Genomic DNA, 55,674 nt, shown 5'->3' with positions numbered 1-55,674 from the left:
TGGCGGGGCTGCAGGCGCAGGTCGAAGCTTGGGCACAGGCGGCCAAGGTGGGGCAGGCGGCGGGTTCGGACGGTGCCGTCACCCTGCCCGCTGAAAAGATCATCAAGCTGCGCAACGCCACCCGCCGCACCTCGCAGCTGGCCAACCAGCTGCTGGCGCTGTCGCGCGCCGACGCGTCGGCCGCCGCCGCCCAGCCCATGCAGCGGGTGGATTTGAAGGACCTGTGCGAATCCATCCTGCCGCTGCACCTGGACGCCGCCACCCGCAAAGGCATAGACCTGGGGCTGGACGCCCAGCCGGCGCAGGCCAGCGGCTATGAATGGCTGTTGCGCGAGCTGCTGGGCAACCTGGTGGACAACGCCGTCAAATACACGCCGGCCGGCGGCACGGTCACCATCCGCTGCGGGCCCAGCGCGGGCCCGCCAGCCGGCGCGGATTCGCAGCCGGACCCGGACCATCCGCGCCGGGGCGTGTTTCTGGAGGTCGAAGACGACGGCCCCGGCATCGCCCCTGAAGAGCGCGGCAAGGCCCTGGAACGCTTCTACCGGGTTCTGGGCACGGTGGGGGAGGGCAACGGCCTGGGCCTGGCCATTGCCAATGAAATCGCCCGGGTTCACCGCTCCCAGCTGGAGCTGGATGACGCCACCGCGGACGCCTCAGGCCCGCGCGGACTGCGGGTGCGGCTGAGTTTGTAGTTAGCTCGCCACAGTGAGCGCTTGCTGTTACGAAACAGAACATTGTGTCTCCGTCTCATGGACGAAAACCCGGACACTTCAAGCCCCTGAACTGTCACTTGCCTGTGCGAGAATCAATTGCAACGATTCCCGGTTTTTTGAAACATTCTTCATTTCCTCCCATCGCCTATGTCCGACTTAGCGTCTGAATCCGAAGTGAACCCGCAGGCCACGCCAGCTTCTGCCGAGCCTGCGGCGCGCAAGCGCCCCAAGCCGGGCGAGCGCCGGGTCCAGATCCTCCAGGCGTTGGCGACCATGCTGGAGCAGCCGGGCGCCGAGCGCATCACCACCTCGGCCCTGGCGGCCAAGCTGGACGTCAGCGAAGCGGCCCTGTACCGCCATTTCGCCAGCAAGGCGCAGATGTTTGAAGGCCTGATCGAATTCATCGAGCAAAGCGTCTTCACCCTGATCAATCAGATCGGCGAACGCGAACCCGACCATTCAGCCCGCACCCGCAAGCTGGTCATCATGATCCTGCAGTTCGCCGAAAAGAACCCCGGCATGACCCGTGTGATGGTGGGCGATGCCCTGGTCTTTGAAAACGACCGCCTGCAAGAGCGCATGAACCAGTTCTTCGACAAACTGGAATCCAGCCTCAAGCAAAGCCTGCGCGACGCAGCCGCCGCCAGCGGCGCGGCGACACCCACGGTAGACGCCCAGGTGCGCGCCTCCGTCATCGTCGCTTTCATGGTGGGGCGCCTGCAGCGCTTTGCCCGCTCAGGCTTCAAACGCCTGCCGTCGGAGCACCTCGAAGCCAGCCTGGCCACGATCCTGGCCTAAGACAAGGGCGGGCTCCTATCTAGTGGGGGCCGCGGAACTGGCTTTGCCAGGCCGCAGGCGCCCGTCCCCTGCAAGGGGAAAAGGCGCGACACGAAGTGCGCGACCGATAGGGGTGAGCTAGTTCACCAATTCCATAAAGTACCGTCGTGCTGCAACCGGTTCACCGGCAGATAGGCACGCTGGTAAGGGTATTTGGCCGCCAGCTTTTCATCTATCTCCACGCCGTGGCCCGGTGTTTCGCCGCAGTGCATAAAGCCTTTCTCAAAGCGGTAGTTGTGCGGGAAGACCTCGTCGGTCTGCTCGGTATGGCGCATGTACTCCTGCACGCCGAAATTGGGCACCCAGGTGTCAAAGTGCAGCGCCGCACCCATGCACACCGGTGACAGATCCGTCGCGCCGTGGCAGCCGGTGCGCACCTGGTACATCGAGGCGAAGTCGGCAATCCGCCGCAGGTGGGTGATGCCGCCGGCATGCACCACCGTCGCACGTATGTAGTCGATCAGCTGGTTCTGGATCAAGTCCTTGCAGTCCCAGATGGTGTTGAAAATCTCGCCCACCGCCAGCGGCGTGGTGGTGTGCTGGCGGATCAGGCGGAAAGCTTCCTGGTTTTCGGCCGGCGTGGCGTCTTCCAGCCAGAACAGGTGAAACGGCTCCAGCGACTTGCCCAGGCGGCCCGCCTCAATGGGCGTGAGGCGGTGGTGTGCGTCGTGCAGCAAATGGATGTCCGGCCCCACGGCCTGGCGCACCGCGTCAAACAGTTTGGGCGTGTGCAGCAGGTATTTTTCGCTGCTCCAGTCGTGCTCGCTGGGCAGGTTGCCGTCCGCCGGCTCGTAAAACATGCTGCCCTTGCCCACGCCGTAGACCTTCTCCAGGCCCGGCACGCCGCTTTGCGCGCGAATGGCCTGGTAGCCCATTTCCTTGTAGCGCAACACCTCGTCCACTGTGTGGGCGATGTCGCTGCCGTTGGCGTGGCCGTACACCATCACGCCGTTGCGGCTGCGCCCGCCCAGCAGCTGGTACAGCGGCAGGCCGGCCGCCTTGGCCTTGATGTCCCAGAGGGCGGTGTCCACCGCGGCAATCGCGCTCATGGTCACCGGGCCGCGCCGCCAGTAGGCGCCCTTGTAAAGGTATTGCCAGATGTCCTCAATCTGGTGCGGGTCGCGGCCGATCAGGCAAGGGATGACGTGCTCGGTCAGGTAGCTCACGACGGCCAGTTCGCGGCCGTTGAGCGTGGCGTCGCCGATGCCGGTCAGGCCTTCGTCGGTTTCAATCTTGAGGGTGACGAAGTTGCGGCCGGGGCTACAGACAATGACGCGGGCGTTGGTGATTTTCATGAAAAGTCAGTGGGGTAATAAAAGAAAAATAAGCAGGGGCTGGCAAGTGGGGTCAGCCGTTCCATCCCAGGTGGCCGAGGAAGTCGCGCGTGCGGGCCACCGTCGGGTTCTCGAAGATCTGCGCAGGCGGGCCTTCTTCCAGGATGGCGCCGTTCTCAAACACCACCACCCAGTTCGCCACACGCTGCGCAAAACTCATTTCGTGCGTGACGACGATCATGGTCATGCCTTCCTGGGCCAGCTTCTTCATCACGTTGAGCACCTCGCCCACGGTTTCCGGGTCCAGCGCCGAGGTGGGTTCGTCGAACAGCATCACCTCCGGCTCCATCGCCAGCGCGCGGGCAATCGCCACGCGTTGCTGCTGGCCGCCCGAGAGGTTGGCCGGAAAGTTGCCGGCCTTGGACTCGAGCCCGACTTTCTCCAGCAGCACCATGGCGCGTTTGCGCGCGTCGGCCTCACTCATGCCCAGCACGGTGATAGGGCCCATGGCCACGTTGTCCAGCGCCGTCTTGTGCGGAAACAGCTCAAAGCTCTGGAACACCATGCCCATGCGCTGGCGCACCTTGCGCACCTCGGTTTCACGCGTCGGCAGGGGGATGCCGTCCAGCAGCACGCGCCCGCCGTTGAGGGTTTCGAGCGCGTTGGTGCAACGCAGCAGCGTCGACTTGCCCGAGCCGGACGGCCCGATCAGGCACATCACCTCGCCCTTGTTGACCTGCAGCGAGACGCCGTTGAGCGCCACAAAATCGCCGTACATCTTGCGCACGTTTTCGTAAACCAGCACGGGCGGCTGGTCGGCCCCCTTGCGCGGGGCGGCAGCAGTGCCGGTGTTATGTTGGGTAGCTGATGTCATTCCTTGACTCCGTATTTTTTGTGGATCCAGTCCACGAGTTTTGCCTGGGGGTAGCCCATCAGCCAGTAAATCGCGGCCATGGCGGTCAGCATTTCCAGCACCCGGAAGGTCTGGGCGCGTATCTGCATCGAGGTATAGGCCAGCTCGCTGACGGCAATCACCGACACCAGCGAGGTGTCCTTGAACAGCGAAATCCAGGTGCTGGCCAGCACCGGCAGGATGCGCCGCGCCGCCTGTGGGATCACCACCTTGAACATGGCCTGGCGGCGTGACATGCCCATTGCGAGAGCTGCCTCCATCTGCCCCTTGCGGATGGAGTTGATGCCGGCGCGGAAGGTCTCGGCGTTGTAGGCCGAGATGTTGAGCACCAGCGCTACCAAGGCCGTCGTGAGCGCCGAGAACTGTACGTCAAACGCGATGGGCATCACGTAGAAGGCCCAGTAGATCACCAGGATCAGCGGCAGGTTGCGGAAAAACTCCACAAAGGCCAGCGAGACCGAACTCAGCAGCTTGTTGGATGACAGGCGCATCAGCGCCAGCAGGATGCCGCCGGGCACAGCCAGCAGCATGGTCAGCACCGTCAGGCCCACGGTCATGAGCGCGCCGTCCCACAGCGCGCCGCGATGCGTCCAGATGACGTTCCAGTCGAAATTCATGAGCGCCCCAGGTGTGCGAGTTTTTGGTACATGCGGTCGACGAGGCGGGTGACCGGGAACAGCACCAGGAAATACAGCACCATGACGGCCGTGAACACCTCCACCGGCCGGTAGCTCTGGCCGGCCACGGTTTCGGCGCGGTGCATCAGTTCGGGCACGGCAATCACGGTGGCGATGGCCGTGTCCTTGATCGCCATGGTCAGCACCGAGCCGAAGGCCGGCAGCATGCGGATGGTGGCTTGCGGCAGGATGATCTTGCGCAGGATTTGCGCACGCGACATGCCCAGCGCCAGCCCGGCGCGTGTTTGCCCGGGCCGTATCGATTCAATGCCGGCGCGGATGATCTCGGAGGCATAGGCCGCGATGTGCAGCGTCAGCCCCACCAGCGCGGCCCAGAAAGGCGGAAAGGTCACGCCCGCCAGCAGCGGGAAGGCAAAGTAAATCCACACCAGCACCACCAGGATGGGGATGGCGCGCATGGTGTCGACGTAAAAAATCAGCACGCGGCTGAGCCAGCGCGGGCCGTACAGGCGCAGCAATGCGATCACCAGCCCCGACAGGATGCTGGTCACCGCGCTGATCACGCTGAGCAGGACGGTGATGCCGAGCCCGCCGGCGAAGAAACGCCAGTTCTCGATGATCGGTGAGAAATCCACGTCCATGGGGTTCGTCCGGGGTTGAGGGAAAGGAAGAAAGGAGAAGAGGAGAGAAGGAGAAAGAAGAGAAGAAGGCGGCCCGCCGGCCAATGCAGCGGGCCGTGTGCCTGAGTTACTTCAGGTTCTGCGTCATGCGCACTTCTTCGGCCTGCAGTTGCGGCTCCATGCGTTTTTCGACTTCACGCAGCCAGTCCAGGTAAACCTGCTCGTTCTTGTTCACACCCATGCCGGTCTTGATCTCGAAGATCTTGCTGTCCTGGCAGTTGTTTTCTTTCGGGAAAACGGCGAGGCCCTTGACCTTTTTGTTGATGTTGGGCCAGAGCATGCGGTTCAGCGGCGCAACGTCGGAGCGGCCGGCCAGCACCTCTTCAATCGGCGCCACAGAACCGGAATTGGCCACGCCGCGCAGCTTGGCCTTGGAGAACTGCTCGCGCACCAGGGGTTCTTCGCCGGCGCCCGAGAAGTAAGCCATGGTGATCTCGGGCTTGTTGAAGTCTTCCAGCGTTTTGGCGTTGGTGAACTTAGGGTTGTCGGCACGGCCGAACATGCACACGCCGGTGCTGGAGAAGGTCACAAAGTCGATGATCTTGGCGCGCTCGGCATTCTGGTTCAGCGGGCCGATCATGATGTCCATCTGGTTGGCGATCAGCGCCGGCACCTTGGTTTCATGGCTGACGGGAACCGGGGCTATCTTCACGCCCAGCAGCTTGGCGAACTCTTTTCCCAGCAGCCAGGACGGGCCGGACCAGGGCTCGCCCTCGCCGGTGGTGTTTTGCGCCAGCCAGGGCGGGTTGTTGACCACACCCACGCGCAGCACGCCGGCCTTGCGGATGGCGTCGATGCGCGGGCTGGCGCCGGGTGCTGGCGGTGTCTGGGCCAAAGCGGCGGCCGATATGCCGGCGGCGACAGCGGCCAGCGCGAGGTGCCGGCAAATGCGAAGGGAGGAGCTGAAGCGGTTCATGGTGTTGTCTCTTTTCTCTGGGGGGAATAAGGAAGGGGCGCCGGTCGCGGCGCCTTCAGCGATTCGGTGGTCTCTTGCAGCGCTTATTTGAGGTTCTCGATCACGCGCTTTTCTTCGGCGGCGAGTTTGGGTTCCAGCGTTTTTTCCACTGCGCGCAGCCAGTCGAGGTAGACCTGCTGGTTTTTGTCGACGGCCAGGCCCACGGGCGAGGCTTTTTCCTTGCTGCCCTGGCAGTTGTTCTCTTGCGGGAACACCGTCAGGCCCTTGACCTTCTGGTTCAGGCCGACCCAGGGCACACGGTTGATGGGCGCGGCGTCGGCACGCTTGGCCATGATTTCTTCCACGGGTGCGGTGGCGCCCGAGCTGGCAACGGCTCGGAACTTGGCTTTGGGAAAGCGCTCCTTGACCCAGTTCTCTTCGGCGCCGCCGGTGAAGTAGGCGATGGTGATGTCGGGGCTGTTGAGGTCGTCCACCGATTTCACCTTGGCCAGCTTGTCATTGCCCGCGCGGCCGAACATGCAGACGCTGGTGGTTGAATAGATCACGAAGTCCACCACCTTGAGCCGCTCCGGCGTTTCACCCAGCGGGCTGATCGTCATGTCGACCTGGTTGGCGGCGAGCACCGGCACCTTGGTCTCATGCGATACCGCCACCGGCACCAGCTTCACATTCAAGAGGCGCGCATATTCGTTCGCCAGCGTCCACGCCGGGCCGCTCCAGGCCTGGCCGCTGCCGGTGGTGTTCTCCAGCAGCCATGGCGAGTTTTGCAAAACAGCCACGCGCAGTTCGCCGGATTTTTTGATCGCGTCGATGCGGGGGCTCGCGCCGGGCGCCGGTGGTGCCTGTGCGAACAGCGCGGCGCTGGCCAGGCCCATCGCCAGGCCGGCCAGGGTGGATTTGAGTGTCAGTTTGGGCATGTTCATCTTGTCTCTCTTTCTCTGTTGTTAGGGGAAGAACTGTCGGGGCTTAAAGGCGGTGGAGCGGCGTCATCTCCAGGCCTGTGCGAACTCGCTGATCACGCGTTCGAGATGGGCGCGCATCGCGGCCCGCGCGGCGATCGGGTCGCGCGCCAGCAAGGCCTTGAAGATGCGCTGGTGGTCGGCGTGCGAGGCCAGGCGCAACTCCGGCGTGTGAAAGTGATGCTCGATCTTGGTCCAGACCGGGCCTTTGGCCTGGGCCCACATGGCGCTCACCATTTGCAACAACACGCTGTTGCCGGTGGATTCGGCGATGCGCAGATGGAACAGCTGGTCGGCCGCTTCGTTCTCTTCCTTGTTGTCGATGTGCTCGCGCATGTCGCTAAGGGCCGTGAAGATGCGGTCCAGGTCACCGTCCTTGCGGGTTTCTGCCGCCACCGAGGCGATTTCCGACTCGATCAGGCAGCGCGCGCGCAGCAATTCAAAAGGGCCAGGCCCGGTTTCGGAAATGAAGGGCGAGGTGGTTGAGTTGCCGCGCACCTGCGTGACGTAAATGCCCGAGCCGCCGCGCACTTCCACCACGCCCTGCAGTTCCAGCGCAATCATGGCTTCGCGCACCGAGGTGCGGCTCACGTCAAAGCGCTCGGCCAGCGCGCGCTCCGACGGAAGCCGCTCGCCCAGCTTGAATTCACCCTGGGCAATCAGCGCCAGCAGCTGGGTGGCCAGGCGCTGGTAAGACCGGTCGGACAGGGCCCGGGGCGCGGCCGCCGTGTCGTCGGGGGAGTTGGGCTGAATGAGCTGAAGTGCCATGGTTGAATCCAAAGTGGTTGGACCAATTATCGGTTTTAAGCCAAAAAAAGGCCAATAGTGGTTTACCACTATGGATAAGTGGTCAGTCCAATCGTCCAATAAAGTCCTTTCATTGGCAGACTCCACGCATGCGCGCACTCTCTCAAACCGTTCTTGATGAAAGGACGGCTCCGCCCTCACTGCATCTACCTGACTACCCGAGAACCTCCCCGCCCGGCGTGTTGCACCTGGGCCTGGGCGCGTTTCACCGGGCCCACCAGGCCGTGGTGTTTGACGGCCTGCTGACGTCCGGCGACACGCGCTGGGGCGTGCTGGGTGTGGCCATGCGCAGCACGGAGCTGGCCGACACGCTGGCCCGCCAGGACGGGCTCTATACCTTGCAGATCGCCAGTGCCGAAGGGCGGCGCTGGCAACTGGTCGGCTCGGTGCTGGACACCTGCGTCGCGGCGCGCGAGCCGGAGCGTGTGACCGCCGCCATCGCCGCGCCCGCCACCCGCTGGATCACGCTCACGGTCACCGAAAAAGCCTACGGCCCCGCGCTTGCGGCGCAACTGGTGGCGGGCCTGGCCGCGCGCCATGCGGCCGGCCTGGGTGGCCTGACCATTGCCTCTTGCGACAACCTGAGCGGCAATGGAAGTAAATTGCGGCAGCTGTGCGTGGACGCCGCCGCTGCGCAGAGCACCGTACTCGCGCAGTGGATAGAAGGCAGCTGCGCCTTTCCCGACAGCATGGTGGACCGCATCGTGCCCGCGGCCACCGCCCAGCACCGCGCCGACGCCGCCCGCGAGACCGGCCTGGACGATGCCTGCGCCTTGGGCACCGAAGCCTTCTGGGAATGGGTGATAGAGCGCCACTTCGTGGACCCCGCCGACGGCGCCGCGCTGGCGGCCATGGGTGTGCAGGTGGTTGAAGACGTCAAGCCGTTTGAAGAAGCCAAGCTGCGCATGCTCAATGGCAGCCACACCGCCATCGCCCTGATGGGCGCTGTCATGGGCCTGCCCACGGTGGCTGATTGCGTGGCTAACGCAGACATCCGCTGGTTTGTGAAACACCTGATGACCGACATCGTGATGCCGCAGTTGCAGCGCCCGGGCCTGCCGGCCTACCGCGATGCCTTGCTTGCACGTTTCGCCAACCCGGACTTGCACCACAAGGTGCACCAGATCGCCTCAGACAGCTCGCTCAAGATTCCCCTGCGCTGGCTGCCCACGCTGCAGACGCGGCTGGCCGCCGGCGCCGACGTGGAGCCGCTGGCATTTGCCGCCGCCGTCTGGATGCGCTACCTGCTGGCCGAGGACGATCAGGGCCGGCCTTATGCGATTTCAGACCCTGCCGGCGAGCGCCTGCAGGCGATTGCGCGGCAGCATCGCGGCGATGCGCCCGGTACGGTGGCGGCTCTTCTGCAGCAACCGACCATTTGGGGTGAGGCGCTGGCAGCCGACCCGCGCTGGACTTCACGCGTGGGTTTCTGGCTGGAACGCGTCCAGGCCCTGGGCGTTGGCGCGGCGCTGGCGCAATTCAAGGCCGGGCACGCTTCGCAGGCGTGACCACGGCAAGCTGTAACTCAACACGGAAATATCACAACCATGATCCCTTCTTATCCCCCCATTCAGGACCAGGTCGCCCTGGTCACCGGCGCCAATGCCGGCATGGGCCTGGCCACCGCGCGCGCCTTGCTGGACGCGGGTTACCGCGTCGCGGCAACCGATTTGCGCACGGAAGCCGTGGCTGCCGAGCTGGCGCACCACGGTGACCGGCTGGCCTGCTTTGTCATGGACGTGAGCGACTACGCCCAGGTGCAGTCGGCCTGCGATGCTATCGAAAAGCACTTCGGCCGTATCGATGTCTGCGTCAACAACGCGGGCTTTTTGCAATACGCCAACTGCGAGCAGACCACGCCCGAGCTGTGGCACAAGACTCTGAGGATCAACCTGGACGGTGTGTTCTATGTGAGCCAGCGCGTGGCGCCGGGCATGAAGGCGCGCGGCTTTGGCCGCATCGTCAACATGTCGTCCTACGGCGCAAAAACCGGCGGCCTGTCGCCGCTGCCCGCCTATGCGGCCAGCAAGGGCGCGGTGATTTCACTGACCTTCAGCTTCGCCCGTGAATACGCGCCCTTCGGCGTGACCTGCAATGCGCTGGCACCCACCTTTGTCAAAACCCAGATGCTGACCGAGCAGGTCAGCGCCGAGCGGCAGGCCGAACTGCGGCAGAAGATTCCGGTGGGGCGGTTTTGTGAGCTTGAGGAGCTGGCGCACAGCGTGCTGTTTCTGGCGCACCCCATGAGCGGCTTTATCACCGGCGAGGTACTGGATTTGAACGGCGGCCTGCAGTTCGACTGAAGTCCTAATTGGGCAGGGTGAGCCCCACCTTGCCGGCAGCACCCACGATCTCTCCCCAGGTGCTGGCGTCAATCTCTATGCCGTCGCGTTCGCGTTGCAGCCGCGCGCGGCGCTCAGGTTCGCCGGCAATCTGCACGCCGTGCTCGCCATCGGCCGGTGGGCTTTTTCGCAGCCAGTCGACAAAGGCCAGGGCCTCGCTTTCCATCGCAGACTGCGTACCCAGTTTGCCCGGGTCGATGAGGATGGTCAGCATGCTGTTGTAGACGGCGCGCACGCCCACCGTCGGGTGGTGCCAGGTGCCGCCGCCGGTCAGCGCGCCGCCCAGCAGCTCGCAGGCCACGGCCAGGCCGTAGCCCTTGTGTTCGCCAAAGGGCATCAGCGCGCCGAAAAAACCGTTGGCTTGCGGCACCACCACAACGCCCGGGTCCGTCGTCGGCTGGCCCTGCTCGTCGATCAGCAGGCCGGGCTGCACTGACTTGCCCTGGTTGTATGCCACGCGCATCTTGCCCTGGGCCACGCGGCTGGTGGCGAAGTCCAGCACAAAGGGCGGCTGGCCCTTTAGCGGTATGCCAATGCAACAGGGGTTGGTGCCGTAGCGGCCGTCGGCGCCGCCCCATGGCGCCACGGCCGGCCGCGTCTTGACATTGACGAAGTGCAGCGACACCAGGCCCTGCGCCACCGCCATTTCGGCAAAGTGGCCGATGCGCCCCAGGTGGTGCGAGTCGGCCAGCGCCATGATGCAGCTGCCTTGCGCTTTGGCTCTGGCCATGCCCAGTTGCATGGCCTGCTCGCCGATCACCTGGCCGTAGCCGTGCTGGCCGTCCAGCGACAGCAGCGCGCCGGCATCCAGCACCGTCTTGACCTGGGCATTCGGCGTCAAGCCGCCTTCGAGTACTGCTTCAACATAGCGCGGCAGCATGCCGATGCCATGGGAGTCGTGGCCGCTCAGGTTGGCCATGACGAGGTTGGAGGCGACCTTCTCCGCTTCGGCAGGCGCGCTGCCGGCTGCTACAAAAATAGCAGCACCTTGCGTACGTAGATACTGGGCTTGAAGCACTTTTTGCATGTGAAAGCCCTTACATCACCGCGCCGACTTGCCAGGGCACAAATTCGTTTTGCCCGTAGCCGTGTTTTTCGCTTTTGCTGGGCTCGCCGGAGGCGGTGGCCAGCACCATCTCAAAAATGCGCTGCCCCATCTCCTGCACCGACACGCCGCCGTCGATGATCTCACCGCAATTGATGTCCATGTCTTCTTCCTGCCGCTGCCACAGCGCCGAGTTGGTGGCCAGCTTGAGCGAAGGCGAGGGCGCGCAGCCGTAGGCCGAGCCCCGGCCGGTGGTAAAGCAGATGATGTTGGCGCCGCCGGCCACCTGGCCCGTGGCGCTCACCGGGTCGTAGCCCGGCGTGTCCATATAAACAAAGCCGTGCGCGCCCACAGGTTCGGCGTATTCATACACCGCCTCGAGGTTGGACGTGCCGCCTTTGGCCACTGCGCCCAGTGATTTTTCAAGGATGGTGGTAAGGCCGCCGGCCTTGTTGCCTGGTGAGGGGTTGTTGTTCATCTCGCCCTCGTTGATCTCGGTGTAGTGCTCCCACCACTTGATGCGCGAGATCAGTTTTTCGGCGATGTCGGGCCGCACGGCGCGCCGCGTCAGCAAATGCTCGGCGCCGTAGATCTCCGGCGTTTCGCTAAGGATGGCGGTGCCGCCATGGGCCACCAGCAAATCCACCGCGGCGCCCAGCGCCGGGTTGGCGCTAATGCCCGAGTAACCATCGGAGCCGCCGCACTGCAGTCCTATGGTGATGTGCGCGGCGCTGCAGGGCTCGCGCTTGACCTTGTTGGCCTCGGGCAGCATCTCCTTGATCATTGCGATGCCTTTAGCCACAGTTTTGGCGGTGCCGCCCGTGTCCTGGATGCTGAAGACGCGCAGGGTTTCACCCTCGCGCAGGCTGCCATGGGCCAGCCAGGCATTGATCTGGTTGGACTCGCAGCCCAGGCCCACCACCAGCACGCCGGCAAAGTTGGGGTGCGTGGCATAACCCGTCAGCGTGCGCTGCAAGATCTGCAGGCCCAGGCCCTCGCTGTCCATGCCGCAGCCCGTGCCGTGCGTCAGCGCCACCACGCCGTCGACGTTGGGAAAGTCCTTGAGCGCTGACGGATTGTTCTGCCTGGAGAAATGATCCGAAATGGCACGCGCGGCCGTGGCCGAGCAATTCACGCTGGAGAGAATGCCGATGTAGTTGCGCGTGGCCACCCGGCCGTCGGGCCGCTTGATACCCATAAATGTCGCCTCGCGTTTGGCCGGCGCCGGCTTCACGTCGGCGCCAAAGGCGTAGTCGCGCGCAAAGTCGCCCTTGTCCGGGCCCATGTCGAGGTTGTGCGTGTGCACATGCTCACCGGGTGCAATCGCTTTGCTCGCAAACCCAATGATCTGGTTGTAGCGCCGCACCGGCTCGCCCGCGGCCAGTGCGCGCGTGGCGATCTTGTGGCCGGCGGGGATGAGGCCGCGCACGGTGATGTTTTCAACCTGGGTGCCGCCTACCAGTTGGGCGCGGGCAATCAGGACGTCATCGGCGGGGTGGAGGCGAATAAAGGGCGTGGTGGGGGGTGTCGTAGAGGTCGTCATGGCGTGGGCTCGTAGTTTTGTGCAGCTTATGACATTCGTTTACTGCATCAGGCGGGGCAGCCACAAGACCGTGGCCGGCCAGTAGGTAATGATGACCAGGCTCAGCAGCAGCGGCACCAGCCAGGGCAGGATGGCCATGGTGGTGCGCTCGATGCTCAGGCCCGATATTCGCGCCAGTACAAAGAGCACCATGCCCATGGGCGGGTGCAGCAGGCCAATCATCAGGTTGAGCACCATCACCACGCCGAAATGCACCGGGTCTATGCCCAGCTGGTTGGAAATCGGCAGCAAGATGGGCACGAGGATGGTGATGGCGGCAGTCGTTTCGAGGAAGCAGCCGACAAACAGCATCAGCAGATTGGCCAGCAGCAGGAAGACCCAAGGCTCCTTGGTGAAGTTGAGCACCCAGGCGGCAATGTCGGCCGTCACGCCGGTGGCAGTCAGCATCCAGCCGAAGATGGACGCGGCGGCCACGATAAACAGCACGGTCGAGGTCGACTCAACCGTGTCGATGCAGACCTTGACGAACATCTTCCAGCGCAAGGTGCGGTACCAGAAGAAACCCAGCACCATGGCCCAGACGCAGGCTGCGATGGCACCCTCGGTGGCGGTGAAGAGACCTGTCGCCATGCCGCCTATCAGCAGCACCGGCGTCATGATGGGCAGCACCGCCTCGAACTTGAAGAGCTTGTCGGCGACGAACAGCACGACCAGGCCACCTATCACCGTGGCCTGCGCAGGCGCGCCCAGCTTGTCAACGGCGATCCACAGCGCAGTCGGCCAGATGCAGACCACCAGCAGTTCGGTGAGGGCCTTCATGAGGCGCGGCCAGTCGAACTTGACGTCGGCGCCCCAGCCGTTCTTGTAGGCATAGTAGGCAACAGTCACCATCATCAGCAGCGTCATGATGACGCCCGGCATGATCCCGGCAATGAAAAGCGCACCCACCGACACATTGGCCATCATGGCGTAGATCACGAAGGGCAGGCTGGGCGGAATGATGGGGCCCAGCGTAGCCGAGGCGGCCGTCACGCCGACGGCGAATTCCGTGGAGTAGCCGTGCTCTTTCATCGCCTTGATTTCAATCGTGCCCAGGCCCGCGGCATCGGCAATCGCTGTGCCGCTCATACCCGAGAAGATCACCGAGCCGAGGATGTTGACGTGGCCAAGGCCGCCCTTGAGCCAGCCCACCAGCGCCAGCGCGAAGTTGTAGATGCGGTTGGTGATGCCGGCGTTGTTCATCAGGTTGCCGGCCAGGATAAAGAAGGGCACGGCCAGCAGCGGGAAGCTGTCGATGCCGCTGACCATGCGGTGGATGACCACAAAAGGCGGCAGATTGCCGGACCAGAGGATGTAGACCAGCGATGCGCCGGCCATGGCCACAGCCACGGGAATGCCGGCGCTCATAAAGATCAGGAAAACAATTTTGAGCATGGGAAAGACTGGTTTTTCTGGAAGGGAAGGTCGTCAGGGGGCGCCGGGGACTTAGCGGTCTTCCATGACGGAGGCGGGGCGCTCCAGCACACAGTAGCCGCGCCGCCAGTGAACAATGCTCACCTGGATGGAACGCACCAGCATGGCGGCAAAGCCCAGCAGGCAAACGCCGTAGACGATATTCATCGGCAGGTCGACGACGGTCATGTTGGCGTTGTTGCCGATCTTGATCATCATCTGCACCGTCATCACCACGGCCGCCACAAAAAACAGGGAGCGAACGGCATCCACCGTAATACCCAAGACCCGGCACAGCGCCGGCGGCATGTGCCGGTAGAAAAAGTCCACCTGGATGTGGTTGTTTTTCGTCACGCCAATCGCTGCGCCTATGAACACCACACCGATCAACAAATAGCGCGCGATCTCCTCCGTCCAGGCCGCCGAGTCGTTGAGCACATAGCGCGTCACGAACTGGTAAAGCACCGTCAGGCCCAGAAGCCAGAAGATGCCCAGAGCCACCCAGGCCTCCACCGTGGTTCCGGACAAATCCACCGCTTCATCCACGGCATGGAATTCACCGTCGTCGCCCAGTAGTTTTTCAGTCATCGTGTTTCCTTGTCTTCTCCGCCGCTGCTAGTTGCCCAAGCGGGCAACTCAGCAGGCTTACACGCGGCCTTATTTAATTGCGATGATCTTGTCGTAATCTTGTTGACGGTAGCCGTGGTCTGTTGGCTTGGTGTTTTTAAGCACCGCTTCACGGAAGGCGTTCTTGTCCACGACGATGACGTTGTTGCCCTTTTTCTTGAACTCGTCCACCAGGCGGGCTTCGGACGCGATGATTTCGCGGCCGGTTTTCTCGGCGGCTTCCTGCATAACGTCACTGAAGATCTTTTTCTCGTCGGCGCTGAGCTTGCCCCACAGCTGGCCCGAAACGACCGTCAGCAGCGAGTCGACGATATGGCCGGTCAGCGAAATGTTTTTCTGCACTTCATAAAACTTCTTGGCTTCGATGGTTGGCAGCGGGTTTTCCTGCGCGTCCACAGTGCCGCTTTGCAGCGCGAGATAGACCTCGGCGAAAGCGATAGGCGTGGCGTTTGCGCCCAGTGATTTTGGAAAAGCCAGGTAAGCCGGTGCATCAGGCACGCGGATCTTCAGGCCCTTCATGTCCTCGGGCTTGGAGACGGGTTTGGCCGCGCTTGACGTGACGTGGCGCGCGCCGTAGTAATTGAGCGCGGTGATGTGGTTGCCGGTCTTGTCGTCATAGCCCTTGGCCAGCTCGCGGAAGACATCGCTCTTCGCATACTTGAGCTGGTGCTCCGCGTCGCGGAAGATGAAGGGGAAGTAAGTAATGGCCAGCGGCTTGTAGCTATTGCCCGCAAAGCTCGCGCCGGTCAGCACGATGTCCACCGTGCCCAGGGTCAGGCCCTGGTTGATGTCGGCTTCTTTACCCAGGCTGGACGCCGGGAACACCTGGATGTCGTACTTGCCGTTGGTGCGCTTTTTGATTTCGTCGGCAGCCCAGACCGAGTATTTGTGGAAGGGCTCCGACGTCTCGTAGACGTGGGCCCACTTCAGCTTGGTCTGCGCCGATGCAATGCCGGAAATACCCAGGGCGCCCGTCATCAGCACGCAGGCGGCAATGGTTTTCAGGGCGGTTCGTTTTTTATTGTGAAATGTGTTCATGTTGTCTCCTCGGAAGGTGGTTGCTGGCATGAAAATAAAAAAAACGGCGCGCGCACCAGCACGCACGCCGTGAAGCCTGCTGCCTCAGTTCTTCAGGTTGAGTTTGTTGACGAGTTGTTTGAAGTTGTCGTTGTCGCGCACCATCTGCGCCTTGAAGGCGGGGCCGTCGGCGTAGGCGTAACCCAGGTTCAGCTTGTCCATCACTTCGCGCATGATGGGTTCCTCAGCCGCCTTCTTGCTGAAGGCGCGGATGGTTTCCACGACTTCAGGCGGCGTGCCCTTGGCCACGCCCAGGCCGCGCCAGGTGCCGATGGACAGGTCGATGTTGCGTTCCTTGAGGGTCGGCACGCTCTCAAAGCCCTTGACGCGCTGGTCGGCCATCACGCCCAGGATCTTCAGCTTGCCGGCCGCCACATGCACGGCCACTTCGGCCGGGCTCACGCCCACGGCGTCCACATGGCCGCCCAACAGCGCCAGCACGGCGGGGTTTGCGCCCTGGAAGGGAATGTGGTTGAACTTGGCGCCGGTTTTTTCTTCCAGCGAGGCGGCGGCCAGGTGCCAGATCGAGCCGTTGCCGGCGTTGCCGACTTTCACGTCGCTGCCGGTCTTTTTGGCGGCGGCCAGGAACTCTTCAATCGTGTTGTAGGGTGAGTCCGCCCTCACGGTGATGGCGGCGGGGTCGGCGTTCAGGCGGGCGATGGGGATGAAGTCGTCCTGCGTGATCTTGGTGATGCCCATGTGCGGGAGGATGGTCACTTCCACAAACAGCATGGCGATCTTGTAGCCATCGGGTTTGGAGTTCACCACGTCTTGCAGGCCGATGGCGCCGCTGGCGCCGGGCTTGTTGTAGACCACCAGCGACTGCGTGGTGTATTTTTTGGCGGCTTCGGCATAGGCGCGCGCCAGCGAGTCGGTGCCGCCGCCGGGCTGGAAGGCCACCATGACTTCGATTGGCTTGTTGGGATAGGCCTGTGACCAGGCGTTGCCGCTCAATCCCGTGAGGCCGGCAAGCGCCATGAGGGATGTCGCCAGCAGTTTGCGTTTTGTCAGGAACTTCATGTTTTGTCTCGCTTTCGTTATTTTTCAGAGTTGAGGGTTGAGGGAAATCGTGAAAGGCGGGCAGGCTGTCATTTCTTGAGCGCCTCCTGTTTTTTGGTCCGGCCCCAGCTCACGCTGAAGCGCTTGTGCGATTGGTCCATGTGCGCATGCATGGCCGCGCGCGCGGCGTCGGGGTCGCGGTTGCGCACGGCGTCAAAAATCGCCTGGTGTTCGGTGATCGCCGAGCGCCAGGAGGCTACGGTCTCGAAGTGGCCGCCCAGGCGTTCAAACAGCGGGCCGCGCCGCGAATCCCAAAAGCGCTGGATGGTTTCAATCAGCACCACATTGCCGCAGGACTCGACGATGGCGGTGTGAAAAGCGCGGTCGCCTTCCAGCGGCAGCACGCCGCGGTCGGCATCGGCCTTCATGCTGGCCAGGGCTTTGCCCATGGCGTCAATATGTTTGCGTTTGGCCTGGGTGGCGGCCATGGCGGCGACTTCGCCTTCGACCACGCGGCGCGCGCGTATCAGCTCCAGCGGGCCCCATTCATCGGGTGATATCTCGGCGGCGCGGCCACTTCCATTGCCGTCGGCACTGGGCGCCTTGCTGCGGTCCAGCACATACACGCCCGAACCGGTGCGCACCTCGACCCAGCCTTCGACTTCCATCGCGATCAATGCCTCGCGCACCGAAGGCCGGCTCACGCCCAGTTGCCGCGCCAGGTCGCGCTCGGCCGGCAGGCGCGCGCCCACGGCCCATTCGCCGGCGGAGATCAGCGAGCGCAGCTGCTCGGCGATCTGGCGGTAAAGGCGTTGCGGTTCGACGGTTTGCAGGGGCATGGGCGGCAGAGGGCGGGAAATACGGGGTTTAAGGGTTAGCCAGAATTGGACAAGTGGTCAGACCAATTAATAATCCCATGAAAGCCCGGCACCAACATCCGGCAAAACCCTGTAGGAGCACTGATGAGACTTGAAGGAAAGAAGGCGCTGGTCACTGCGGCCGGCCAAGGCATAGGGCATGCCACCGCATTGGCGCTGGCGGCCGAGGGCGCGCAGGTCTGGGCGACCGACCTGAACCCGGCCCTGCTCGAAAGCTATAAAGGCGTGGCCAATATCACCGCGCTGCCGCTGGACGTGCTGGACAAAGCCGCCATCCAGAAGCTGGTGGGCAGCCTGCCGCCCTTGGACATCCTCTTTAACTGCGCCGGCTTTGTGCACGGTGGCACGGCACTGCAAGCCACTGATGACGAACTCGAGTTCGCCTTTCACCTCAATGTGCGTGCGCAGTTCTGGATGATCCAGTCGGTGCTGCCGGGCATGCAGGCCAAAAAGGGCGGCATCATCATCAACATGGCCAGCGTGTGCAGCAGCATCAAGGGCCTGCCCAACCGTTTCGTTTACGGCACCACCAAGGCCGCCGTGATCGGCCTCACCAAAAGCGTCGCAGCCGACTTTGTGGCCGACGGCGTGCGCTGCAATGCGATTTGCCCCGGCACGGTGGACACGCCCTCGCTGCAAGACCGTATCAATGCCAATGACGACCCGGTGGCCGCGCGCAAGGCCTTTATCGCGCGCCAGCCGCTGGGCCGGCTCGCGCAGGCGCATGAGATCGCGCCGCTGGTGGTGTTTCTGGCGAGCGACGAAGCCGCATTTGTCACCGGCCAGGCCTACAACGTCGACGGCGGCATCACCATATGAACCAGCTTGACCTCAAAGGGCGCCACGCCGTCATCACCGGCGGCGCGGTCGGCCTGGGGTTTGCGATTGCGCAGCGCATGCTGGCCTCGGGCGGCACCGTCACCTTGTGGGACATCAACCCCGAGGCGCTCGCCAAAGCCAAAACGGCGCTGGGCGCCGGCGTGCACACCGTGGCCGTGGATGTGGCCAGCCATGCGAGCGTGGTCGAGGCGGTCAAACAAACCGTAGCCCACAACCCGGCCATCGATGCGCTCGTCAACTCGGCCGGCATCACCGGCCCGAATGTGAAGCTGTGGGACTACCCGCCCGAGCAATGGATGCAGGTGCAGCAGGTCAACCTCAATGGCCTTTTCTTTTGCTGCCGCGAAGTGGTGCCGCACATGCGCGCGCGCAATTACGGGCGCATCGTCAACATCGCCTCGGTGGCCGGCAAAGACGGCAACCCCAACGCCAGCGCCTACAGCGCCAGCAAGGCCGCGGTGATGGCCCTCACCAAATCGCTGGGCAAGGAGCTTGCTGATACCGGAGTGCGCGTCAACTGCGTCACGCCGGCCGCGGTGAAGACGCCCATCTTTGACCAGATGACACCGGAGCATATTCAGTTCATGCTCTCGAAAATCCCCATGGGCCGCTTCGGCACGCCCGATGAGGTGGCCGCCCTGGTAGGCTGGCTGTGTACCGAAGACTGTTCTTTCTCGACCGGCGCCGTGTTTGACCTCTCCGGCGGTCGCTCTACTTACTGATTCACACCCTTCACTCATCAAAGGAAAACCATGAAACTCGTTCGTTATGGCAACCCCGGCAAGGAAAAACCCGGCCTCATCGATGCCAACGGCAAGCTGCGCGACCTGAGCGCCGTCATCAAGGACATCGGCCCCGACCAGCTCGGCGATGCCGCGATTGCCAAGCTGCGCAAGCTCAAGGCCGACAAGCTGCCGCTGGTCAAGGGCTCGCCGCGTTACGGCAGCCCCGTCAAGGGCGTGCCCAAGTTCATCGCCATCGGCCTGAACTACGCCGACCACGCCGCTGAATCCGGCTTGCCGATTCCAGCCGAGCCGGTTGTGTTCATGAAAGCCACCAGCTGCATCCAGGGCCCGAACGACCCCATCATGCTGCCCAAGGGCTCGGTCAAGACCGACTGGGAAGTTGAACTGGGCGTGATCATCGGCAAGACCGCGCGCTACGTCTCGCAAAAAGAAGCGCTGGACTACGTGGCCGGCTACTGCACGATTAACGACGTGAGCGAGCGCGAGTTCCAGATCGAGCGCGGCGGCACCTGGGACAAGGGCAAAGGTTGCGACACCTTCGGCCCGCTGGGCCCCTGGCTGGTCACGCGCGACGAAGTGCCCAACCCGCAAAAGCTCGGCCTGTGGTTGGAAGTGAACGGCAAGCGTGTGCAAAACGGCAACACCAAGACCATGATCTTCAGCGTCGCGAAGATCGTCAGTTATGTGAGCCAGTTCATGACGCTGGAGCCCGGTGACGTCATCACCACCGGCACCCCGCCCGGTGTAGGCCTGGGCATGAAGCCGCCTGTGTATCTGAAGAAGGGCGACAAGGTGTCCTTGGGCATCGAAGGCCTGGGCGAGCAGCACCAGCTCGTAGTACCTTATAAAAAGTAGTCGTGGAACGGGCTCCTGCTGACAGGCGGGAGCCTTCTTCAGGAGCTTGCCCTCTCCTGGGGTGAGCTTGAGGGTTTACCCGCGCCGGGGTTAGAACAGGTTCCCTATAAGCGGGGCTCAAACACCCCCTGCTTGCTGATGGTTATCAAAGTGTTGCAAAATAGAACGACCGTTCGTTTTATTTTGTAGCAACTCATGGCCATCACAGAACTTCCCGCTAAAGCCTCCCGCGCCCCGGCTGCGGGCAGCGCCGTAGCCAAAAGCCAGCAAAAAGGCCAGCAGACCAAGGCCGCCATTGTGGATGCCGCCTTGGGCCTGGCGACGCAGATCGGGCTGGAAGGCCTGAGCATAGGCGCGCTGGCCGAGGTCATGCGCATGAGCAAGTCGGGCGTGTTTGCCCACTTCGGCTCGCGCGAAGAGCTGCAAATCTCCGTCATCCGTGAATACCACGTGCGCTTTGAAGAAGAAGTCTTTTTCCCGGCGCTGCAGCAGCCGCGCGGCCTGCCGCGCCTGGCGGCGCTGTTCCACAACTGGATGAAGCGCACCTCGCTCGAAATCGATTCGGGCTGCCTCTACATCAGCGGTGCGGTCGAGTTTGACGACAGGCCTGGCCCGGTGCGCGATGCATTGGCGGGCTCGGTGCGCACCTGGCTGGCCGCCATGTACCGCGCCGTGGTGCAGGCCAAAGAGGCCGGCCACCTGCATCCCGACGCCGACGAACACCAGATGGCCTTTGAAATCCATGGCCTGATCCTGGCGCTGCATTACGAAGCCCGCTTCCTCAAGACGCCGGGCTCCATGGACCGCGCCCACACGGGCTTTGCCAACATCCTGGCGCGTTACGGCAGCGATGCCGCCGCGCCTTCCTCCATTTCCGCTGCGCCGAAGAAATCTTCCGGCAAAGCCTCCCCTTCCAAACCGGTTTAACGCTAAAGGACCTACCCACCATGCCACAGTACAGCCCACCCCTGCGCGACATGCAATTCGTCATGCACGAAGTGCTCAAGGTCACCGATGAATTCAAGGCCATCCCCAAGCATGCGGACGTCGATGTCGAAACCATCAACGCCGTGCTCGAAGAGGCCGGCAAGTTCGCCGCCGAAGTGACTTTCCCGCTGAACATCAGCGGCGACGAAGAGGGCTGCAAGCTCGACAAGACCACGCACGAAGTCACGCCGCCCAAGGGTTTCAAGGAAGCCTATGCGCAATACGTCGAAGGCGGCTGGGCCGCGCTCAGTTGCGACCCCGAGTACGGCGGCCAGGGCCTGCCCTTTGTGCTGAACCAGTGCCTCTACGAAATGCTCAACTCGGCCAACCAGGCCTGGACCATGTACCCCGGCCTGTCGCACGGCGCGTATGAAGCCCTGCATGCCCATGGCACGGACGAGCAGAAAAAACTCTACCTGCCCAAGTTGACCAGCGGTGAATGGACCGGCACCATGTGCCTGACCGAGCCGCATTGCGGCACCGACCTGGGCCTCTTGCGCACCAAGGCCGAGCCACAACCCGACGGCACCTACCGCCTGACCGGCAACAAGATCTTCATCAGCGCCGGTGAACACGACATGGCCGCCAACATCGTGCACCTGGTGCTGGCCCGCCTGCCCGATGCGCCTCAGGGCAGCAAAGGCATCAGCCTCTTCGCCGTGCCCAAGTTCAACATCGGCAAAGATGGCGCCCTTGGTTCGCGCAACGGCATCTACTGCGGCGGCCTGGAGCACAAGATGGGCATCCACGGCAACGCCACCGCGCAGATGGTGCTGGAAGACGCCGTCGGCACCATGGTGGGCGCGCCCAACAAGGGCCTGGCCGCGATGTTCGTCATGATGAATGCCGCCCGCCTGGGCGTGGGCAACCAGTCGCTGGGCCTGACCGAAGTGGCTTACCAGAACGCGCTGGCCTACGCCAAAGACCGCATCCAGATGCGTTCGCTCTCCGGCGTCAAGGCTAAAGACAAACCGGCCGACCCCATCATCGTGCACCCCGACGTGCGCAAGATGCTGCTGACGGCCAAGGCCTATGCCGAAGGCGGCCGGGCGCTGGCTATCTACTGCACGCTGCTGCTCGACAAGGAGTTGCACCACCCCGACGAAAAAGTGCGCAAGGACTCCGGCGAAATCGTCGCCCTGCTCACGCCTATCGTCAAAGCCTTCCTGACCGACAACGGCCACATCTCCACCAATGCCTGCATGCAGGTCTTCGGCGGCCACGGCTTCATCAAGGAATGGGGCATGGAACAGTTTGTGCGCGACAACCGTATCAACATGATTTACGAAGGCACCAACACCATCCAGTCGCTGGACTTGCTGGGCCGCAAGGTCCTGGGCAACAACGGCGCCACGCTGAAGAAGTTCGGCAAGGTGATCGGTGCGCTCATCGCCGAAGAAGGCGTCAACGAGAAGATGGCCGAGTTCATCAACCCGCTGGCTTACCTGGCTGACCAGATGACCAAGTTCACCACCGAGCTGGGCTTCAAGGGCTTCCAGAATCCCGACGAAGTGGGTGCTGCCGCCGTGGACTACCTGCGTGTGGCCGGCCACCTGGTGTTCGGTTACTTCTGGGCCCTGATGGCGCAAACCGCGCTGCGCGAAATTGCCGCCGGCAACACCGACAAGTTTTATGTGGCCAAGCTGCAGACCGCACGCTTCTACTTCGCCAAGCTCTTCCCCGAAACCGCGACGCTGATGCGCACCGCCCGCGCCGGCAGCAAGTCGCTGATGGAAACCGACGAAGCACTGGCCTGATCATTCTGAACAAACAGCAGGGAGACACCATGAAAAGAAAATTGCTGATGATCGTTCTGGGCCTGATGGCCATTCCGGCGCTGGCCCAGAACACGCCTGTGGGTTTGTGGCGCGGTTTCGACGAAAAAACCGGCGAGCCCAAATTCGACGTCCGCATCGCGGAAGCCGGTGGCGTGCTCAACGGCAAGGTCGAAAAGCGCCTGACCCCAGGCGTCAAGCCTGACGAGGTTTGCACCGAATGCCCCGACGACCGCAAAGACAAGCCCCGGCTGGGCCTCGAAATCATTCGCGGCGCCAAGAAGTCACCCGACGGCGACGTCTGGGAAGGCGGCAAGATCCTCGACCCGGACAACGGCAAAAGCTACTCCCTCAAGATGACCCCGATTGAAGGCGGCAAGAAGATGGAAGTCCGCGGCTCCATCGGACCCTTCGGTCGCACCCAGACCTGGGTACGCCAGCAGTAAACGCAGCGAATCTCCACCCATCCAGATTCAGAGAAAGAAATCCATGTCACGATTCCAAGTCAAGAAAGTCGCCGTCCTCGGCGCAGGCGTTATGGGCGCGCAGATTGCCGCCCACCTGGTCAACGTCAAGGTGCCGGTGATCCTGTTTGATCTGCCTGCCAAGGAAGGTCCGAAGAACGGCATTGTTATCAAGGCGGTCGAAGGCCTCAAGAAGCTCAAACCGGCACCGCTGGGCGTGCCTGAAGACGCAGCGCTGATCCAGCAGGCCAACTACGAAGAGAACATGGAGCTGCTCAAGGAATGCGACCTCATCATCGAGGCGATTGCCGAGCGCATGGACTGGAAGACCGACCTGTATCACAAGATCGCGCCCTTCATCGCCGATGGCGCCATCGTCGCCAGCAACACCTCGGGCCTGTCCATCACCAAGCTCAGCGAGGCGCTGCCTGAATCCATCAAGCCGCGCTTTTGCGGCATCCACTTCTTCAACCCGCCGCGTTACATGACACTGGTCGAGTTGATCAACACACCGACCACCGAACCCAAGGTGCTGGACGACCTGGAAGCCTTTGTCACCAGCGCGCTGGGCAAGGGCGTGATCCGCGCCCACGACACACCCAACTTCATCGCCAACCGCGTGGGCATCGCCAGCATGCTGGCCACCATCAAGGAGGCCGACACCTTCAAGCTCACGTACGACGTGGTCGATGACCTGACCGGCAAGAAGCTGGGCCGCGCGAGCTCGGGCACCTTCCGCACCGCCGACGTGGTGGGCCTGGACACCATGGCCCACGTCATCAAGACGCTGCAGGACAACCTCGGCCCCGGCAAGGTAGAAGACCCGTTCTCCGACGTCTACGGCACGCCGCCCGTGCTGGCCAAGCTGCTTGAATCCAAAAGCCTGGGCCAGAAGACCGGCGCCGGCTTCTACAAAAAACAGGGCCGCGACATCCTGCGCCTGGACCCCGAGAGCATGGAATACGTGCCCGCCGGCGCCAAGGCCAATGAAGTCGTCGGCCGCATGCTGAAAAAGCCCGCGGGCGAGCGCCTCAAGCTCTTGCGCGAAGCCGAGGGCGCCGAAGCGCGCTTCCTCTGGGCCATCCTGCGCGACCAGTTCCACTACGCCGCCGTGCACCTGGAAAGCATTGCTGAAACCGCACGCGACATCGACTTCGCCATGCGCTGGGGTTTCGGCTCCAAGCAGGGCCCGTTCGAGCTGTGGCAGCAAGCCGGCTGGAAGCAGGTCGCCACCTGGATCCAGGAAGATATCGACGCCGGCAAGGCGCTGTCCAAAGCGCCGCTGCCTGCGTGGGTGTTCAAAGGCCCGGTGGCCGATGCCGGTGGCGTGCACACGGCGGAAGGCTCGTGGAGCCCTTCAGCCAAAAAATTCATCCCGCGCCGCAAGCTGCCGGTCTATGAGCGTCAGTTCTTCCCCGAAGACGTGCTCGGCGCCAAGGCGCCCGCCTTCGAGACCGCAGGCACCACGCTGCATGAAGACGACGCGATCCGCCTCTGGACGCTGGACGGCGCGAACGCCGACGTGCTGATCGCCAGCATCAAGACCAAGATGCACGCCATCAGCCCCGACGTGGCCGAAGGTTTGGCAATGGGTGTTGACCTGGCCGAGAAAAGCTACAAGGGCATGGTCATCTGGTCCAACGATGAGATGTTCTCGGCCGGCGCCGACCTGCAAGCCATGTTGCCCGCCTTCATGATGGGCGGCGCCAAGGCGATTGAAGGGGCAGAGGCTGAACTGCAAAACGTGATGCTCAAGCTGCGTTACGCGGCCGTGCCCGTGGTGTCGGCGATTCGCGGCATTGCCCTGGGCGGCGGCTGTGAAATGGCGGTGTACTCGGCCAAGCGCGTTGCAGCAATGGAAAGCTACATCGGCCTGGTCGAAGTCGGCGTGGGCCTGGTGCCCGGCGCCGGCGGCCTGACCTACATCGCACGCCGCGCAGCGGAAAACGCGGGTACCTCGACCAACAAGGACATGCTGCCCTTCCTGACCGAAGGTTTTACCGCCGCCGCGATGGCCAAGGTCGGCACCAGCGCGATTGAAAGCCGCAAGATCGGCTATCTACTCGACAGCGATGTGATCGTGCCGAACAAGGACGAGCTGCTCTTCGTCGCGCTGAATGAAGCCCGCGCGCTGTTCAACTCCGGCTACCGCGCGCCTCACAAGCGCCAGTTCCCGGTGGTGGGCCGCAGTGGCCTGGCCACCATCAAGGGCCAACTGGTCAATATGCGCGACGGCGGCTTTATCAGCGCGCACGACTTCCACATTGCCAGCCTGATCGCGAATGTGGTTTGCGGCGGTGATGTCGATGCCGGCACGCTGGTGACTGAAGAGTATTTGATGACGCTGGAGCGCAAGGCCTTCTGCTCGCTGCTCGAACACCCCAAGACGCAAGAGCGGATCATGGGAATGATGAGCACCGGCAAACCCGTTCGTAACTGATGACCGGCCAAACCGTCATGAGCGACCACAAGCCCAACCGCCTGGAACGCCAGCTCGCCCAGCTGAAGGACGTGCCCGCGTTCGCGCGGCCGTGGTTTCGCAGTGTGGTGCTGCGCCGCGCCGTGCCCTTTACCGGCACGGCCAAGCTCGACTTTCTGCAGATGACACCCGCAATGGTGGAAATCGGCGTGAAGAACGAAAAGCGTGTGCAAAACCACATTGGCGGCGTGCACGCCTCGGCGATGAACCTGCTGGCGGAAACCGCCACCGGCATGGTGGTCGGCATGAACGTGCGCGACGACTGCATCCCGCTGGCCAAGGAACTCAAGATGGCGTTCAAAAAGCGCGCCACAGGCGCCCTGCGCGCCGTGGCCACGCTGAGCGACGAGCAACGCGCCGCCATGCAGGCCAGCGACAAGGGTGAAGTCAATGTGCCGGTCATCGTGACCGATGAAGCCGGCGTCAACCCGGTCGAATGCGAATTTGTCTGGGCCTGGATTCCCTCCGGCCCACGGAAAAGTTAACTGAGAAATTGAAGGAAACCATCATGGCCAAACAAGTCCAGGAAGCCTACATCGTCGCCGCCACGCGCACACCCATCGGGCGCTCCGCCCGCGGCTATTTCCGCAACATGCGGCCCGACGACCTGCTGGTCAAGGCGCTGCAGGCGGCGCTGGCGCAAGTGCCATCGCTTGACCCAAAGGCGATTGAAGACATCATCTGCGGTTGCGCTATTCCCGAAGGCCCGCAAGGCCTGAACGTGGCGCGCATTGGCGCGGTGCTGGCGGGTCTGCCCACCAGCGTTGGCGGCATCACCGTCAACCGCTTTTGCGCGTCCGGCCTCTCGGCCATCCAGATGGCGGCTGACCGCATCCGCGTGGGCGAAGCCGACGTGATGATCGCCGCCGGCACCGAGAGCATGAGCATGGTGCCCATGTCGGGCAACTCGCCTTCGCTGTCACCCAATATGTTCATGAACGACGAGAACGTCGGCATCGCTTACGGCATGGGTCTGACGGCCGAGAAGGTGGCGCAGCAGTGGAAGGTTTCGCGCGAAGCGCAAGACCAGTTCGCACTCGAGTCCCACCTCAAGGCCATCAAAGCCCAGCAAGCCGGCGAATTCAGCATGGAAATCACGCCGGTTGAAGTGACCGACCGCAGCGCCAACCTGGAAACCGGTGAAGTCATCGCCAAGACGCGCACCGTGAGCCTGGACGAAGGCCCACGCCCCGACACCTCGCTCGAAGGCCTGGCCAAACTCAAGACGGTGTTTGCCGCGCGCGGCTCGGTCACCGCCGGCAACAGCTCGCAGACCTCCGACGGCGCAGGCGCGCTGGTGCTAGCCAGCGAAAAGGCCGTCAAGGACTTCGGCCTCAAGCCGCTGGCCCGCTTTGTGAGCTACGCCGCCAAGGGCGTGCCGCCTGAAATCATGGGCATTGGCCCTATCGAAGCCATTCCTGCCGCCTTGCGCTACGCCGGCCTCAAGCAGGACGACATGGACTGGATCGAGTTGAACGAGGCGTTTGCCGCGCAGTCGCTGGCTGTCATCAACACGCTCAAGCTCGATGCCTCCAAGGTCAACCGCATGGGCGGCGCCATTGCGCTGGGCCACCCGCTGGGCGCGACCGGTGCCATCCGCGCCGCGACCGTGATCCATGCATTGCACCGCCACCAGCTGAAGTACGGCATGGTGACCATGTGCGTGGGGATGGGGCAAGGCGCTGCCGGAATTTTTGAGCGCGTGTAGGGCTACTCGCTAAGCCTTTGAGGCCGTCGTAGGTGAGGCCGTGAGATTTGAGTCAGTGAAGACAGTGACACCTGATCAACCAGTGGAGGCAGTTATGCAGATCCAGACTCTGGCAACCGGCACCGCGCAACTCTCGCTGCGGGTCTACGACGCCACCCAGTCCGCGCACACCAGTGTGGTGATTGGCGGCGCGATGGGTGTGCGGCAGCACTACTACGCACCCTTTGCCGAATGGCTGTCGAGCCAGGGCTTTCGCGTCACCACTTTTGACTACCGTGGTTCGGGCGACTCGTTGCCCGCCACGGCCAACGGCAGCCTGCGCGGCTTCAAGGCCGACCTGCTGGACTGGGCCAGCGACTACGAAGCCGTGGTCGATGCCGCCAAGGCCGCCTTGCCGGATGCGCCGCTATACCTGTTGGGCCACAGCCTGGGCGCACAGCTGCCGGGCTTCCTGAAGAACCAGGGCAAGATCGACGGCCTGGTCAGCATTGCCGCCGGCAGCGGCTACTGGCGCGACAACGCGCCGCAACTGCGGCGCATGATTTTGTATTTCTGGTACGTGCTGGTGCCGCTGGCCACGCGGCTCTTTGGCTACTTTCCGGGGCGCACCTTGCGCAAGGTCGGCGACCTGCCGGCCGGCGTCATGCTGCAGTGGCGCAAGTGGTGCCTGAACCCGCAGTACAGCGTGGGCGCCGAAGGCGAGAGCGCGCGCCTGAGCTACGGGCAAGTCAGCTTCCCGGTTACGGCCCTGTCGATCACCGACGACGAGCTCATGACCTGGCGCGGCACGCAAAACCTGATCAACCTCTATGCCAACGCACCGCGCACCTTTGAGCGCATCGCGCCGGCCGACCTCAAGGTCAGGCGCATCGGGCATTTCGGTTTCTTCCGCGAGCAGTTCAACAGCACCTTGTGGCCGCGCGCGCAGCAGATCATCGAAGGGATGACGGGTGTCGCCAAGAGGGCGGCATAAAGCGCAAAGCGTCCGCATACTGCAGGCATGACGACATCAGCACATCCCCTTGACCAGGCGCTGCGGCTCGAAGCTGCAGACAACAACAGCCCCGGCACCTGGCAGGGCCACACCCATCCTGATTACTGGAACATGGTGGGCCCTTTTGGCGGTACCACCGCTGCCACGGCCCTGCGCGCCATCCTCCTGCACCCGGCCTTGCTGGGCGAGCCGGTAGCACTCACCGTGAACTACGCTGCGGCCGTGGCCGAGGGTGCGTTCACTGTCACCGCCAAACCGGTGCGCACCAACCGCTCGACCCAGCATTGGGCAGTGGAGCTGTCGCAGGCCGATGCGTCCAGCGGCGCCCTGGAGGTTGTGATGACGGCCACGGCCGTCACGGCTGCGCGCCGCGAGACCTGGAGCCAGAACGACACCCCCATGCCGGCATCCGATTTGCCGGATGCGGCCGCCCGCCTCAAGGTCTCCAGCGCCGCATGGACCAGCCGCTACGACCTGCGCCCGGTGCGCGGCATTATCCCGAAAGTGTGGGACGGCAGCGGTGTGGACAGCCTCACCCAGCTCTGGGTGCGCGACGACCCGCCGCGCCCGCTGGACTTCCCGGCGCTGGCCGCCTTGTCCGACGTGTTCTACCCGCGCGTCTGGCTGCGCCGCGCCACGCGCGTGCCTGCGGGCACGGTGTCGATCACGACCTACTTTCATGCGGACAGCGCACAGCTCGCGCAATGCGGCGACGGCTTTCTGCTCGGCCAGGCAAAAGCGCAAGCCTTTCGCAACGGCTTTTTTGACCAGACCGCGCAGCTGTGGAGCGAAGCCGGCGTGTTGCTGGCCACGAGCACGCAGATCGTCTATTACAAGGAATGAGACACTTGGCGTCTCAATCGGAAAACACCATGAACACTCCCACCCCCATCTCCTCTGGCAGCATCCCCGAAATCCTGGTCCATACCGACGCAGGCGTGATGACCATCACCCTCAACCGTGTCGACAAGAAGAACTCCATCACGGCCGCCATGTACGGCGCGCTGGCCGATGCGCTCGAGTCCGCCAACCATGATGCGGCTGTGCGCGCGGTGGTGATCCAGGGCCACGAAACGATTTTTTCCGCCGGCAACGACATCGCCGACTTTTTGAACAACCCGCCCGCAACGTCCGACTCGCCGGTGTTCCGTTTCCTGCGCGGCATCAGCAGCTTTCCCAAGCCTCTGGTCGCCGCGGTGTGCGGCCCGGCTGTGGGCATAGGCACCACGCTGTTGCTGCATTGCGACCTGGTCTATGCCGGCGACAACGCGGCTTTTTCCATGCCTTTCGTCAACCTGGGCTTGTGCCCTGAAGCTGCGTCCAGCTTTCTGGTGCCCCAGCTCATGGGCTACCCGCGTGCTGCCGAAGCATTGTTGTTGGGCGAGCCCTTCATGGCCGAGACCGCGCTCGAGATTGGCCTGATCAACCGCATCGTGCCGCCCGCGGAAGCCAATGCGCTGGCGCAGCGCCAGGCACAAAAGCTGGTGGCCAAGCCACTCAGCGCATTGATGGAAACCAAGCGCCTGATGAAAAAAGGCAATGCCACGGTGGTGGCCGAGCGTATGGCGGAAGAAGGCGCAAGCTTTGGCCGCATGCTGGGTGAGCCGGCGGCGCGCGAGGCTTTCTCCGCTTTTATGGAAAAACGCAAACCCGACTTTTCAGCAGTCTGAGCCGCAGGCTCAAGCTGCGGGCGTGCCGCACGGCGCACTGGATGGAGGACGCACGATGTTGAAGACTTACCAGGGCAGCTGCCACTGCGGCACCGTGAAAATCGAAGCCGATATCGACCTCAGCCAGGCGACCTACCGGTGCAATTGCTCGATCTGCAGAAGGACGCGTTTCTGGCCGGCCGTTGCGATGCCGGCGGCCTTCCGGCTGCTGGCCGGTGAGGCCGATCTGACGCAGTACCTCTTCAACACACGGAAGAACCAGCATTACTTCTGCAGGCATTGCGGCGTCCGCGTTTTCGGCATCGGGACCGAAACACCCATAGGGAAGATGTACGGCGTCAACGTCATGTGCCTGGAAGGTATCTCCGACGAGGAGCTTGCAAGCATTCCCATCACCTATGTGGATGGCCGCGACGACAACTGGCAAAACGCCCCCGCGGTGTTTGCCCATTTGTAGGAAAGCGCCGGGGGAGTCCGGCGCTTCCTGTTTCAGATTTCGAAACGGATGCCCTGGGCCAGCGGCAGGCTTGATCCGTAGTTGACCGTATTGGTCGCACGGCGCATATAAGCCTTCCACGAATCCGAACCCGACTCGCGCCCGCCACCGGTTTCCTTCTCGCCGCCAAAGGCGCCGCCTATCTCCGCACCGCTGGTGCCGATGTTGACATTGGCAATGCCGCAGTCGGAGCCGCGTGCCGAGGTGAACTGCTCGGCTTCGCGCAAATCTTGCGTGAAGACGGCCGACGACAAGCCGTGCGCCACGGCATTGTTCAGTGCGATGGCGTCGTCAAAGTTGTCGTAAGGCACCACATACAGAATCGGCGCGAAGGTTTCGTGCAGCATCGGACCGGCTTGTTCCTTCAGTTCCACGATGGCAGGGCGCACATAGTGGGCCGATCCATCGCCCGGCTGGCGTTTACCGAAATGCACGGTGGCACCTAGCTTCTTTGCTTCGCCCAGGGCGGCCTGCATGGCCTCAAATGCGCGGCCGTCGATCAGCGGGCCGACCAGCGTGCCGTCTTTCAGCGGGTTGCCGATGGGCAGGCGTTCAAACACCGCGACCAGGCGTTTGACCAGCTCCGGATAGATCGAGCGGTGCACGATCAGGCGGCGCAGGCTGGTGCAGCGCTGGCCTGCGGTGCCTGCTGCGGCAAACGCCGCGCCGCGCACCACCAGTTCCAGATTGGCCGACGGGCAGACGATGGCTGCGTTGTTGCCGCCCAGCTCCAGCAGCGAGCGTTTAAAAAGGCCTGCGCAGGCAATCGCCACGTTCTTGCCCATGGCGGTGGAGCCGGTGGCGCTCACCAGCTTCACATGTGGGTGCTTGACCAGCGCCTCGCCGGTGGCGCGCTCGCCGATCAACAGCTCGCTCAGGCCTTCAGTGGCCAGGCCCAGGTCTTTCGCGGTTTGCAGCAGCAGGCCGTTGAGGGCAATGGCCGACAGCGGCGTTTTCTCAGAAGGTTTCCAGGCCAGGGTGTTGCCGCACACCAGCGCCAGCGCGGCGTTCCATGCGAACACCGCCATCGGAAAGTTAAAGGCCGAGATGATGCCGACCACACCCACGGGGTGCCAGGTTTCCAGCAGTTTGTGGTCGGGGCGCTCGCTCGCAATCGTCAGGCCGTAGAGCTGGCGCGACAGGCCGACGGCAAATTCGCAGATGTCGATGACTTCCTGCACCTCGCCCAGGCCTTCCTGCAAGATCTTGCCGGTTTCCAGCGAGATCAGCTGGCCCAGCTCAGCCTTGTGGCGGCGCACGGTCTCGCTGAAGGCGCGCACCAGCTCGCCGCGTTTGGGTGCGGGCACATTGCGCCAGGCTGTGAAGCGCTGGTGCGCGCCGTTCAGCGCGCTGTCGACGCTGGCAGCGCTCTGAATCGCCACGCGTGCCAGGCGGCTGCCGTCGATGGGGGTGAACACCTCAATGGCGGCAGGCGCCTTGCTGTCCAGGTCGGCGCTGACGCCCAAGGCCTTGAAGAGGGATGAAACGTCGCTGGAGTGACTCATGTGGAAGTCCTTTCGTGGGTTGTCCTGAAATCGGAAGCGGTGTGGGTAGTGAGGCCTTGCAGCCCGCGGCCCAGCCGCTCGGCGCCTTGTTGCAGCGCGGCCTGTGAGGGGTTGGCAAAGCTCAGCCGCAGCCAGGGCTGTGCAGCATTGCTGATGCTGAAGGCGGCGCCCGGCACCACCAGCACTTTATGCCTGAGGCCGAAATCCACCCAATCTTGTGTGGGTAGCAGGGGCAAGTCGGCACGCAGCCTGGCCCAGACAAACATGCCGCCTTGCGGCGCGTCAAATTCAAGCAGGCTGCCGGCGTTTGTGCGCAAGGCATCGGCCAGCGTAGCGCCCTTGGCCGCGTAGGCTTTGCGCAGCGCATCCAGGTGCGATGTAAGGCGGTTGGAGCTGAGCATGGTGGCCAATGTGAGCTGTTCCAGCGAGCCGCTGTGCACATCGGCGGCCTGCTTGGCCAGCACCACTGCGCGCAGTATGTCCGCCGGCGCGAGCAGCACGCCCAGGCGCAGGGCAGGGGCCACCACCTTGGAATAGCTGGTCATGTAGGCCACCTGCGCGGGCGAGCCGGCTTGCTGATTGAGTTGCGCGAGCGGCGGTGGCGGCGCTTGGCCAAACCAGAGTTCGCCATACGGGTCGTCTTCGATCAAAGTCACGCCGTACTGTGTGGCCAGCTCCAGCAGGCGCAGCCGCCGTGCCAGCGGCATCACCGCGCCGGTCGGGTTGGCGAAGTTGGGCACCACATACAGAACGCGCGGTCGCTCAGCCAGCAAAATGGCTTCGAGCCGGTCGACATCCATGCCCTGCGCATCGGTCGGCACTTCAATCAGCCGCGCACCCGAAAAACGGAAGGCCTGGAGCGCAGCCGGGTAGTTGAATGATTCCACCGCGATGCCTTCGCCCGGCTCAATCAGCACGCGCGCCAGCAAGTCGATAGCCTGTTGCGAGCCAGTGGTGATGAGCAGCTCACTCGCTTTGGCCGCCAGGCCGCGTTGTGTGAGCAGGGCGGCGCTCGCTTCGCGCAGCTCCACCAGGCCTTCCGTGGCGCCATATTGCAGGCTGCGGCCTTGCAGCTTGCCGGTGACGTCTTGCAATGCTTCGCGCAACCAGTCGGCCGGCAGCAGCGCCGGGTCGGGGTGGCCGCCCGCCAGCGAAATCATGTCTTCCTGGCCGGCCAGCGCCAGCATGGCGCGTATCGGCGAGCCGCTGGCCTGTGCGTACAGCGGTCGAACTGGTCCGCACTCAGCGCTCATGCGCGCGCGGCCGTCATGCCGAAAATGCCGGTGGCGTTGCCGGCGTCAAAGGCCAGGTCCAGCCGCGGCGTCTGCACGGGGTCATTCGCCGCCATGGGCGTCAGCTCGGCGCGGGTGATGAATTCGTAAAACGAGCCGGGTACGTCGCGCGTGACGCGGCCTTGCGCGGTGATGAACTCGCGCTGCACCGTCGCCGCGCGAAAGGCCGTCTGTCGCACGCGGCCGCTGGCCGATACCTCGACCTTGTCCTTGATGGGCCGGCCCAGCGCGCGCTGGCGTTCGGCCACTGCGTCCACATCAGCCACACGGTCGGTCGCGTGGTTGAAGGCATTCCCTTCGGTGGCAATCCAGGCCATTTCGGCGGATTCGGCCAGCAGCAATTCATAGTCGTCCATGGCGAACACGCCGTGCTGGCGGTCAAAACATTGCAGCAGTTGCGGCAGCAAGCGCAGCGCCTGCGCCAGGGGCAGCGTGCCGTCGCGCGTGAGTTGCTCCAGGTCAGCCACATCCTGCGGGCCCAGTGGGTCGCGTGAGGTCGACAGCACACGCGTCACAGCCGACTGGAAGGGCGCGGAGAACTGCTCGGGATGCAGTTCAGACACAAAAAACTGCGCGATCTCTTCGGGGAAGTCACGGTGGCAGTAGGCGCGGCCGGTCATCTTCAGGCGCGGCAGCGGGTAGGTGCCCTGCAGTTCAAAACCCAGCGGGCGCAGCACGCGGGTGAAGGCTGCCTCACCGGCGGGCAGAGCGCCGCTTGGCCAGCGCACCGTACGCAGCGCGCCGTGGTCAAACACCACCTGGCGCTTTTGCGCCACCACGTCGCTGGCGATGTAATCCTGCCCGGCCGGCACACGCTGTACCAGGCCGTGAAACAGCGCCATGTTCAAGGCCTGGGCCAGCTCGGCCCGGGTGACCGTGCCCGAGGCGGCTTGCTGCAGCGACGGGTGAACGTACATCTGCTCATGAATACTTTTCACGGCTTCGGCGGGCAGGCAACAGGCAAGCAGCTTCTGGAGATGAGTCATTTCAGTCGTGTAATGGGCGGGTGAAAGCCGGATTTTCGGTAATTTTGGTGCCGTGCACAAAGGATGTATTTCGATGGAGGCATGAGATATATTCATGCGATGCGCCGAAAAATCCCCTCTACCCAGGCCCTGCTCGCGTTTGAAGCAGCCGCCCACCGCGGCAGTTTTACGCTGGCGGCGCAAGACCTGTCGGTGAGCCAGAGCGCGGTCAGCCACCAGATCCTTGGGCTGGAGCAGGACCTGGATGTGAGCCTCTTTTTGCGCCTGCCGAGGCAACTGGAGCTGACCGACGCCGGCCGTTCACTGCTGGCGCGGGTCAGCCCGGCGCTGGATTCGCTGGAGGCCGCCATGCTGGACCTGGTGTCGTCCAAAGGTGAGGGCGGCACGCTGGAGCTGGGCGTGGTGCCCACCTTTGCCACCAAGTGGCTGATCCCGCGCATGCCCTCGTTTCTGAAAGCGCACCCGCATGTGACGTTGAACCTGGCCACCCGCCTGCAGCCTTTTGATTTTTCATTGACGGGGCTGGACGCCGCCATCCACTATGGCCGGCCCGACTGGCCCGGCACCGAGTCTGAATACCTGATGGGCGAAGACAGCGTGGTGGTGTGCAGCCCGCAACTCATGAAAAAGCGGCAATTGCGCCACCCGGCCGATGTCTTGAAGTTCACGCTCATCCACCAGAGCACGCGCCCGCATGCCTGGCGCGACTGGTTTCAACTGGCCGGGATCGACGACGCACAAGGTGCAGGCACCGGCCCCAAGTACGAACTCTTTTCCATGATCGCGCAGGCGGTGAAGGCGGGGCTGGGGTTGGCAGTGCTGCCGCGCTTTCTGGTGGCCGACGATATTGCCGACGGCACGCTGGCCGTGCCCTTTGATCTTTCGCTGAGCTCGGACTTTGCCTACTACCTGGTCTGGCCTTCACAAAAAACCAGCTGGCGGCCGCTGGTGCAGTTGCGCGGCTGGCTGCGTGAGCAAGCCGCTGCGCCCTGAGCCGCTCTCAAGCGTTGTCAGTGGGCGCCAGGCTCTGCGCAGGCCGCCGCAGCGTGCTGTCAAACGGATTGATCTGTGCACTGATGGCTGTGGCTTCTCGCTTGAGCAGCTCCACCACGGTGGGCAGGCGGTCGGGGCTCAGGCGTGAGGAAATCGTGCCCACACTGAGCGCGGCGACGGCGCGGCCTTCGCGGTCCAGCACCGGCACGCCGACACCAGCCATGCCGTCCAGCAGATTGGTGTTGCGCCCGGCATAGCCGAGTTCGCGCACGCGCTCGATCTCGGTGCGCAGGTAGACCTCGTCGTACACACCGAACTCGCGCACGCGCGGCAGGTTGTAGCGGATCACTTCCTCGCGCTCGGTCTCGGGCAAAAAGGCCAGGATGGCCAGGCCGCCCTGGCCCATGCCCAGCGCTACGCGCCCGCCGATGTCGCCGGTGAAAGAGCGGATGGGAAACGGGCCTTCGCTGCGGTCCAGGCAAACGGCGTCAAAGCCGCTGCGCACCAGCAAAAAGATGGTGTCGCCCAGGCTGGCACACAGCCGCAGCATCGAAGGCCGGCACAGGCTGCGCAGGTCCATGGTGTTGCCGGCCTGCGCGGCCAGTGCAAAAAAATCAATGCTCAGCCGATAGAGCTTGGATCCGGTTTCCTGCTCCACCACACGCTCGGCTACCAGGCTTTGCAGGATGCGGTGGGTGGTCGCCTGGGTGAGCCCGGTGGCCTTGGCAATGTGCGTGATGCGCCCGCCCTTGGCCTGCGTGGCGGCCAGCGCCCGGATGATGGAAAACGCGCGTTGCACGCTGCTGGAGCTATTGTCTTCATCTTTCATGGCGTCTCCTTTGGCGGAATCAGTATGGCCATAAGTGTATATAAATTCCATTTAACGGAATAAATCAAATAAAGATATCTCTATACGGAATAACCTATTGACGATTTTTTATGGGATGCCCTAGCATGAAGTCATCAGGGTGTCATCGTTTTGCACGTCGTTTTGTCTGTGCGGCGCTGGCCATTCCCCTTGTTGCAGAGGTGCTCCCCATGTCTTTTTTGACCCTGGCAAATGTGAACAAGTCTTACGGCGCCACCCGCGCCGTGGCCGACATGAACCTGTCGGTGGAAAAGGGCGAATTCGTCTCGCTACTCGGCCCCTCAGGCTGCGGCAAGACCACCACCTTGCAAATGATTGCGGGTTTTTGCGAAGTGACTTCGGGCCAGGTCACGCTGGATGGCCGCGACATCACCCACGCCAAACCCAATTCGCGCGGCCTGGGCATCGTGTTCCAGAGTTATGCGCTGTTTCCCCACATGAGCGTGTACGACAACGTGAGCTTCGGCCTGGAGATGCGCCGCGTGCCGAAAGAAGAACGCGCCGAGCGCGTGAAAGCCGCGCTGGCCCTGGTGCACCTGGAGGCGCACGCCGGCCGCTACCCGCGTGAGCTGTCGGGCGGCCAGCGCCAGCGGGTGGCCCTGGCCCGCGCTCTGGTGATTTCGCCGCCGGTACTGCTGCTCGATGAGCCGCTCTCCAACCTCGACGCCAAGCTGCGCGAAGAAATGCAGTTTGAGTTGCGGCAGATCCAGCGCAAGGTCGGCACCACCACCGTGATGGTCACACACGACCAGACCGAGGCCATGTCCATCAGCGACCGCGTGGTGGTGATGGAAGCCGGCCGCGTGACGCAGATCGACCAGCCGCACCGCTTGTACGAACATCCGCAGACCCGGTTTATCTCCAGCTTTGTCGGCAAGGCCAATTTGCTGGAAGGCCGCGTGACGGCCACCGGCCCCTGGGCCACGGTGAATGTGGGTGGCAATGTACCGCTGGAGGTCGAAGCGCCTGGCGTGGGAGAAGGCGACGCTGTTGTGCTCAGCCTGCGGCCGGAAAAAATCCGTCTGGTGCCCGAAGCCCAGGGCCGCATAGGCGGCACGGTGCATGAACGTTTCTTCCTCGGTAGCCAGTGGCTTTACCAGGTATCGACCGCCGCCGGCCGGCTTGCGGTGGTGTGCCCCAACGACGGCACGGCGCCCGCCGAAGAAGGCGCCAACGTCGGCCTGGACTGGACCGCCCAGCAGGTGCGCCTGTTGCCCGGCGCGCAAGGGGTACCGGCATGAGCAGCGCTGCCGTGGCCGCAGCGGTCACTGCGCCGGCCCGCGCCAGTGCATCGCGCACGCCCTGGCTGTTGTCGGCGCCGGCCTTCACGCTGTTTGCCTGCCTGCTGCTGGTGCCGCTGGCGCTCACCGCGGTGCTGTCCTTCCAGGTGTTTGACCACGCCACCGGCGTGAAGAACAGCTTTACCCTGGCGCATTACGCCGCCGTGCTGACGGACGACTACTACCACGGCATCTTCTGGCGCACGCTGTGGATTTCAGCGCTCACCACGCTGATCTGCATTGTTGTCGGCGCGCCAGAGGCCTATGTGCTCAGCCGCATGCGCAGCCCGTGGCGTTCCATCTTGTTGCTGGTGGTGCTGGCGCCCCTGCTCGTGTCGGTGGTGGTACGCGCTTTCGGCTGGAGCATGCTGCTGGGCCCCGAAGGTGTGGTCAACCAGGCCATGCGCGCTGTGGGTTTGCCGTCCATGCGCATTCTTTATACCGAAGCGGCCGTGGTCATTGCGCTGGTGCATGTGATGTTGCCCTTCATGGTGATCCCGGTCTGGACTTCGCTGCAAAAGCTGGACCCGGGCGTGGAAGACGCGGCGCTCTCGCTGCAGGCCTCGCACTTCACCACCTTGCGCCGCATCATTTTTCCGCAAGTGCTGCCGGGCATCCTCTCGGGCAGCCTGATTGTGTTTGGCCTCTCCGCCAGCGCGTTTGCGATTCCCGGCCTTCTGGGCGGGCGGCGTTTGAAGATGGTGGCCACCGTGGTGTATGACGAATACCTGCATGAGCTCAACTGGCCGCTGGGCGCGGCGATTGCGCTCACGCTGCTGCTGGCCAACCTGGCCATCATGCTGAGCTACAACCGCATCCTCGAGCGTTCGTACAAGAAGTCGTTGGGATAAGGAGCGCACCATGTCCAAAAACGGCCCTATCGCGCTTCTCTTTAACGCTCTCGTCATCACCTTCATGCTGGCGCCGCTGGTCATCGTGTGCGTGGTGGCTTTCACACCCGGCAACACGCTGGCCATTCCGACCACGGAGTTTTCATTGCGCTGGTTCCGCGCGGTGTTTGCGCATTCGGACTTTGTGCAGTCCTTCAAGAACAGTCTCTGGCTGGCGTCTATCTCCGCCACGCTGGCCACCTTGCTGGCCGTGCCGGCCGGGCTGGCGATTGCGCGCCACAGCTTTCCGGGCCGCGACTTCCTCAACGGCCTGTTTCTCTCGCCGCTCATCATTCCGCACCTGGTGCTGGGCGTGGCCTTGCTGCGCACCTTCTCGCTGATCGGCGCGACCGGCAGCTTCTTCTGGCTGGCGCTGGCGCACGTGGTCATCATCACGCCCTATGTGTTGCGCTTGGTGCTGGCTTCGGTGGAGGGCAGCGACCGCAGCGCCGAGCAGGCGGCGCTCTCGCTGGGTGCAAGCCAGGCGACGGTGTTCGCGCGCGTCACGTTGCCAATGATCTTGCCCGGCGTGACCGGCGGCTGGTTGCTCGCTTTTATCAACAGCTTTGACGAAGTGACCATGTCGATCTTTGTCACCGCACCTTCCACAGTGACCTTGCCGGTGCGCATGTACATGTACGCCACTGAGTCGATAGACCCGCTGATGGCGGCGGTCTCGGCGCTCATGGTGGCGCTGACGGCGGTGGCCATGCTGGTGCTGGACCGCATCTACGGCCTCGACAAGATTCTGGTCGGACACAAATGAAATCAACTACCGAGACTGCCCTTGTGGGCAGCAAACCCGGGGCCTTGCTCCATCGCGTGGCCGAAGGCGGCCGCCCACCCGTGAGCTTTGTGCTCAATGGGCAGGCCCTCACGGCGCTGGCCGGCGATACCGTGCTGACGGCCGTGCTGACGCACAGCGCCCAGCTGCGCTTCAGTGAATTCAGCGGCGAGCCGCGCGCGGGCTTTTGCATGATGGGCGCCTGCCAGGACTGCTGGGTCGCCACCGAATCGGGCCGGCGCCTGCGCGCCTGCGGCACTTTTGTTGAAGAGGGCATGCGGCTGGTGACCGGCGCGGAGGGCCCGGTATGAGCGTGCGGGCCGTTATTGTGGGTGCTGGGCCGGCCGGTGTGCGTGCCGCGCAAACGCTGGTGGCGCACGGCGTGCGGCCGGTGGTGGTCGACGAAGCGCCGCGCTGGGGCGGGCAGATCTACCGCCAGCCGCCAGCGGGCTTTACCCGCGCCAAGGAAACGCTTTACGGTTTTGAAGCAGGCCGCGCCGACGCGGTGCACAGCGCCATGGCCGGCATCCTGGACAAGATCGACTATCGCCCCGACACGCTGGTCTGGAGCGCTGAGGCCAGTCAGCTGGACCTGCTTCACCAGGGGCACATGAGCACGCTGCCCTACAGCCACCTCATCGTCGCCACCGGCGCAACCGACCGTGTGCTGCCATTCCCGGGCTGGACTTTGCCGGGCGTCTACACCCTGGGCGCCGCGCAGGTAGCGCTCAAGTTCCAGGGCTGCGCGATTGGCTCGCGTGTGGTGTTCGCCGGCACCGGGCCCTTGCTGTACCTCATTGCTTACCAATATGCAAAAGCCGGTGCCAAGGTGGTAGCGGTGCTCGACACCGCCAGCTTTGCCGACAAGGCCGCGGCCGCGCCGGCCATGCTGGGCCAGCCGGCGCTGTTTGCCAAAGGTTTGTATTACCTGGGCTGGCTGCGTTTGCACGGTATTGCTGTGCACCAGGGCATTGAGCTGACGCGCGCCACCGGCGGCGACCGTGTGCAGGCGATGCATTGGCGCAAGGCAGGGCGCGACTACCAGGTCGACTGCGACGGCGTGGGCTTTGGTTACGCGCTGCGGCCCGAAACGCAGTTGCCTGATTTGCTGGGCTGCCGTTTCCGTTACGACAAGCTGCAACGCGGCGCGCTGCCCGAGCGCGATGCGGCGGGGCGCTCCAGCGTAGCCGGTGTCTACCTGGCAGGTGACGGCGCCGGCATCATGGGCGCCGATGCGGCCGAATGGGCGGGCGAGCGCGCCGCTTTGGCGTTGCTGGCTGATGCGGGCAACACGGTTGATGCGTCGCGCGCGGCATCGCTTGAAAACCGCCTGGCAGGTATTGCCTCGTTTCGCCAAGGGCTGGAGCGTGCCTTTCCTTTTCCCGCCGGTTGGGCTGCGGCTGCACCGGATGACTTGGTGGTGTGCCGCTGCGAAGAGATCACTGCCGGTGAGTTGCGCCGCTGTGTGGCCGATACCGGCGCGCGCGAGATGAACCGCTTGAAAGCGTTGACACGCGTCGGCATGGGCCGCTGCCAGGGCCGCACCTGCGGTGTGGCGGCGGCTGAAATCCTCGCGCACGCCTGCGCTGCCCAGCCCGACGCCGTCGGCCGCCTGCGCGGGCAGTCACCCATCAAGCCGCTGCCGTTCTCGGCCATGGCCGCTCCGGTGGCCAAGCAGGAGGCCGCATGATGGAACGTCTCAAAGCCGACGTCGCCATCATCGGCGGCGGCATCATGGGTTCATCGGCGGCGCTGTTCCTGCGCCGCATGGGCTTGTCGGTCGTGCTGCTTGAGCGCGACCTGTGTGGCTCACGCTCCAGCGGCGTCAACTACGGCGGCGTGCGCCGTCAGGGCAGGCCGCTCAGCCAGTTGCCGCTGTCGCAGCGCGCGCAGGGCCTGTGGGCGCAGTTGCCTGAACTCATCGGCACCGACGGTGAATACCTGCGCTCAGGCCATTTGAAAATTGCACGCAGCGAGGCAGACCTGGCCTCGCTCGAAAGCTACCGTGAGCGCACGCGGGGTTTTGACATGGGCCTGCAAATGCTCTCCACGCGCGCCCTGCGTGAGCGTTGCCCCTGGCTGGGCAAGGCCGCCGTGGGCGCTTCGCTCTGCCCCGAAGACGGCCAAGCCAACCCGCGCCTGGTGTCGCCGGCCTTTGCGCTGGCGGCCCGGCGTCTGGGCGCCGATATCCGCGAGCAGACGCGTGTGGATGAAGCCGCGCATGACGGCGCTGAATTTGTGCTGCGCTCGGGCGATGTGCTGGAAGTGCGCGCCAGGCACCTGCTTAACTGCGCAGGCGCCTGGGCCGCCACCATCGCCGGCCAGTTCGGCGACATCGTTCCCATGGAGTCCGGCCACCCCGAGATGGCAGTGACCGAGCCGCTGCCCGTATTCATGAATCTGAGCCTGGGCGTGGAGGGCGGCGGTGTGTATGCCCGCCAGGTCGCGCGCGGCAACTGTGTCATCGGCGGCGGCCGGGGCTATGCGCTGGATGACCAGCGCGCCCGCGCACAGCGCAGCGGCATGGCCGGCCTGATGCAGCAAACCGTTGAGCTGCTGCCAGCCCTGAAGAACGCCCACATCATCCGCACCTGGAGCGGCACTGAAGGCTACCTGCCCGACCGCCTGCCGGTGATGGGCCGCAGCGCCACCACACCGGGCCTGATTCATGCATTCGGCTTTGCCGGCGGCGGTTTTCAACTCGGCCCCGGCGTTGGCGCCGTGCTGGCCGACCTGGTGCGTGACGGCGAGAGCGCCACGCCCATCGAGGCTTTTTCCGTGACCCGTTTTTCAGCAAGTCCGCGTGCGGCAACCGCCGGCCTTGTCCCTTCCGCTGTTGCCTCGTCTGTTCTTGCTTCCTCCCATTGATCCCATTCGTTCACTCATTCACCCACCAAGCCACCAGGAGCCTTTCATGAAAACATCCTCACGATTTCTGTTTGCCCGCGCCAGCGCGGTGTGCCTCGCCATCGCAGCCGCCAGCCTGGCCGGCGGTAACGCCATGGCCCAGACCAAAACGCTGTACATCGGCATGAACGGCGGCACCATGGAAAAAACCTACACCGAGCATGTCTTCGGTGCGTTCGAGAAAGCCAACAACGTCAAGGTTGTGGTGGTGCCCGGCACCTCGTCCGACATCCTGGCCAAGGCGCAGGCCAATAAAGACAACCCGCAGATGCATGTGATGTTCCTGGACGACGGCATCATGTACCGCGCCATCGGCATGGGCCTGTGCGAGAAGATGCAGGCCACCCCAGCGCTGAATGACCTCTTTCCGACCGCACGCTTCAAGGGCGACATGGCCGCCGGCGTCAACATCGGCATGACCGGCATCGCCTACAACAAGAAGATGTTCACCGAAAAGGGCTGGGCGCCGCCGACCTCGTGGATGGACATGGCCAACCCCAAGTACAAGGGCAAGGTGGTGTTCCAGTCGCTGTCCTCGTCTACCTTTGGCCTGCACGGCTTCCTGCTGTTTAACCGCATCCAGGGCGGCAATGACAAAAACGTCGAGCCCGGCTTCAAGGCCTGGCCCACCACCATTGGCCCCAACGTGCTTGAGTACATCCCAAGCTCCGCCAAGCTGGCCGAGATGGTGCAGACCGGTGAAGCCGCGATGTTCCCGCTCACGCCCACCGCAGTCGGTGTGCTCAAGGAAAAAGGCCTGCCGGTCGAATACGTGCAGCCCAAGGAAGGCTCGGCCGTGCTGACCGTCGGTGAATGCGTGATCGCCAAAAACAGCGAGCCTGCATTGGCACACAAGCTGGCCCAGTATTTGTTGTCGCCTGAAGCCCAGGCCGCGGCGCTGGAGTTCGGCGACCAGATTCCGTCCAACCCCAAAACCAAATCCTCGGGCAAGGCCGGCGCACTCGTCGCGCAGATGAACGACTATATGAAAACTGCCATCGCCGTGGACTGGGACGCGATCAACGAAAACCGCCCGGCCTGGAACGCGCGCTGGAACAAGACGGTTGAGCGCTGAGTTTTCGATCACTCTAGGTGCAACCCTAGAACTCGTAGTCGGCCCAGGCGGACGGCTGCGAGTGTTATTGCCTGAACGTGCTTTCAAGCTGGTGGCTTAAGCCCTTGACTTTTCTTCACGACAGCTTGCGGCGTGCGGTGCTGACCTGGTTGTTTTTGAAATGAATCGAAGAGCGTAAAGAACGGAAAAGCGCCACCGTCGGCGAATCGAATCATCGGTAAAAAGCTGCTTCCAGCCGACAAAAATTGAGGGCAAACCAGTTCATCATTGGTGCCTTTGATACGGAGATGAAAATCTTCCCGGTTGTCCCTTTCGGCTCCCCACCATTCAAGATCGTTTGCGGAGAGTCCCGGCCCTACGTCAATCTCAAAATGACAACTGCCGTCCTTGGGACCCATTGCCTTGTAAAGATGAAATATCTTTTCGTGCTCGCGCGGCAGAACCGGAGCCACGGCGGAAACGACAAACGGGATCACCGAGCAGCCGTTGGTGTCGCATCGTGCATCTGTCAATACACCCGTCGGGCACGAAGGAGCAGGCAGGCGATCAAAGGTGTATTGAGGCGTGGCGGCAATCACGACTCTTCGCGCTAGCACTGCATGTGTCACGGCATCGGAAATAGTGGTTTCGACGCCTTCTACCCCCCAGCGCCTGTCCTCGTCCGTTGTGATGGAGCGTGTTTGCAGTACGTAAGGCAAGGAGGCTTGTTCCCTCTTTCTCTGGTTGATCTTGAGATTGTCCGGCCTTGAAGTGTCTGACCATGAAACTTCTTCCACCGTAGAAGCGTCGGACTTTTGGTACTGAATGACGCTATACCAGCCTCTTCCCGGGTTTACAAAATCCTGCGGCCGGTCTGCGCTTGTCAGTGATGTTGCCTGCGCCTTATCCGGGTCAAGCCAGACTAATCCTTCCGCTCTGAGCCTGGTGGACGGTAGTTGTACGATGGCCACGGCCTTGCACCGTGATTCAAAGTATTGGTTTGCTGCACGTTTTTCTTGAATGAGTGCATGCCAATTTGGAATCCCGGACACCGCACCCCAACAGCCCAGAAGGAGAAAAAAAGTCCCCAAAAACATGACGCCCGATGACTTAAGACTCCAACCGCTCCATATCAACGCGATACCAAAGACCAAAGGTACAAAGAAAAAGAGAGCGGCGTATTGAAGAATCAGGATAAAAATCATGCAGTGGTGATCCTCGTCGTTGTTGATCCACAAGGCCGGCCGGATGGATTGCCAGGAGCATAGCTTAGGTGTTCCCTGTTATTGCCGGAGCAGAACTGGGCGCCCCAAGCCCTGGCCCTCAGTTTTTCTGCGTGCGCAGCAAGCGCAAACCATTGCCCACCACCAGCAGGCTGGCGCCCATGTCGGCAAACACGGCCATCCACATCGTGGCGGTGCCGAAGACGGCCAGTATCAGGAAGACGCTTTTGATCCCCAGCGCCAGGCTGATGTTCTGCCACAGGATGGCGTGTGTGCGTTTTGACAGCCGCACCGTTTCGGCCACCCGCTCGAGGTTGTCGTTCATGATGACCACGTCGGCCGCTTCCATGGCTGTGTCGGCGCCGGCCCCGCCCATGGCGAAGCCGATGTCAGCCTGCGCCAGTGCCGGCGCATCGTTGATGCCGTCGCCCGTCATGCCGGTGGCGCCGTAGCGTTGCTGCATTTCCTGGATGGCGGCGAGCTTGGCCTCGGGCAGCAGGTCGCCGCGTGCGTCGTCAATGCCGGCTTGCGCCGCGATGGCTTGCGCGGTGGCGGCGTTGTCGCCGGTCAGCATCACGGGGGTAACGCCCAGGGCTTTCAGGTCGGTGATTGCCTGGCGGGAGGTTTCCTTGATGGTGTCGGCCACTGCAAACAGGGCGAGTACACGTGTGTCATCCGCCAGCAGGGTCACCGTGCGGCCTTGCTGCTCATGCCGGGCGAGTTCGGCTTCGAGCTCCACGCCGCACAAACCCAGTTCATGGATCAGGCGGTGGTTGCCCAGCACCAGGCGTTTGCCCTCGATGTTTCCCTCAACGCCCCGGCCTGGCAGGGCCTTGAAAGCTTGTACGTCAGTCGCTTCAACATTTAAGCCCGATGCAATCGCTTTGGACACTGGATGGTCAGACCGTGAGGCCATGGCACCAGCCAGCTGCGCGGCCGTCGCCGCGTCGGCGCTGCCCCAGGTGCGCCAGTCGACGAGCTGGGGTTTGCCTTCGGTGATGGTGCCGGTCTTGTCGAGCGCGACGGCCTTGAGCAGGCGCGCTTGTTCGAGGTAGGTGCCACCTTTGATCAAAATGCCCCGCCGTGCCGCAGCCGACAGGCCACTCACCACGGTGACCGGCGTGGAAATCACAAGCGCGCAGGGGCAGGCGATCACCAGCAGCACCAGCGCCTTGTAGAGCGACTCCTGCCAGCTCAAGCCAGCCAGTAGCGGCATTAACACCGCCACGGCAACGGCAATGGCAAACACCGCCGGCGTGTAGACGGCTGCAAAGCGGTCGACAAAGCGCTGTGTCGGTGCGCGGCTGCCTTGCGCCTGTTCGACGGCGTGGATGATGCGTGCGAGTGTGGTGTTGCCGGCGGCTGCCGTGACACGCACCTCGATCTCGCCGGTTTCATTGATGGTGCCCGCAAACACCGTGTCGCCGGGCTCTTTGTCGACTGGGATGCTTTCGCCCGTGATGGGCGCCTGGTTGATGGCGCTATTGCCCAGGGTGACCACGCCGTCCAGCGGCACGCGCTCACCTGGCTTGATACGCACCACCGCTTCGAGCGGCACAGCGGCGACTGGCGTTGTGGCCCAGGCGCCATCTGCGCCCCGCACCAGCGCCTCTTCAGGCGCCATGTCGAGCAGGCTCTTGATGGCATTGCGCGCACGGTCCACGGCTTTGGCTTCAATCAGCTCTGCAATCGCATAAAGCGCCATCACCATGGCAGCCTCGGGCCACTGACCGATCAGGAAAGCGCCGGTCACGGCGACCGACATCAGGGCGTTGATGTTGAGCTTGCCGCGCAGCAGGGCGGCCATGCCTTTTTTGTAGGTGTCCAGGCCGGCCAGTGCGATCGCCACGGCGGCAACCGCCATGCCGGCCAGCTTCCAGGCCATCACGTCGGGTGCAAAAAACGACACTGCTTCGGCGCCCACGGCCAGCACCAGGGCTGCAACAAGGCGGGTGACCCCGCTGCTAAAGCCATGGCCGTCGCTGTGGTCATGGGTGTGGCCATCGCCGTGATCGTGCCCCGCATGGCCGCCGGCTTGCGACGCGTTGGCGGAGGTGGCAGGCTGGGGATCGAACCCGGCTTTGCGAATGGCCTCCAGGGCCAGCGGATAAGCGCCTTCGGACGCTTCGATCCTGAGCGTGCGTGCGCCCAGCTGAAAGCCCAGCGAGCGGATGCCGGCAATCGGCTCCAGCGCACGGCGGATTTCGGATTCCTCGGCGCTGCAGTCCATGGTGGCGATGCGGAAAAGCTGCCCGCCGGCGCCCATCGGCCCGGGCGCTGCGGTTGCAGGCGCGTGGCCGCCGCAGCAGGAGGATGCGTGGGAGGCATCGGTAACAGGTGTGTTTTCGGTTTTCATGGCTTAATTGGAAACCTTGTAGCGGCCTTAGAGTCAAGGCCGCCTGCCGAGTACCCCTACAGCAGGGTCGGCCAGGATGCCGGACACGCTTTGATGGAGCCCATGATGAAGATCGGAGAACTGGCCAAAGCCACCCAGACCCAGGCGGAAACCATCCGGTATTACGAGCGCGAAGGCCTGCTGCCCGAAGCGGCGCGCACCGACGCCAACTACCGCGTGTACGACGAAAGCCATGTGCAGCGCCTGGCCTTTATCCGCCACTGCCGCTCGCTGGACATGACGCTGGGCGAGATTCGCACCCTGCTGGACTTCAAGGACGCGCCGGATGAAAGTTGCGCCGACATCAACGCCTTGCTTGACGAACATATCGGCCACGTCGCCGCCCGCATCCGTGAACTCAAGGCACTTGAAAAAGACCTGAAGCTGCTGCGCGAGCAATGCGCCAGCGGCCAGGCCAATGCTTCATGCGGCATTCTGAGTGGACTGGAAAAGGCTGCGTTGGAACATAGCCGCACGCCTGCCGGAAAAGGCCATGCCGCCCATATCCATGGCACGCACCCGCAGGTCGGGGCGCCTGCCAAAGCTGTCACCGCGCGAAGGGGCGCCGCACGCTGACAGCAGGTTTTCAGACGTGGGTATTTTTACAAAGCACGTGCTTGCTAAAAATACAAGGTTTTGATATGGTCTGCCCTTATGGACAAACCCGCCGCGCGATCGCGCCTCCCTGCAAGTGTTAAACAAGCCTCCGCGCCCCGCAAAGCCCGAACGAAATCCGCGCCCGACACCGCTGAAAAGCGCCCACGCGGCCGCCCACGCAAAACGCTGGACGAACGCGACGACGGCAACCGGCGGGTCGAACTCGTCAATGCGGCCGCCCGGCTGTTCCGCAAAAAAGGCTTTGACGCCACCAGCACGCGGGACATCGCCGCCGCCGTCGGCATGCACAGCGGCTCGCCCTTCTACCATTTCAAAAGCAAGGCAGAACTCCTCAATGCGGTGATGGAAGAGGGCATGCGCTCGGCCTTGCAGCGCCAGGCCGCGGCCCTGCAGGCGGCGGGGCTTTCCACCGCCGAGGCGCCGGCGCTGCTGCGTGTGTTGATTCGCAACCACTTTGATGTGCTGCTGGGCCCCGGCAGCGACTTCATTCCAGTCATGCTGTATGAGTCGCGGTCCATCACCGCGCGGCAGCGCGGCCTGCTGGCCAAACTGCAAAGCGATTACGAAGCCGTCTGGGAGCCGGTGCTCGAAGCGCTGGCCAAGGCGGGCCAGCTCAAGGGGCCGGTGAAGCTCTCGCGTCTTTTGATTTTTGGCGCGCTCAACTGGTCGGTGCAGTGGTTTGATGTGAAGAAAGATGCTTCGCTGGACGACCTGGCGGATGCGGCCATGGCCTTGTTCATCGGGGAAAAAACTCCCGCAAGAAAGACCCGTACATGAGTTACCAATCCGTGTTCCAGCCCGGCCTCTTTGCCGGCCAGGTCATCGTTGTCACCGGTGGCGGCTCAGGCATTGGCCGCTGCATCGCGCACGAACTCGCCGCACTGGGCGCGCATGTGGTGCTGATAGGGCGCAATATCGACAAGCTGCACAGTGTGGCCGGCGAGATTGCGGCCCAGGGTGGGCGGGTGAGCTTTCACCCCTGCGACATCCGCCAGGAAGAAGCCGTCAAAACCACCATCACCGCCATTGTGGTGGCGCAGGGCCGCATCGACGGCCTGGTCAACAATGCCGGCGGCCAGTACATCACGTCGCTGGAATCCATCAGCGCCAAGGGCTGGGAGGCAGTGATAAATACCAACCTCACCGGCGGTTTTCTGATGGCGCGCGAATGCTACCTGCAGGCTATGCAGCAAAAGGGTGGCAGCATTGTCAACATCGTGGCCGACATGTGGGGCTCCATGCCCAGCATGGGCCACAGCGGCGCGGCGCGCGCCGGCATGGTGAGCTTCACCGAAACCGTCGCCGCCGAGTGGGCCCATAGCGGCGTGCGGGTGAATGCGGTCGCGCCCGGTTACATCGCCTCCAGCGGTATGGACCACTACCCGCCCGAGGCTGGCCCCATGCTGCGCGAGATGCGAAACACCGTTCCGCTGGGCCGCTTCGGCACAGAAAGCGAAACCTCGGCGGCCGTCGTCTTTCTGCTCAGCAAGGCCGCCAACTTCATCAGCGGCACCACGCTGCGGGTGGACGGCGCCCGGCCCCAGGTGCGCATGGGCTGGCCCATGCAGCGGCCCGATGCCCAGGCTTTGCAACGCGATGCCATCAAGCCCTTCGAAGGCTTTCACCTGGCCGAAACACCCAAGGTTTTTAAATCATGACGGTATTTCAATCGGCATGGAATGCAGAAGGCGCCGTGGCGCAGCAACGGCGTGAAGCCATGCTCGCCCGCATCGCCGCACTGCGCGCGCTGGAAGAGCGCAGCGCCGCGGCCTCCGCCAAATCCCGGCCCGCTTTTGATAAACGCGGTCAACTGTTGCCGCGTGAACGCGTGGCGCTGCTGCTGGACGCCGGTGCGCCCTGGCTGGGCTTGTGCTCCCTCGCCGGCTATTTGCAGGACAGCAAGGAACCTGTCCAGTCGGTGCCGGGCGGCGGCGTGGTGGCCGGCATCGGCTTTGTAAGCGGCGTGCGCTGCATGGTGGTAGCCAGTGATTCAGGCATTGAAGCCGGCGCCGTCCAGGCCATGGGGCTGGAAAAGATTCTGCGTGTGCAGGAGATTGCGCTGCAAAACAAGCTGCCTTTTATCCACCTGGTGGAAAGCGCGGGCGCCAACCTCATGCGCTACCGGGTCGAAGGTTTTGTGCATGGCGGCAGCCTCTTTCGCAACCTGGCGCGGCTGTCTGCGGCCGGCATTCCGGTCATCACCGTGCAGCATGGTTCAGGCACGGCGGGCGGCGCCTACATGCCGGGCCTGAGCGATGTGGTCATCATGGTGCGCAAGCGTTCGCGCGCCTTTCTCGCCGGCCCGCCGCTGCTAATGGCCGCTACCGGTGAAGTCGCCACTGAAGAAGAACTGGGTGGCGCCGAGATGCACGCCGGGGTCTCGGGTCTGGGTGAACAACTGGCCGACGACGACCGCCATGCGCTGGGGCTGGCGAGAGAGGTTGTAGCCCGGACCTCATGGTCATTATCAGATTCAATATCAAGTTCAATAGCAGACACTGAATTGCCTTGCGAACCCATCTACCCGGCTGACGAACTCCTGGGCCTGGTCCCCAGCGACCTGCGCCAGCCGCTGGACATGCATGAAGTGATCGCCCGGTTGGTGGACGGCTCCGACTTTCTGCCCTTCAAGGCGCTCTACGGCGCGGCGACGGTCTGCGTGCAGGCCTCGATTGACGGCCATGCCGTTGGCATCATCAGCAACAACGGCCCCATCGACGTGGCCGGCGCCAACAAGGCCACGCACTTTATCCAGCTGATGTGCCAGCTGGGCCACCCCATCATCTATTTGCAAAACACCACCGGCTATATGGTGGGCAAAGAGAGCGAGCAGGCCGGCATGATCAAGCACGGCTCCAAGATGATCCAGGCCGTCACCAACGCCACCGTGCCGCAAATCACCATCCAGTGCGGTGCATCTTTCGGTGCGGGTAACTACGGCATGTGCGGCCGCGGCTATGCGCCGCGCTTTCTCTTCAGCTGGCCCAGCGCCAAAACGGCGGTGATGGGCGGCGAGCAGGCCGCACGCACCATGCAGATCGTGGGCGAGGCGGCCCTGGCGCGCAAAGGCATAACGCCAGACCCGGCCCAATCACAGGCGCAGTACGACAAGATCGTCGCCATGTTTGAAGCCCAGGCCGATGTGTTCTACACCTCGGGCCTGGTGCTGGACGACGGCGTGATCGATCCGCGCGACACGCGCGCCGTGCTGGCGGAGTGCCTGGCGATGTGCGCCGATGCCGAAGCGCGGCAGCTGCGGCCTATGCAGTTTGGCGTGGCGCGCATGTAGGCCACGCGCCATCAAAAGAACGGAGACAACAATGCAGTACACGCACGAACACCTGGAAATCCAGAAAACCCTCAAACGTTTTATCGATGCCGAGATCAATCCGCACGTCGATGCATGGGAAGCCGCTGAGATCTTTCCCGCACATGAAGTCTTCAAAAAGCTCGGAAACCTCGGCCTGCTGGGCCTGACCAAGCCCGAGGAATACGGCGGCGCGGGCCTGGACTATTCCTACGGCGTGGCCATGGCAGAAGCACTGGGCCATATCGACTGCGGCGGTGTGCCTATGGCCATCGGTGTGCAGACCGACATGTGTACGCCCGCGCTGGCGCGCTTTGGCAGCGACGAGCTCAAGCGCGAATTTCTGGCGCCCGCAATTGCCGGCGATGCGGTGGGTTGCATTGGCGTGAGCGAACCCGGTGCGGGCAGCGATGTCGCCTCCATCAAAAGCCACGCCCGCAAGGACGGTGGCGACTACGTCATCAGCGGCCAGAAGATGTGGATCACCAACAGCCTGCAGGCCGACTGGATGTGCATGCTGGTCAATACCGGCGAGGGCCCGGCGCACAAGAACAAGAGCCTGGTTATGGTGCCCATGCGCGACAAGGGCAAGCTGCGCAAAGGCATCGAAGCCGCGAAGAAGATCAAGAAGATCGGCATGAATTCGTCAGACACCGGTTTGATCTACTTTGACGAGGTACGCGTGCCGCAGCGTTACCTGATCGGCAGCGAAGGCTCGGGCTTTGTCTACCAGATGATGCAGTTTCAGGAAGAGCGCCTGTGGTGCGCGGCCAGCTGTATCCAGTCGCTCAGCAACTGCATTGAATGGACGGTCGAGTGGGCGCATGAACGCAAGCTCTTCGGCGCCGCGCTGGCCGACCAGCAATGGGTGCAGTTCAAGCTGGCCGAGATGAAGACGGAAGTTGAGAGCTTGCGCGCCATGACCTACCGCGCCTGCGAGCTCTATGTGCAGGGCCAGGACGTGACCGAGCTCGCCTCCATGGCCAAGCTCAAGGCCGGTCGGCTCAACCGCCTGGTGCCCGACACCTGCCTGCAGTTCTGGGGCGGCATGGGCTACACCTGGGAGAACAAGGTCGCGCGCATGTTCCGCGACGGCCGCCTGGCCTCCATAGGTGGCGGGGCCGACGAGGTGATGATGGGCATCATCGCCAAGATCATGGGCGTGGCCAAGTCCGGCAGGAAACCTGCCGCATGAGGAAAATCAATACGCTCCTGATCGCCAATCGGGGCGAGATTGCCCGCCGCATCATGCGCACAGCGCGCATCGTGGGCATGCAGACGGTGGCTGTGTATTCAGACGCCGATGCGGATGCGCTGCATGTGCGTGAAGCTGATGGCGCGTTCTCGCTGGGCGGTATCAGTTCAGCCGATTCGTATCTGCGCATCGACAAGCTGATAGCTGCGGCCGAGGCGTGCGGCGCAGACGCCGTGCATCCAGGCTACGGCTTTCTCAGTGAAAACGCCGCATTTGCTGACGCGGTGATTGCGGCGGGTCTCACCTGGGTGGGGCCACCGCCGGCGGCCATCCGGCAGTTGGGCAGCAAGTCGGCCGCCAAACAACTTGCAAGCGCCCAGGGCGTGCCTTGCCTTCCCGGTTATCAGGGCGATGACCAGTCCGACGCGCGCTTTGCAATAGAAGCCGGGCGTATCGGCTACCCGTTGATGGTCAAGGCCGTGGCCGGCGGCGGCGGGCGCGGCATGCGGCTGGTGCATGAGGCCGCGCAACTGCCGGCGGCCTTGCAGAGCGCCCGTTCGGAAGCGCTCTCGGCTTTTGGCAGCGCAGAACTGCTGATTGAAAGAGCCTTGCTCAACCCGCGCCACGTTGAAGTTCAGGTGTTCGCCGATGCTCACGCCCACTGCATTCACCTGGGTGAGCGTGACTGCTCGGTGCAGCGCCGTCACCAGAAGATTGTTGAGGAAACGCCCAGCCCTGCAGTAGATGAGAAACTGCGAGCACGCATGTGTGGCGCAGCTGTAGCGCTGGCGCAGGCGGCGGGGTATGTAGGCGCCGGCACGGTGGAGTTTCTTGTCGACGGTCCCGACTTCTTTCTGATGGAGATGAATACTCGGCTTCAGGTTGAGCACCCGGTGACCGAGGCAGTGACCGGACTGGACCTCGTGGAGTGGCAGCTGCGCGTGGCGCAAGGTGAGCTGCTGCCTCTCATGCAAGAGCAGGTGGTGTTCACCGGCCACGCGATTGAAGTGCGCCTGTGCGCCGAAGACGAAAACTTCACACCGCACACCGGCATGGTCCAACGCTTTCGTGAACCCGGCGGCATTCGTTTTGACCACGCCCTGTTTGAAGGCCAGGTGGTGTCGCCGCATTACGACTCCATGCTGGGAAAGCTGGTGGCGCATGCTGCGACACGTGATCAGGCCATTGACCAGCTGGTGGCGGCGCTGGGCCGCACCGAGGTGCTGGGCTTGCCGACCAACCGGGGTTTTCTGGCGGCCTGTTTGGCGCATCCAGTGTTTCGTGACGGCCAGGCACTGATACCTTTCCTGGCGGAGCAAGGTGAGGCGATAAAAGATTTCCTCCAAAAAGAGGAGTTGCGTGCCCTGATCTCCGCCGGGCTTTCGACTATTTTTTCCAGAAAATCTGCATCCAGTCTGCCGTGTCCGTTTCCCAAACCGGTCAGACTTCGGCATCGCGCGAAGCCTGTGGATCTTCGCGTCCGAGAACTCGGCCGGGGCGAAGTGGCGCTTGAAGCGGATGGCGAAATACGGCGGGTGGCGATCCGGCAGCAAGCCGATGGCAGCACGGTGATACGCAATGGCCAGACGCAGCAACATGCCTCTGTGGCGTGCCTGAAAGGAACGGCGGGTCAGCCCGGCGGGCGTTGGCATGTGCAGATCGGCGCCGTTGATCTGTTTCTGGAAGACGCCACGTTTGAATCGGCGGGATCTGGTGGCGCGGCGGCGGCGCAGGAGTTGCGCGCGCCTTTCAACGGCAAGGTGATTGCAGTTCACGCCACGCCCGGCCAGGCCGTCAAACGCGGCGACACCCTGCTAGTGATCGAGTCCATGAAGCTCGAACATGCCGTCAATGCGCCGCACGATGCGGTGCTGGCTGAGGTAATGGCGGAAGTGGGCAGGCAAACCAGCCCGGGGCAGGTGCTGCTGAGGTTTGTTGCATGAGCGCGCCGCTTCTGCAGAATCATCAGGAAGAAGCCGGGGCCGTTGCGGCCCTGGCAGACACCGTGCGCCGTTTTGCCGAACGCGAGATTGCGCCGCATGTTACCCAGTGGGATGAGGCCGGCGAGTTTCCGCGAACGCTTTATGCGCAGGCCGCGGCCTTGGGTTTTCTGGGCCTGGGCTACCCCGAAACGCTGGGCGGCACGCCTGCCTCCTGGCGGCTGCGCAATGCGGTCACGCTGGCCCTGTGCCGCTACGGCGGCAGCGGCGGTGTGATGGCCAGCCTCTTTTCCCACAACATCGCCCTGCCGCCCGTGCTGCACCATGGCAGCCCGGCTTTGCAGCGAGAGGTTATCGTGCCTGTGCTGCGCGGCGAAAAAATCGCGGCACTCGCTGTCACCGAACCGGGTGGCGGCTCCGACGTGGCCTCCTTGCGTACTACGGCACGGCGTGAGGGTGGCGACTATGTGGTCAATGGTGAAAAGGTTTTCATCACTTCGGGTATGCGGGCTGACTTTTTGACGGTGGCGGTGCGCACGGGTGAAGCCAAAGGCCCGGGCGGCATTTCGATGCTCATGGTTCCGGGTGGCGCACCAGGCCTTTCGCGCAGCCCGTTGCAAAAGATGGGCTGGTGGTGCTCCGACACGGCGCAGCTGCGTTTTGATAATGTGCGTGTGCCGGCCCGCTACCTGGTCGGTGAAGAGGGCGCAGGCTTTCGCATGATCATGGGAAACTTCAACGGCGAGCGCATGGCTTTATCGGTGGCTGCGTTGGGTTTTTCCCAGGCTTGTTATGACGAGGCGCTGGACTGGGCGCGCCAGCGCAAGACCTTTGATGCGGCACTGGTCGAGCGCCAGGTGATACGCCACAAACTGGTGGACATGCAGATGCGCATCGCCTCCACCCAGGCCTGGGCCGATGCGCTGGCCGCGCGTGCAGACGCCGGCGAAGAAGCCTCAGGCAACCCTGACTGGGTGGCCCAGGTCTGCCTGCTGAAAAACCACGCCACACAAACCATGCAGTTCTGCGCCGACCAGGCGGTGCAGATCCTGGGCGGCATGGGTTATATGCGCGGCACGAAAAGTGAGCGCATTTACCGTGAAGTCAAAGTCATGATGATTGGCGGCGGCGCAGAAGAAATCATGAAAGACCTCGCTGCGCGACAATTGGGCCTATGACCAAAGCACCCACCACCCCAGGCGAAGATGCCGTTGAATTCGAGCCGGAGTTCATTGCCGGCCTCAAAGACCTGTTTGAAGAAAAAATTGTTTTCAACAAGCTGCTGGGGCTGAAGATCACCTCGGTCAAGGCGGACCGCGTGGTCGCGCGCATCGACATGCGTAACGAGCTGATAGGCCACTATGCCCACAACCGCATCCACGGCGGCGTGATCAGCGCCGGGCTGGACGCAATGGGCGGGCTCGCCGTGATGGCGGCCATAGGGGCACGCCACATGGACGAAGCGCCTTTGCAGCGCTTGCATCGCTTTGCCAAGCTGGGGACGATTGATTTGCGGGTGGATTATTTGCGGCCTGGGATTAGTGAGTTTTTTGAGTTGAGGGCTGAGGTTATGCGGTTGGGGTCTCGGGTGGCGAGTACGAGGATGGAGTTTCTGGGTTCTGATGGGAAGTTGTTTTCTACCGGGGCTGGAGCTTATATCGTTTCTTAGGGGTTGCTCTCTGCTGAGGCAGCTGGCCGGGTCTCGCCCCGGCGGGCGAGG

Annotated in this window: 53 protein-coding genes (1 of these 53 only partly in view); 33 read left to right on the top strand and 20 right to left on the bottom strand. The window is 63.4% G+C overall.

The features are described 5' to 3' along the window. Window positions 1-695: the end of a sensor histidine kinase gene (locus BM408_RS16590; RefSeq protein ID WP_092131405.1), read on the top strand. The gene continues 745 nt to the left of window position 1, outside the view; only the last 695 of its 1,440 coding nucleotides appear in the window; its start codon lies off the left edge, out of view; its stop codon occupies window positions 693-695. Between the two features lie 168 nt (window positions 696-863). Further along, window positions 864-1,514: a nucleoid occlusion factor SlmA gene (gene slmA / locus BM408_RS16585; protein ID WP_092131096.1), complete on the top strand. Its 651-nt coding sequence runs from the start codon at window positions 864-866 to the stop codon at window positions 1,512-1,514. A gap of 122 nt (window positions 1,515-1,636) precedes the next feature. Here the strand turns inward: slmA and manD are convergent, their stop codons facing one another. From manD to BM408_RS16550, 7 genes are all read right to left on the bottom strand, one after another. After that, the gene (gene manD, locus BM408_RS16580; RefSeq protein ID WP_092131094.1) at window positions 1,637-2,848 is read right to left on the bottom strand and encodes a D-mannonate dehydratase ManD; all 1,212 of its coding nucleotides are present in this window, start codon (window positions 2,846-2,848) and stop codon (window positions 1,637-1,639) included. A gap of 52 nt (window positions 2,849-2,900) precedes the next feature. Next, window positions 2,901-3,701: an amino acid ABC transporter ATP-binding protein gene (locus tag BM408_RS16575; protein WP_092131092.1), complete on the bottom strand. Its 801-nt coding sequence runs from the start codon at window positions 3,699-3,701 to the stop codon at window positions 2,901-2,903. Then, window positions 3,698-4,357, bottom strand: coding sequence for an amino acid ABC transporter permease (locus BM408_RS16570; protein ID WP_092131090.1), 660 nt, complete (start codon window positions 4,355-4,357; stop codon window positions 3,698-3,700). Before BM408_RS16570 ends, BM408_RS16575 begins: the two co-directional genes overlap by 4 nt. Next, the gene (locus tag BM408_RS16565) at window positions 4,354-5,019 is read right to left on the bottom strand and encodes an amino acid ABC transporter permease (RefSeq protein WP_092131088.1); all 666 of its coding nucleotides are present in this window, start codon (window positions 5,017-5,019) and stop codon (window positions 4,354-4,356) included. Before BM408_RS16565 ends, BM408_RS16570 begins: the two co-directional genes overlap by 4 nt. 106 nt (window positions 5,020-5,125) lie before the next feature. Further along, a complete protein-coding gene (locus tag BM408_RS16560) occupies window positions 5,126-5,974 on the bottom strand; it encodes a transporter substrate-binding domain-containing protein (protein WP_092131086.1) in 849 nt (282 codons plus the stop codon). 83 nt (window positions 5,975-6,057) lie between these two features. Further along, window positions 6,058-6,849: a substrate-binding periplasmic protein gene (locus tag BM408_RS16555; RefSeq protein WP_092131403.1), complete on the bottom strand. Its 792-nt coding sequence runs from the start codon at window positions 6,847-6,849 to the stop codon at window positions 6,058-6,060. Window positions 6,850-6,960: 111 nt separating this feature from the next. Continuing rightward, complete coding sequence (locus BM408_RS16550; RefSeq protein ID WP_092131084.1) at window positions 6,961-7,701, bottom strand: FadR/GntR family transcriptional regulator; 741 nt, start codon at window positions 7,699-7,701, stop codon at window positions 6,961-6,963. 128 nt (window positions 7,702-7,829) lie between these two features. On the opposite strand from BM408_RS16550, the gene BM408_RS16545 reads away from it, so the two are divergent. Beyond that, window positions 7,830-9,248 carry a mannitol dehydrogenase family protein gene (locus BM408_RS16545; protein WP_092131082.1) on the top strand — a complete coding sequence of 473 codons (1,419 nt, stop codon included), beginning with the start codon at window positions 7,830-7,832 and terminating at the stop codon, window positions 9,246-9,248. Window positions 9,249-9,287: 39 nt separating this feature from the next. Beyond that, window positions 9,288-10,043, top strand: a complete 756-nt coding sequence (locus tag BM408_RS16540) for an SDR family NAD(P)-dependent oxidoreductase (RefSeq protein ID WP_092131080.1) — start codon at window positions 9,288-9,290, stop codon at window positions 10,041-10,043. Between the two features lie 4 nt (window positions 10,044-10,047). Here the strand turns inward: BM408_RS16540 and BM408_RS16535 are convergent, their stop codons facing one another. The 7 genes from BM408_RS16535 to BM408_RS16505 form a co-directional block, all read right to left on the bottom strand. Continuing rightward, window positions 10,048-11,109 (bottom strand): malate/lactate/ureidoglycolate dehydrogenase, encoded by a 1,062-nt coding sequence (locus tag BM408_RS16535; protein ID WP_092131078.1) that lies wholly within the window; start codon window positions 11,107-11,109, stop codon window positions 10,048-10,050. Window positions 11,110-11,119: 10 nt separating this feature from the next. Continuing rightward, window positions 11,120-12,670 (bottom strand): UxaA family hydrolase, encoded by a 1,551-nt coding sequence (locus tag BM408_RS16530; RefSeq protein ID WP_092131076.1) that lies wholly within the window; start codon window positions 12,668-12,670, stop codon window positions 11,120-11,122. 39 nt (window positions 12,671-12,709) lie between these two features. Beyond that, the gene (locus tag BM408_RS16525; RefSeq protein ID WP_092131074.1) at window positions 12,710-14,104 is read right to left on the bottom strand and encodes a TRAP transporter large permease; all 1,395 of its coding nucleotides are present in this window, start codon (window positions 14,102-14,104) and stop codon (window positions 12,710-12,712) included. 51 nt (window positions 14,105-14,155) lie between these two features. Then, window positions 14,156-14,710: a TRAP transporter small permease gene (locus BM408_RS16520; protein ID WP_092131072.1), complete on the bottom strand. Its 555-nt coding sequence runs from the start codon at window positions 14,708-14,710 to the stop codon at window positions 14,156-14,158. Window positions 14,711-14,779: 69 nt separating this feature from the next. Next, window positions 14,780-15,787 carry a sialic acid TRAP transporter substrate-binding protein SiaP gene (locus tag BM408_RS16515; RefSeq protein WP_217649439.1) on the bottom strand — a complete coding sequence of 336 codons (1,008 nt, stop codon included), beginning with the start codon at window positions 15,785-15,787 and terminating at the stop codon, window positions 14,780-14,782. A gap of 84 nt (window positions 15,788-15,871) precedes the next feature. Next, window positions 15,872-16,846 (bottom strand): tripartite tricarboxylate transporter substrate binding protein, encoded by a 975-nt coding sequence (locus tag BM408_RS16510; RefSeq protein ID WP_092131070.1) that lies wholly within the window; start codon window positions 16,844-16,846, stop codon window positions 15,872-15,874. A gap of 68 nt (window positions 16,847-16,914) precedes the next feature. Beyond that, window positions 16,915-17,664 (bottom strand): FadR/GntR family transcriptional regulator, encoded by a 750-nt coding sequence (locus BM408_RS16505; RefSeq protein ID WP_092131068.1) that lies wholly within the window; start codon window positions 17,662-17,664, stop codon window positions 16,915-16,917. A gap of 123 nt (window positions 17,665-17,787) precedes the next feature. Here BM408_RS16505 and BM408_RS16500 point away from each other — a divergent pair, with 123 nt between their 5' ends. From BM408_RS16500 to BM408_RS16440, 13 genes are all read left to right on the top strand, one after another. Further along, window positions 17,788-18,522, top strand: coding sequence for an SDR family oxidoreductase (locus tag BM408_RS16500; RefSeq protein ID WP_092131066.1), 735 nt, complete (start codon window positions 17,788-17,790; stop codon window positions 18,520-18,522). Next, window positions 18,519-19,265 carry an SDR family NAD(P)-dependent oxidoreductase gene (locus BM408_RS16495; protein WP_092131064.1) on the top strand — a complete coding sequence of 249 codons (747 nt, stop codon included), beginning with the start codon at window positions 18,519-18,521 and terminating at the stop codon, window positions 19,263-19,265. Before BM408_RS16500 ends, BM408_RS16495 begins: the two co-directional genes overlap by 4 nt. A gap of 30 nt (window positions 19,266-19,295) precedes the next feature. After that, window positions 19,296-20,144: a fumarylacetoacetate hydrolase family protein gene (locus BM408_RS16490; RefSeq protein WP_092131062.1), complete on the top strand. Its 849-nt coding sequence runs from the start codon at window positions 19,296-19,298 to the stop codon at window positions 20,142-20,144. A gap of 195 nt (window positions 20,145-20,339) precedes the next feature. Continuing rightward, window positions 20,340-21,071 carry a TetR/AcrR family transcriptional regulator gene (locus BM408_RS16485; RefSeq protein ID WP_092131060.1) on the top strand — a complete coding sequence of 244 codons (732 nt, stop codon included), beginning with the start codon at window positions 20,340-20,342 and terminating at the stop codon, window positions 21,069-21,071. Between the two features lie 20 nt (window positions 21,072-21,091). Next, entirely contained in the window at window positions 21,092-22,888 is a 1,797-nt protein-coding gene (locus BM408_RS16480; RefSeq protein ID WP_092131058.1) for an acyl-CoA dehydrogenase C-terminal domain-containing protein, read from the top strand. A 29-nt stretch (window positions 22,889-22,917) separates the two neighbouring features. Next, window positions 22,918-23,352, top strand: a complete 435-nt coding sequence (locus BM408_RS16475; RefSeq protein WP_092131055.1) for a DUF2147 domain-containing protein — start codon at window positions 22,918-22,920, stop codon at window positions 23,350-23,352. A 43-nt stretch (window positions 23,353-23,395) separates the two neighbouring features. Beyond that, complete coding sequence (locus tag BM408_RS16470) at window positions 23,396-25,810, top strand: 3-hydroxyacyl-CoA dehydrogenase/enoyl-CoA hydratase family protein (protein WP_092131052.1); 2,415 nt, start codon at window positions 23,396-23,398, stop codon at window positions 25,808-25,810. Beyond that, window positions 25,810-26,334 (top strand): DUF4442 domain-containing protein, encoded by a 525-nt coding sequence (locus tag BM408_RS16465; RefSeq protein WP_371327022.1) that lies wholly within the window; start codon window positions 25,810-25,812, stop codon window positions 26,332-26,334. Before BM408_RS16470 ends, BM408_RS16465 begins: the two co-directional genes overlap by 1 nt. 23 nt (window positions 26,335-26,357) lie before the next feature. Then, window positions 26,358-27,557, top strand: a complete 1,200-nt coding sequence (locus BM408_RS16460; protein WP_092131050.1) for an acetyl-CoA C-acyltransferase — start codon at window positions 26,358-26,360, stop codon at window positions 27,555-27,557. 94 nt (window positions 27,558-27,651) lie between these two features. After that, the gene (locus tag BM408_RS16455; RefSeq protein ID WP_092131048.1) at window positions 27,652-28,530 is read left to right on the top strand and encodes an alpha/beta hydrolase family protein; all 879 of its coding nucleotides are present in this window, start codon (window positions 27,652-27,654) and stop codon (window positions 28,528-28,530) included. Between the two features lie 27 nt (window positions 28,531-28,557). Next, window positions 28,558-29,394, top strand: coding sequence for an acyl-CoA thioesterase (locus BM408_RS16450; RefSeq protein ID WP_092131046.1), 837 nt, complete (start codon window positions 28,558-28,560; stop codon window positions 29,392-29,394). A gap of 29 nt (window positions 29,395-29,423) precedes the next feature. Next, window positions 29,424-30,221: an enoyl-CoA hydratase gene (locus BM408_RS16445; RefSeq protein ID WP_092131044.1), complete on the top strand. Its 798-nt coding sequence runs from the start codon at window positions 29,424-29,426 to the stop codon at window positions 30,219-30,221. A 55-nt stretch (window positions 30,222-30,276) separates the two neighbouring features. Next, a complete protein-coding gene (locus BM408_RS16440; RefSeq protein ID WP_092131042.1) occupies window positions 30,277-30,678 on the top strand; it encodes a GFA family protein in 402 nt (133 codons plus the stop codon). 32 nt (window positions 30,679-30,710) lie between these two features. On the opposite strand, the gene BM408_RS16435 is transcribed toward BM408_RS16440, so the two are convergent. From BM408_RS16435 to BM408_RS16425, 3 genes are read right to left on the bottom strand one after another with little or no spacing between them, the layout of a single operon-like run. Next, window positions 30,711-32,222, bottom strand: coding sequence for an L-piperidine-6-carboxylate dehydrogenase (locus BM408_RS16435; RefSeq protein ID WP_092131040.1), 1,512 nt, complete (start codon window positions 32,220-32,222; stop codon window positions 30,711-30,713). Continuing rightward, a complete protein-coding gene (locus BM408_RS16430) occupies window positions 32,219-33,475 on the bottom strand; it encodes an aminotransferase-like domain-containing protein (protein ID WP_092131037.1) in 1,257 nt (418 codons plus the stop codon). Before BM408_RS16430 ends, BM408_RS16435 begins: the two co-directional genes overlap by 4 nt. Beyond that, window positions 33,472-34,500, bottom strand: a complete 1,029-nt coding sequence (locus BM408_RS16425; RefSeq protein WP_092131035.1) for a DUF1338 domain-containing protein — start codon at window positions 34,498-34,500, stop codon at window positions 33,472-33,474. The genes BM408_RS16430 and BM408_RS16425 overlap by 4 nt, the downstream gene beginning before the upstream one ends. A gap of 81 nt (window positions 34,501-34,581) precedes the next feature. Here BM408_RS16425 and BM408_RS16420 point away from each other — a divergent pair, with 81 nt between their 5' ends. Beyond that, window positions 34,582-35,493 carry a LysR family transcriptional regulator gene (locus BM408_RS16420; RefSeq protein WP_254774853.1) on the top strand — a complete coding sequence of 304 codons (912 nt, stop codon included), beginning with the start codon at window positions 34,582-34,584 and terminating at the stop codon, window positions 35,491-35,493. Window positions 35,494-35,500: 7 nt separating this feature from the next. Here the strand turns inward: BM408_RS16420 and BM408_RS16415 are convergent, their stop codons facing one another. Further along, window positions 35,501-36,322 (bottom strand): IclR family transcriptional regulator, encoded by an 822-nt coding sequence (locus BM408_RS16415; protein ID WP_092131031.1) that lies wholly within the window; start codon window positions 36,320-36,322, stop codon window positions 35,501-35,503. A 209-nt stretch (window positions 36,323-36,531) separates the two neighbouring features. Between BM408_RS16415 and BM408_RS16410 the strand changes: the two genes are divergently transcribed. The 7 genes from BM408_RS16410 to BM408_RS16380 are packed head-to-tail and all read left to right on the top strand — an operon-like array spanning window position 36,532 to window position 43,297. Next, window positions 36,532-37,602, top strand: a complete 1,071-nt coding sequence (locus BM408_RS16410; RefSeq protein WP_092131029.1) for an ABC transporter ATP-binding protein — start codon at window positions 36,532-36,534, stop codon at window positions 37,600-37,602. Then, window positions 37,599-38,492, top strand: coding sequence for an ABC transporter permease (locus BM408_RS16405; protein ID WP_092131027.1), 894 nt, complete (start codon window positions 37,599-37,601; stop codon window positions 38,490-38,492). Before BM408_RS16410 ends, BM408_RS16405 begins: the two co-directional genes overlap by 4 nt. Window positions 38,493-38,502: 10 nt before the next feature. Next, window positions 38,503-39,297, top strand: coding sequence for an ABC transporter permease (locus BM408_RS16400; protein ID WP_092131025.1), 795 nt, complete (start codon window positions 38,503-38,505; stop codon window positions 39,295-39,297). Then, on the top strand, window positions 39,294-39,626 hold the full coding sequence (locus BM408_RS16395; protein WP_092131023.1) for a (2Fe-2S)-binding protein: 333 nt from the start codon (window positions 39,294-39,296) through the stop codon (window positions 39,624-39,626). Before BM408_RS16400 ends, BM408_RS16395 begins: the two co-directional genes overlap by 4 nt. Then, on the top strand, window positions 39,623-41,005 hold the full coding sequence (locus BM408_RS16390) for an NAD(P)/FAD-dependent oxidoreductase (protein WP_092131021.1): 1,383 nt from the start codon (window positions 39,623-39,625) through the stop codon (window positions 41,003-41,005). Before BM408_RS16395 ends, BM408_RS16390 begins: the two co-directional genes overlap by 4 nt. Beyond that, on the top strand, window positions 41,002-42,183 hold the full coding sequence (locus BM408_RS16385; RefSeq protein ID WP_092131019.1) for an NAD(P)/FAD-dependent oxidoreductase: 1,182 nt from the start codon (window positions 41,002-41,004) through the stop codon (window positions 42,181-42,183). The genes BM408_RS16390 and BM408_RS16385 overlap by 4 nt, the downstream gene beginning before the upstream one ends. A 46-nt stretch (window positions 42,184-42,229) precedes the next feature. Next, on the top strand, window positions 42,230-43,297 hold the full coding sequence (locus BM408_RS16380) for an ABC transporter substrate-binding protein (RefSeq protein ID WP_092131017.1): 1,068 nt from the start codon (window positions 42,230-42,232) through the stop codon (window positions 43,295-43,297). Between the two features lie 83 nt (window positions 43,298-43,380). Here BM408_RS16380 and BM408_RS22795 read toward each other — a convergent pair whose 3' ends face one another. Both BM408_RS22795 and BM408_RS16375 read right to left on the bottom strand, forming a co-directional pair. Next, window positions 43,381-44,514: a hypothetical protein gene (locus BM408_RS22795; RefSeq protein ID WP_175541821.1), complete on the bottom strand. Its 1,134-nt coding sequence runs from the start codon at window positions 44,512-44,514 to the stop codon at window positions 43,381-43,383. An 85-nt stretch (window positions 44,515-44,599) separates the two neighbouring features. Continuing rightward, entirely contained in the window at window positions 44,600-46,855 is a 2,256-nt protein-coding gene (locus tag BM408_RS16375) for a heavy metal translocating P-type ATPase (RefSeq protein WP_175541820.1), read from the bottom strand. A 105-nt stretch (window positions 46,856-46,960) separates the two neighbouring features. On the opposite strand from BM408_RS16375, the gene cadR reads away from it, so the two are divergent. The 8 genes from cadR (at window position 46,961) to BM408_RS16335 (ending at window position 55,623) form a co-directional block, all read left to right on the top strand. Continuing rightward, window positions 46,961-47,470: a Cd(II)/Pb(II)-responsive transcriptional regulator gene (gene cadR, locus BM408_RS16370; RefSeq protein ID WP_092131396.1), complete on the top strand. Its 510-nt coding sequence runs from the start codon at window positions 46,961-46,963 to the stop codon at window positions 47,468-47,470. A gap of 78 nt (window positions 47,471-47,548) precedes the next feature. Further along, a complete protein-coding gene (locus BM408_RS16365; RefSeq protein ID WP_092131016.1) occupies window positions 47,549-48,289 on the top strand; it encodes a TetR/AcrR family transcriptional regulator in 741 nt (246 codons plus the stop codon). Further along, the gene (locus BM408_RS16360) at window positions 48,286-49,170 is read left to right on the top strand and encodes an SDR family oxidoreductase (protein WP_092131014.1); all 885 of its coding nucleotides are present in this window, start codon (window positions 48,286-48,288) and stop codon (window positions 49,168-49,170) included. The genes BM408_RS16365 and BM408_RS16360 overlap by 4 nt, the downstream gene beginning before the upstream one ends. Then, window positions 49,167-50,801 (top strand): acyl-CoA carboxylase subunit beta, encoded by a 1,635-nt coding sequence (locus tag BM408_RS16355; RefSeq protein WP_092131012.1) that lies wholly within the window; start codon window positions 49,167-49,169, stop codon window positions 50,799-50,801. Before BM408_RS16360 ends, BM408_RS16355 begins: the two co-directional genes overlap by 4 nt. A gap of 31 nt (window positions 50,802-50,832) precedes the next feature. Then, window positions 50,833-52,014, top strand: a complete 1,182-nt coding sequence (locus BM408_RS16350; RefSeq protein WP_092131010.1) for an acyl-CoA dehydrogenase family protein — start codon at window positions 50,833-50,835, stop codon at window positions 52,012-52,014. 5 nt (window positions 52,015-52,019) lie between these two features. Next, complete coding sequence (locus tag BM408_RS16345) at window positions 52,020-53,957, top strand: acetyl/propionyl/methylcrotonyl-CoA carboxylase subunit alpha (protein ID WP_371327026.1); 1,938 nt, start codon at window positions 52,020-52,022, stop codon at window positions 53,955-53,957. After that, window positions 53,954-55,132: an acyl-CoA dehydrogenase family protein gene (locus BM408_RS16340; protein WP_092131006.1), complete on the top strand. Its 1,179-nt coding sequence runs from the start codon at window positions 53,954-53,956 to the stop codon at window positions 55,130-55,132. The genes BM408_RS16345 and BM408_RS16340 overlap by 4 nt, the downstream gene beginning before the upstream one ends. Continuing rightward, the gene (locus BM408_RS16335; protein ID WP_092131004.1) at window positions 55,129-55,623 is read left to right on the top strand and encodes a thioesterase family protein; all 495 of its coding nucleotides are present in this window, start codon (window positions 55,129-55,131) and stop codon (window positions 55,621-55,623) included. Before BM408_RS16340 ends, BM408_RS16335 begins: the two co-directional genes overlap by 4 nt. The last annotated feature ends 51 nt before the right edge of the window (window positions 55,624-55,674 follow it).

Source organism: Polaromonas sp. YR568 (assembly GCF_900116715.1).
Classification (GTDB): Bacteria; Pseudomonadota; Gammaproteobacteria; order Burkholderiales; family Burkholderiaceae_C; genus Polaromonas.
This window is presented reverse-complemented; position numbering and strand designations above follow the sequence as displayed.

Excerpts from the sequence above, each read along its gene's own strand:
- slmA (WP_092131096.1), top strand. The coding sequence starts at position 864 with ATGTCCGACTTAGCGTCTGAATCCGAAGTGAACCCGCAGGCCACGCCA.
- manD (WP_092131094.1), bottom strand. The coding sequence starts at position 2,848 with ATGAAAATCACCAACGCCCGCGTCATTGTCTGTAGCCCCGGCCGCAAC.
- BM408_RS16575 (WP_092131092.1), bottom strand. The coding sequence starts at position 3,701 with ATGACATCAGCTACCCAACATAACACCGGCACTGCTGCCGCCCCGCGC.
- BM408_RS16570 (WP_092131090.1), bottom strand. The coding sequence starts at position 4,357 with ATGAATTTCGACTGGAACGTCATCTGGACGCATCGCGGCGCGCTGTGG.
- BM408_RS16565 (WP_092131088.1), bottom strand. The coding sequence starts at position 5,019 with ATGGACGTGGATTTCTCACCGATCATCGAGAACTGGCGTTTCTTCGCC.
- BM408_RS16560 (WP_092131086.1), bottom strand. The coding sequence starts at position 5,974 with ATGAACCGCTTCAGCTCCTCCCTTCGCATTTGCCGGCACCTCGCGCTG.
- BM408_RS16555 (WP_092131403.1), bottom strand. The coding sequence starts at position 6,849 with ATGGGCCTGGCCAGCGCCGCGCTGTTCGCACAGGCACCACCGGCGCCC.
- BM408_RS16550 (WP_092131084.1), bottom strand. The coding sequence starts at position 7,701 with ATGGCACTTCAGCTCATTCAGCCCAACTCCCCCGACGACACGGCGGCC.
- BM408_RS16545 (WP_092131082.1), top strand. The coding sequence starts at position 7,830 with ATGCGCGCACTCTCTCAAACCGTTCTTGATGAAAGGACGGCTCCGCCC.
- BM408_RS16540 (WP_092131080.1), top strand. The coding sequence starts at position 9,288 with ATGATCCCTTCTTATCCCCCCATTCAGGACCAGGTCGCCCTGGTCACC.
- BM408_RS16535 (WP_092131078.1), bottom strand. The coding sequence starts at position 11,109 with ATGCAAAAAGTGCTTCAAGCCCAGTATCTACGTACGCAAGGTGCTGCT.
- BM408_RS16530 (WP_092131076.1), bottom strand. The coding sequence starts at position 12,670 with ATGACGACCTCTACGACACCCCCCACCACGCCCTTTATTCGCCTCCAC.
- BM408_RS16525 (WP_092131074.1), bottom strand. The coding sequence starts at position 14,104 with ATGCTCAAAATTGTTTTCCTGATCTTTATGAGCGCCGGCATTCCCGTG.
- BM408_RS16520 (WP_092131072.1), bottom strand. The coding sequence starts at position 14,710 with ATGACTGAAAAACTACTGGGCGACGACGGTGAATTCCATGCCGTGGAT.
- BM408_RS16515 (WP_217649439.1), bottom strand. The coding sequence starts at position 15,787 with ATGAACACATTTCACAATAAAAAACGAACCGCCCTGAAAACCATTGCC.
- BM408_RS16510 (WP_092131070.1), bottom strand. The coding sequence starts at position 16,846 with ATGAAGTTCCTGACAAAACGCAAACTGCTGGCGACATCCCTCATGGCG.
- BM408_RS16505 (WP_092131068.1), bottom strand. The coding sequence starts at position 17,664 with ATGCCCCTGCAAACCGTCGAACCGCAACGCCTTTACCGCCAGATCGCC.
- BM408_RS16500 (WP_092131066.1), top strand. The coding sequence starts at position 17,788 with ATGAGACTTGAAGGAAAGAAGGCGCTGGTCACTGCGGCCGGCCAAGGC.
- BM408_RS16495 (WP_092131064.1), top strand. The coding sequence starts at position 18,519 with ATGAACCAGCTTGACCTCAAAGGGCGCCACGCCGTCATCACCGGCGGC.
- BM408_RS16490 (WP_092131062.1), top strand. The coding sequence starts at position 19,296 with ATGAAACTCGTTCGTTATGGCAACCCCGGCAAGGAAAAACCCGGCCTC.
- BM408_RS16485 (WP_092131060.1), top strand. The coding sequence starts at position 20,340 with ATGGCCATCACAGAACTTCCCGCTAAAGCCTCCCGCGCCCCGGCTGCG.
- BM408_RS16480 (WP_092131058.1), top strand. The coding sequence starts at position 21,092 with ATGCCACAGTACAGCCCACCCCTGCGCGACATGCAATTCGTCATGCAC.
- BM408_RS16475 (WP_092131055.1), top strand. The coding sequence starts at position 22,918 with ATGAAAAGAAAATTGCTGATGATCGTTCTGGGCCTGATGGCCATTCCG.
- BM408_RS16470 (WP_092131052.1), top strand. The coding sequence starts at position 23,396 with ATGTCACGATTCCAAGTCAAGAAAGTCGCCGTCCTCGGCGCAGGCGTT.
- BM408_RS16465 (WP_371327022.1), top strand. The coding sequence starts at position 25,810 with ATGACCGGCCAAACCGTCATGAGCGACCACAAGCCCAACCGCCTGGAA.
- BM408_RS16460 (WP_092131050.1), top strand. The coding sequence starts at position 26,358 with ATGGCCAAACAAGTCCAGGAAGCCTACATCGTCGCCGCCACGCGCACA.
- BM408_RS16455 (WP_092131048.1), top strand. The coding sequence starts at position 27,652 with ATGCAGATCCAGACTCTGGCAACCGGCACCGCGCAACTCTCGCTGCGG.
- BM408_RS16450 (WP_092131046.1), top strand. The coding sequence starts at position 28,558 with ATGACGACATCAGCACATCCCCTTGACCAGGCGCTGCGGCTCGAAGCT.
- BM408_RS16445 (WP_092131044.1), top strand. The coding sequence starts at position 29,424 with ATGAACACTCCCACCCCCATCTCCTCTGGCAGCATCCCCGAAATCCTG.
- BM408_RS16440 (WP_092131042.1), top strand. The coding sequence starts at position 30,277 with ATGTTGAAGACTTACCAGGGCAGCTGCCACTGCGGCACCGTGAAAATC.
- BM408_RS16435 (WP_092131040.1), bottom strand. The coding sequence starts at position 32,222 with ATGAGTCACTCCAGCGACGTTTCATCCCTCTTCAAGGCCTTGGGCGTC.
- BM408_RS16430 (WP_092131037.1), bottom strand. The coding sequence starts at position 33,475 with ATGAGCGCTGAGTGCGGACCAGTTCGACCGCTGTACGCACAGGCCAGC.
- BM408_RS16425 (WP_092131035.1), bottom strand. The coding sequence starts at position 34,500 with ATGACTCATCTCCAGAAGCTGCTTGCCTGTTGCCTGCCCGCCGAAGCC.
- BM408_RS16420 (WP_254774853.1), top strand. The coding sequence starts at position 34,582 with ATGAGATATATTCATGCGATGCGCCGAAAAATCCCCTCTACCCAGGCC.
- BM408_RS16415 (WP_092131031.1), bottom strand. The coding sequence starts at position 36,322 with ATGAAAGATGAAGACAATAGCTCCAGCAGCGTGCAACGCGCGTTTTCC.
- BM408_RS16410 (WP_092131029.1), top strand. The coding sequence starts at position 36,532 with ATGTCTTTTTTGACCCTGGCAAATGTGAACAAGTCTTACGGCGCCACC.
- BM408_RS16405 (WP_092131027.1), top strand. The coding sequence starts at position 37,599 with ATGAGCAGCGCTGCCGTGGCCGCAGCGGTCACTGCGCCGGCCCGCGCC.
- BM408_RS16400 (WP_092131025.1), top strand. The coding sequence starts at position 38,503 with ATGTCCAAAAACGGCCCTATCGCGCTTCTCTTTAACGCTCTCGTCATC.
- BM408_RS16395 (WP_092131023.1), top strand. The coding sequence starts at position 39,294 with ATGAAATCAACTACCGAGACTGCCCTTGTGGGCAGCAAACCCGGGGCC.
- BM408_RS16390 (WP_092131021.1), top strand. The coding sequence starts at position 39,623 with ATGAGCGTGCGGGCCGTTATTGTGGGTGCTGGGCCGGCCGGTGTGCGT.
- BM408_RS16385 (WP_092131019.1), top strand. The coding sequence starts at position 41,002 with ATGATGGAACGTCTCAAAGCCGACGTCGCCATCATCGGCGGCGGCATC.
- BM408_RS16380 (WP_092131017.1), top strand. The coding sequence starts at position 42,230 with ATGAAAACATCCTCACGATTTCTGTTTGCCCGCGCCAGCGCGGTGTGC.
- BM408_RS16375 (WP_175541820.1), bottom strand. The coding sequence starts at position 46,855 with ATGAAAACCGAAAACACACCTGTTACCGATGCCTCCCACGCATCCTCC.
- cadR (WP_092131396.1), top strand. The coding sequence starts at position 46,961 with ATGAAGATCGGAGAACTGGCCAAAGCCACCCAGACCCAGGCGGAAACC.
- BM408_RS16365 (WP_092131016.1), top strand. The coding sequence starts at position 47,549 with ATGGACAAACCCGCCGCGCGATCGCGCCTCCCTGCAAGTGTTAAACAA.
- BM408_RS16360 (WP_092131014.1), top strand. The coding sequence starts at position 48,286 with ATGAGTTACCAATCCGTGTTCCAGCCCGGCCTCTTTGCCGGCCAGGTC.
- BM408_RS16355 (WP_092131012.1), top strand. The coding sequence starts at position 49,167 with ATGACGGTATTTCAATCGGCATGGAATGCAGAAGGCGCCGTGGCGCAG.
- BM408_RS16350 (WP_092131010.1), top strand. The coding sequence starts at position 50,833 with ATGCAGTACACGCACGAACACCTGGAAATCCAGAAAACCCTCAAACGT.
- BM408_RS16340 (WP_092131006.1), top strand. The coding sequence starts at position 53,954 with ATGAGCGCGCCGCTTCTGCAGAATCATCAGGAAGAAGCCGGGGCCGTT.
- BM408_RS16335 (WP_092131004.1), top strand. The coding sequence starts at position 55,129 with ATGACCAAAGCACCCACCACCCCAGGCGAAGATGCCGTTGAATTCGAG.